The organism is Streptomyces sp. NPDC102451 (genome assembly GCF_044765485.1).
Classification (GTDB): Bacteria; Actinomycetota; Actinomycetes; order Streptomycetales; family Streptomycetaceae; genus Streptomyces.
This window is the reverse complement of record NZ_JBIWKD010000002.1, coordinates 628693-683934: the sequence shown is the minus strand read 5'-3', so window position 1 is coordinate 683934 and position 55242 is coordinate 628693. Positions and strand designations below refer to the sequence as shown.

The following is a 55242-nucleotide window of genomic DNA, read 5'->3' as shown; positions in this document are numbered from 1 at the left end:
GAAGCGCTACCTGGACCGGCTGCCCGCCTTCATGCCGATGGAACGGGGCGCGGCCACCCCCGAGCCGGAGAATCCGGTGGAGGCGGGGCTGGCCGACCTCTGGGCGAGGACGGTGCCGGCCATGTCGGACGCCTGGCGGGCCCGGTTCGCCGAGGCGACGGAGAATCTGCTCAACGAGTCCCTGTGGGAGCTCTCGAACATCAACGAGGGGCGTATCGCCAACCCCGTCGAGTACATCGAGATGCGCCGCAAGGTGGGCGGGGCGCCGTGGTCGGCTGGTCTGGTGGAGTACGCGGCGAACGCCGAGGTCCCTGACGCGGTGGCGGACTCGCGCCCGCTGCGGGTGCTGAGGGACGCCTTCTCCGACGGCGTGCACCTGCGCAACGACCTGTTCTCGTACCAGCGCGAGGTCGAGGACGAGGGCGAGAACAGCAACGGCGTACTGGTCCTGGAGAGGTTCCTGGGCTGCTCGACCCAGGAGGCGGCGGAGGCGGTCAACGATCTGCTCACGTCACGCCTGCAGCAGTTCGAGAACACCGCCCTCACCGAACTGGGGCCGCTCTGCGCGGAGAAGGGCCTCACGCCCGACGGGACGGCCGCGGTCCTGGCGTATGTGAAGGGGCTGCAGGACTGGCAGTCCGGCGGGCATGAGTGGCACATGCGCTCCAGCCGCTACATGAACGGCGGCGGCGCGGGCGAGAGCGTCCCCGGCTTCGGGATGGCCGCTGCTTCGCTCCGTCTCACTCCTCGGTCCGAGTCGCTCCGGCTGCGCAGCCATACGCATGCTCCGTACCGGCGCGTCGGTCCGTCGCTGCTGCCGGACTTCGACATGCCGTTCAGTACGACGCTGAGCCCGCATCTGGACGGGGCGCGCGTGCGGATCGTGGACTGGTCGCGAAGGATGGGGATCCTGGAGGCGCAGCCGGGCGTGCCGGGTTCGCACATCTGGGACGAGGAGCGGCTCATCGCGACCGACCTGCCGCTCTGCGCGGCGGGACTGCACCCGGACGCGACCCCGGACGAGCTCGATCTGTCGTCGGGGTGGCTGACCTGGGGGACGTACGGTGACGACTGGTTCCCGGTGGTGCACGGCCGGACCCGTGATCTGGCGGGGGCGCGGCTGGCCAACGAGCGGCTGTCGCTGTTCATGCCGCTGGACGGCTCGTCGGTGCCCGAGCCGGTCAACGCGCTGGAGCGCGGGCTGGCGGACCTCTGGCGGCGGACGGCGGGGCCGATGGACGAGGGGGCTCGCCGTACCTTCCGGGAGGCGGTGGAGTCGATGACGGCGAGCTGGCTCTGGGAGCTGGCGAACCAGGCGCAGAACCGGATTCCCGATCCGGTGGACTACGTGGAGATGCGCCGGGCGACGTTCGGTTCGGATCTCACGATGAGCCTGTGCCGGCTGGGCCACGGCAGGAAGGTGCCGGAGGCCGTCTACCGCAGCGGCCCGATGCGTTCCCTGGAGAACGCGGCGGCGGACTACGCATGCCTGCTGAACGACCTGTTCTCGTACCAGAAGGAGATCGAGTACGAGGGTGAGGTGCACAACGGGGTGCTGGTCGTCCAGAACTTCTTCGGGGTGGACTACCCGACGGGGGTCGCGATCGTGGACGATCTGATGAACTCCCGGATGCGCCAGTTCCAGCACGTGGCGGAGCAGGAGCTGCCGATCCTCTACGACGACTACGACCTGGACGCGGAGGCGAGGGAGGTCCTCGCGGGCTATGTGCTGGAGCTCCAGCACTGGATGGCGGGGATCCTGATCTGGCACCGGGACTGCCGGCGCTACCGCGAGGAGGATCTGCGCCGGGGCACCGGGACCCCGTGGCACATCAGCGGCCCCACGGGGTTCGGGACGTCGGCGGCGCGGGTGACACGACTGCTCACGCAGGGACGTTTCAGCCCTGCTGGAACAGCTCCGCGGGAAGCGGCTTCAGCAGGGCGTACAGATCGTCGGTGATCGGCCGGTCCCAGCTGGCGATGGTGACGAGCACGCCGTCGCTGCGGTCGAACTGGACGCATGAGATCCGGCTCTCGGAGAGCTTGACGCGGCGCACGATCAGCAGGCTGTCACCCTGCATGACGGGCACGTCCTCGGTGCCGGTCACCTCGACCGGCTCGTCGTTCTCGAGGGCGAGGAGCAGCTGGGCGACCTCGAAGGGGACCTGGCCCTCCTCGGTCTCGCGGGCCGGGGAGCCCTCCGGCAGATTGCCGATGATCATCGCTGGGCCGCGTCCGCCGAACAGGTCGTAGCGCAGGAACACGCCCTGACAGCTCCCGTCGGGAGCGGGGAGCAGACCGGCGCCGAGGTTGCCGGGCCAGTCCCCCGGGTCCATGGCCAGGACGTCGAAGTCCGGGCCCGCGGGTGTGGCGGCGCTACGGCGGCGGAGGAAGGACATGGGGCCATGTTACGTGTCCCGGCCCACGTCGCGGAGCCGGGCACTCCTACCCGGACTCGGCGGCCAGCGCTTCGAGCGCCCGGACCGCGTCGGCCGCCCGGGCGTACGGCACGAAGAGGTGGTCGTGATGAAAACCGGCGACCACGTTGCAACTGATGCCCGCGTCGGTGAGGGCCAGGGAGACCGCCGCGGTCAGTCCGACGGCGTCCAGTGCGGAGTGCACACGGAGCGTGATCCAGCCGGCGGCGAAGTGGTACGCCAGTCCCGACGCCAGAGCCTGCGCTTCGGGGACGACGGCCGTCAGTCCTTCCTGCTCGGAGACGGTGACCACCGGGGTGACACCGGTGGGCACCTCGCCGCCGGGCAGGGTCGTGTAGACGTAGCGGCCGGGGTTGAGCTCCGGTCGCATGCCGTGCAGCAGTGTTCGAAGATCGCGCTCGCCCGTCATGGGGCCACAGTACGGCTGTGCGCAGCCCCCGGACGCCGTGACGCCGCTGACGATCGTGGGTGAGGTCGTAAGCCATTCAGGCACGCCTTGTATCCATACGCTCACCTTGCGTGGCACGGGCGGTTGATCGCCCATAGCTTCGGCTCATGAGCAAAAAACACATGAAATGCCTGGCGGGTATCACCGTCTCCACGGCCACGGCGCTGGGTCTCGCGGCCGTCCCCTCAGCCGCGGCAGGACCCGGTCATCATGTGGTGCGCGCGGGCGACTCGATCCAGAGCGCGGTCGACGCTGCGGACGCCGGTGACACCATCGTCATCCTGCCCGGCACGTACCGCGAGAACGTCCTGGTCACCAAGCCGGGACTGACCCTGCTCGGCACCCGTGGGCGAACGGTGATCGCACCGCCGGCCACGGACGGCGCCAAGACCACCAAGACCCCCAAGACCGCGAAGACCGCGAAGACCGCGAAGACCGCGAAGACCGCGAAAGCCACCAAGGCCACCAAGGCTGCCAACGCCTGCGCCACGGGCGGGAACGGCATCTGCGTCATCGGGACCAAGGGCCACACCGTCGACGATGTCACCATCCGTTCCCTGACCGTCTCCGGCTTCTCCGGGAGCGGCATCTGGGCGTCCTGGACCGACGGGCTCAGCGTCCGCAAGGTCACCGCCCGGTCCAACGGCGTCTGGGGCATCGCCCAGGAGCGGTCGACCCGCGGCGAGTTCCGGCGCAACACCGCCACCGGGAACGGGGACGCGGGGATCTTCATCGCCAACTCGGTCAGCGAGGAGGGCGGGGCCACCGACACCGGAGGGACGGTCGTCCTGGACAACTCGGTGAGCAAGAACCGCATCGGCGTCACCGCGCGCCGGGTACGGAACCTCGTCATCGACGGCAACACCCTGACCGGCAACTGCAGCGGGGTCTTCGTCGTGGGTGACGAGTCCAAGCCCGCGGCGGGGGCCATGAGGATCAGCGGCAACCGGATCGTCAAGAACAACAAGTTCTGTCCGGCGACCCCGCGGCTGTCTGCGATCCAGGGCTCGGGCATCGTCCTCACCGGGAGCGAGGCCACGGTCGTACGTTCCAACGTCATCCGGGACAACGTCGGCTCGACCCCGCTCTCCGGCGGCGTCCTGCTGTTCAAGAGCTTCGTGGGCGCGCTCAACACCGACAACACCATCAGCAACAACCTTGTGCAGGGCAACAAGCCGGCCGACCTCGCCAACGGTGACACCTCGGGTACCGGCAACACCTTCGTCAGCAACACGTGCGGGACATCCGTCCCGGCCGGCATGTGCGCCGGATGACGGCTCAGCGCCGGACAAGGAGAAACGAGACGGTATGACCACCGTGAGTCCCACCCCCGACACCACCCCCGTCGCGACCCCCGTCACCGTGCCCCAGGTCTCCGCCGGACAGAACCCGCCGCCGTCCATGCGGCTCCGGGAGCTCGCGTTCGGGGCGGCGTGCGCCGCCGCCGTACGCGCGGCGGCCAGGCTGCGCGTGGCCGACGCGCTGGGCGATGCCCCGGCATCGGCCGCGGAGCTCGCCCTGATCGTGGACGCCGAGCCCGCGCCGCTGCGGCGGCTGCTGCGCGCGCTGTGCTGCTACGGGATCTTCGAGGAGACGGCGGACGGGAAGTTCGTCCACACGGAGATGTCCCGGCTGCTGCGCGAGGACGACCCGAACAGCCTGCGCTACATCTCGCTGTGGTGCACCGAGCCCTGGACCTGGGAGGTCTGGCCGCGGCTCGACGACGCGGTGCGCTCCGGCGCGAGCGTCTTCCCGGAGACGTTCGGCAAGGGCTTCTTCGAGTATCTCCACCAGGACGCGGGCGAGTCCGCGCAGGTCTTCAACCGGGCGATGACCACTTCCAGCGTGCAGTCCGCACAGGATGTCGCCGACCGGCTGGACCTCACCGGGGTGTCCTCGGTCGTGGACATCGGCGGCGGGCAGGGGCACGTCCTCGCGAGCCTGCTGGAGAAGCACCCCTCGGTCCGGGGAACGCTCCTGGACCTTCCGGGTGTGGTGGCCCGTGCGGACGCCAGGCTGCGCGAGGGCGGCCGGCTCGCGGAGCGCGCACGGATCGTGCCCGGCGACTGCCGTGAGGACATCCCCGTCGAGGCGGATCTGTACATCATCAAGAACATCCTCGAATGGGACGACGAGAGCACACGCAGGACCCTGCGCAACGTGGTCGCCGCGGCCCGCCCGGGTGCCCGTGTGGTGATCATCGAGAATCTCGTGGACGACAGCCCTTCGATGAGGTTCACCACCGCCATGGACCTGCTGCTCCTGCTCAACGTCGGGGGTGCCAAACACACCCGGGAGAGCCTGATCGGCCGGATGACCGACGCGGGGCTGCGGGTGGGCGAGGTCCACCCCGTCAACGCGTACCTGCACGCGTTCGAGTGCGTCGTGCCGTAGCGCGTGGCCCCGGCGCACAGAGATCGCCCCGGGTCCGGCACCTAGGTGCCGGACCCGGGGCGATCGTCCGTGTGTCAGGCGGAGCTGTCGCTCTCCCACCGGTAGAACTGCTGCGCCATCGCGTCCTTCGGACCGCGCCAGGTCTCCGGGTCGTAAGGGCTCACGTAGGCGGTCAGCCGGTCGCTGATGGCCTTGAACTCCGGGTGCTCCGTCACCTTGGCGATCTCCGGGCCCGGGGGCCGCTCGGATTCGATCAGGTGCAGATACACGTCTCCGAACTGGAACAGGGTGCGCCTGTTGACACCGACGAGATGCGGCAGGTCCGTGTTGTCGGAGGCCGCGAACAGCTTCGCGATGTCCGGCGCGGATTCCGGCGCCATCCGGGCGACGATCAGTGCGTGGTGCATCTCGCTGCCTTTCGGGGCGTCAGTTGGCGGGGACCGAGGCTGAGCGGCGTTCCCGGTCACGCTGCTCGATCTTGTCGCGGATGAGCTCCAGCTGGACGCGCGAGTTGCGGTTGATGTTGTCGGTCATCCACGCGTCGTCGACCGGGGCGTCGGGGCGCATCGCGAAATCCTGGCGCCAGTGCATGCGGGTGCCGCCCGGGACCTCCGAGTACTCCCACCTGATGTCCATGTGCTGGAACGGGCCGGGCTCGACCCGCCGTGCGCGTACGTTGCGCCCCTGGCGGTCCGTGGTGCGCTCGGAGACCCAGCTCCAGACCTTGCCGTTGTCGTCGGGGTGCATCGTGAGGCGGAAGGTCGTCTTCTGGCCCTCCCGCTCGATCACCTCGACGGCCGCGTACTCGCTGAACAGCTGCGGCCAGTTCTCGAGATCGTTCGTCATGTCCCAGACGAGGTCCAGGGGGGCGGCGATGGTGATCTCGTTCTCCGTGTGTCCGGACACGTCATACTCCTGTCACTGGGGTGTTGTTCACGAGGTCGAGGAACTCGCCGGGCGTCTTGCACCGGTCGGCGTCGGCGGGCAGCGGACGGCCGTACCGGTTCTCGAGCGCGGCCACGATGCCGAGCAGACCGAGCGAGTCCAGGCCGTACTCCTCGAAGGCCGAGCCGGGCCGGCCCGCCATGTCCGACGGGTCGACCGTCAGGCCGGCGCCGTTCTTCATGAGCGCGGCCAGTTCTTCGTACGTCAGTTGAGCGGTCATGAGGGGCTGCTCCTTCTCACAGGGGGATGTCGGTCGGGCGCCGCAGCACCAGGGCCGCGTTCGAACCCATGAGTCCTCGGCTCAGCACCAGCGCCGTCCGCAGTTCCGCGGGGCGCGCGCGCCCGGTGACCACGTCCAGGTCGTGGCACACCTCGAAGACGTTGGGCGTCGGCGGGATCAGGCCGTGCTCCATGGCGAGCACCGCGGCGGAGGTGTCGAGCACGGGTGCGCCGCAGTAGGCGCGGCCGGTACCGGTCTTGGGCGCGGTCACCGGGACCCTGCGTCCGTGGGCGCCCAGTGCGTCGGCGATCGCCAAGGCCTCGGCCCGGTCGGCCGCGGGCACACCCAGGGCGTCGGCGAACACCACGTCGATCTCCTCCGGCGCGCAGTCCGCCTCGCGGAGCGCACCTTCGATCGCCCGGGCCAGTCCCGCGCGGGACTCCTCCCAGCGGGAGGCCCCGGTGAAGGTGGCGGCGTGGCCGGCCAGCTCGGCCCGGACCTTCGCACCACGTTCGCGGGCCGCCGTCTCCTCCTCGACCACCAGCATGGCGCCGCCCTCGGCCGGCACGAACCCGCAGGCGTCCGCGGTGAACGGCCGGTAGGCGCGGGTGGGTTCCTCGCAGAGGCTGAGGTCGTCGTAGCCCAGCTGGCAGACCACCGAGTACGGCGCGAGGGGTGCCTCGGCCGCGCCGACGACGACGGCGTCCGTGCCCCGCCGGATGGAGCGCGCGGCGTGCATGAGCGCGTCCAGGCCGCCGGCCTCGTCGCTGGCGACGACGGCGCAGGGCCCCTTGAAGCCGCCCCGGATCGAGATCTGGCCGGTGCTCGCCGCGTAGAACCAGGCGATGGACTGGTACGGGCCGACGAACCGGGAGCCCTCGCCCCACAGCCGCTGCAGCTCGCGCTGGCCGAACTCACCGCCGCCGGATCCGGCGGCGGTGACGACGCCCACCTTGAACGGCGCGCCCTCGTAGTCCGCGCGGCCGAGCCGTGCGTCGTCCAGGGCGAGATCGGCCGCGGCCATCGCGTAGTGCGTGAAGCGGTCCGTCTGGACGAGGAAGCGCTCCTCGATGAACGCGACCGGGTCAAAGTCCCTGACCTCGCCCGCGACGCGCAGCGGGAGGTTCTCGCAGCCCTCGCGGGAGACGAGGTCGAGGACGCTGACCCCTTCCTGGGTCTGCTTCCAGAAAGCACCGGCGCCGGTCCCGTTGGGGGCGACGACACCGATCCCCGTGATGACGGAGCTGCGGTGTGCCGGGGTGTTCATGGGGTCCTCCCGCCTGATCTGGTCATGGCGACGGCGGACTGGAACCCGCCGAAGCCGCTGCCGACCGAGAGCACGCTGCGCAGCTTGAGGGGCCGTGCCGTGCGGGGTACGTAGTCGAGATCGCACTCGGGATCAGCGGTCTCGTAGTTGGCCGTCGGCGGCACCGTCTGGTGCTTGAGGGCCAGGACGCATGCGGCGATTTCGATGGCACCGATGGCACCGAGGGAGTGCCCGACCATCGACTTGATCGAGCTCATCGGCACCTTGTACGCGTGTGCGCCGAGGGCCTTCTTCACGGCCGCCGTCTCGTGCCGGTCGTTCTGCTTGGTGCCCGAGCCGTGCGCGTTGACGTAGTCGACCTGCGACCCGTCGAGACGGGCGTGCGCGAGGGCGGTGTTGATGGCCTCGGCCATCTCCAGCCCTTCGGTGGTGAGCCCGGTCATGTGGTAGGCGTTGCCGAACGTGGCGTAGCCCGATATCTCGCAGTAGACGGTCGCGCCGCGGGCGCGGGCGTGCTCCAGTTCCTCGAGGATGAGGACGGCGCCGCCCTCGCCCATGACGAAGCCGTCCCTGCGGGCGTCGAACGGCTTGGAGGCGTGCTCCGGGTCGTCGTTGTTCGCCGAGGTCGCCTTGATCGCGTCGAAGCAGGCCACCGTGATGGGGGTGATCGGCGTGTCGGACGCTCCGGCGACGCAGATGTCCACGCGGCCTTCCTCGACGGAGTGGAAGGCGTAGCCGATCGCGTCGAGGCCGGAGGTGCAGCCGGTCGAGACCGTCTGCACGGGCCCGTGCGCTCCGACCTCCTCCGCGACCGCGGAGGCGAGGGTGCTGGGCGCGAAAGCCCGTTCGAGATGGGCACCCGCCGGCCGGTGGTCGACGTCCCAGCGCGCCCCGCTGCCGCTGACGGCGACGTAGTCGTGCTCCAGGCGCGTGGTGCCGCCGACCGCGGTTCCGAGGGAGACCCCGATACGCCAGGGGTCCTCCTTCTCCAGGTTCAGCCCGGCGTCACCGAGCGCCTCCCGGGCCGCCACCAGCGCGAACTGGATGTAGCGGTCCGAGCGGGCGATCAGGTCGGCGTCCAGACCGTGCGCGACAGGATCGAAGTCGCACTCGGCGGCGATGCGCGAGCGGAACTCCGCCGGGTCGAACAGGGTGATGCCGCGTGTCGCCGTACGGCCGTTGGCGAGCAGGTCCCAGAAGGCCGGGGCGCCGATGCCGCCGGGTGCGACGACGCCGACCCCGGTGACAGCCACGCGCCGGGTCATGAGGCGGCCCCCGTTCGTTCTGGCGGGGCGTAGCCGTCGCTGGGGTCCGCGCTCTCCGTGACCTCGGTGTCCACATGTCCGAGTTCGGGGCGGGGGGCCAGCGGGCCGAGGTGGAAGACCATGCGCGCCTCCACGTCACCCACGTTGCGGAAGCGGTGACGGACGTGCGGCGGGATCAGCAGACCCTGGTCGGCCCGCATCGGGTGCGGTTCACCGTCCAGGTCCACTTCGAGGAGCCCGTCCACGACGTACACGAACTCCTCGGAGTACGGGTGGTAGTGCTCCCCGATGCGGTCGCCGGGGGCGACGATGGCCAGCCCCATGAAGCCGCTGGTGGCCCCCACCGCCGTGGGTGTGAGCATGGCGCGCAGGTCGCCTCCGCGCCTGCGGTTGGGCTGAGTCTCGCTGAGGTCCACGATGCGAGGCCGGTGGGTGGTCATGGCTGTTCTCCTCCAGGCACGTTGTGCGGTGGGACGGCAGCACGGGTCGGCCCGCTGCCGTTGACGCATCAGGACTCGGCGGCCCGACGGTCGGTGATCAGGTCCATCTCGGCCTGCGCGAGGAAGCGTGCGGCCTCCTGGTCGGTCGTCGGCAGGCCGTTCGCACCGCCGTCGAGCAGCCGGCCGAGCATGGCCGCCTTGCGGTGGCCGCCGATGCCGAGCGCCTGCGTGGGCTGCGCGTCGAGCGGGCCGCTCACTTCGAGGAGCCGCACGACGATGTCGTCGCGCTGGAAGATCGTGCTGCTCTCGATCGGGCTCGACACCTCGTTCGCCGCTTCCTCGTCCTGACCGGCGAGCAGCCTGGCCAGTGCCATGCCGCAGCCTTCCTTGGCCTGGTAGAACAGCGAGTGCCGCTCGACGTCCTCGGGGGCGTGCCGCCCGGCCTTCACGTGGTGGACGGTCGGAAGCGCGGCCCTGGTGAAGAACATCCGGGCGGAGTCGGGGTCGCTGAGGTCGCGATCCTGCTCCAGGTAGGGGTTGATGGCCTCCTCGACGGCCCTGACCTCGGGCTGACGGGAGACGTGACGGAGCGCGGCCATGAGGTCTCCCTCGACCTCGACCGCCCGCACGACGCGGTTTCCGTGCATGAAGAGCGAGGTGCGGCGCAGCCGGGTGTTCTCGTCGACGCGGGCCTGCGGCGAGTCGTAGTCGGCGAGAAGCTTCGCGACCATCTCCTCCGTGCCCAGCTTCACCGTGAAGGTGAGTGCGTGCCGCACGACGCCGTCGCCCAGCCGGGGAGCGGCCTGGAGACGGCCCTTGGCGGGTTCGGGGGTGCCCTCGAAAGCGACGCCGGTCTCCCGCAGGACGCTGAAGCGGAGGGACCTGGTGTCGCGTACGCAGCTGTGCAGCGGCTGCACGGTCGCCACGTGCTCCTCGCTGTTCACCCAGGCGAGGAACGGCGGGGCGCTCTCCCATTCGCTGGTGATGAGCCACTGCGAGGGGTTCTCGATGGACTGGCACAGCTGGTCGCTGATGTGTCCGGGGATCGAGGCCACCTGGTTGCGCATGTGCTCGTACGCCTCGAGGAACTGGTTCTGGGCGCCGTCGTGCAGGTCCAGCAGCAGTATGACCCGGAGCCTCGAACCGTCGAAGGCGGACTGAGATATCCGTTCCGAGAGGGTTGTCATCTTTCGCTCTCCTTCGAGACGGTGCGGCGGCCACGTCCCGTGGCCTCCCGTCATCCGTCGGTTTCGGTGGAAGCGGCACAGGTCCCTGCCCGCCGGCGCGTGAACTCCCCCGCATCGCGAGCATCGCTCCCGCGACTGATCGTGGAACGCTGGTACGGGCGGCGCGAGATTTATGAACCGTTCAGGTGAGGCGACGGCCGAAGCCCGGCCGAATGTCTTCCGCGAGGGCATGGACACTGCATCCGTCATGCGTCCGAGCTGGAGCAACTGATGAACGAGAACGTCGACCTCCGCGTACCGGTCCTCATCGTGGGCGGCTCCCTGGTGGGCCTGTCCACCTCCCTCTTCCTGAGCCGGCTCGGAGTCCGTCACCTGCTGGTGGAGAAACACAGCAGCACCTCGACCCACCCGCGGGGGCGCGGGAACAACGTCCGCACGATGGAGGTGTTCCGGACCGCGGGTGCGGAGCAGCTGATCAGGGACGCCGCGTCCGTCCTGGCGGACAATCACGGAATCCTGCAGGCCGGCTCGCTCACGGGCGACGACCAGGAATGGCTGTTCAAGGAGATCGACCCGGGCGGCGGCATCGCCAGGTTCAGCCCGAGCGGCTGGTGCCTGTGCAGCCAGAACGACCTGGAGCCCGTGCTGGTCGCCCATGCGCGGGAGCAGGGCAGCGAGCTGCGCTTCTCCACCGAGCTGCTCAGCTTCGAGCAGGACCCGGACGGCGTCACCGCCGTGGTCAAGGACCGGGAGACCGGGGCGCACACCACGGTGCGCGCGGACTACCTCGTCGCGGCCGACGGGCCCCGCAGCCCGGTCCGGGAACAGCTGGGCATCGGCCAGACGGGTCCCGGCGACCTCTTCCACAACGTGAGCATCACGTTCCGCTCCCGCCGGCTCGCCTCCGTGGTGGGCGACCGGCGCTTCATCGTCTGCTATCTGACCGCCCCGGACGCGGACGGGGCGCTGCTGCCCGTGGACAACGAGGAGCAGTGGGTGTTCCACGCGCCGTGGCAGCCGGACAGGGGCGAGACACTGGAGGACTTCACCGACGAGCGGTGCGCGGACCACATCCGCAGGGCGGTCGGGGCTCCGGACCTGGACGTCGAGATCACGGGCAAGGCCCCGTGGCACGCCGCCGAGCGGGTCGCCGAACGGTACGGTTCCGGCCGGGTCTTCCTGGCCGGTGACTCGGCGCACGAGATGTCCCCCACCGGGGCGTTCGGTTCGAACACCGGTATCCAGGACGCGCACAACCTGGCCTGGAAGCTGGCTGCCGTGATCGACGAGGCGGCGGGGCCCGGGCTCCTCGAGACGTACGAGGCGGAGCGTCTTCCGGTGGCGAAGGCCACGAGCGCGCGCGCGTCGGCCCGTTCGGGGGAGCACAGCCACCCGGGGTACGCCGGCTCGCCGGGCCCGGGCGGCGGCCGTAAGGGCGGCATGCTCACGGTCGCGCTCGGCTACCGCTATGTGCGGGGCGCCGTCCTGGACGTCGACCCCGGCCTTCCGGTCGTGCCCGAGGGCATGGGTCTGAACGGCGAACCCGGCACACGCGCACCGCACATGTGGCTCGGCCGGAACGGCGGGCGGGTGTCGACACTTGACCTCTACGAGAAGTCGTTCGTGCTGCTGTGCGATGCCCGGTACCCGGACTGGCGCGCGGCGGCGCAGCAGGTGGCGAAGCGTCTGTCCGTCCCGCTGGAGGCGTTCGGGATCGGCTCCGCCCCCGGCGCCGACCTGGAGCCCGAGGACGGGGCCGACTGGGCCGCCTCCCACGGCACCTCCGACGAGGGTGCCGTTCTGGTGCGCCCCGACGGATTCGTGGCCTGGCGTTCGGTGGGCGCGGCGGCGGACCCGGAGGCGACGCTGTACGAGGTCATGATGACCCTGCTCCACCGCGGCTGACGCAGCGGGACCTAGGGACGGCGGGCCCCGTGCGGGGCCCGCCGAGCCCGTCAGCCGACGCCGAACGACCTGAGGGCGGTGAGGAACGCCTGTGGGTTGTCGGCGTGCACGAGGTGGCCCGCCTCGACGGACACGAACCGTCCTCCGGGTATCTGCTTTGCCATCCAGGCCAGTTGTTCCTGGTCGACGTGGCTGCGGGTCCCTCCGACGACGAGTGCCGGGGCGGTGATCTCGCCCAGGCACTCCCGTGCGGCCGGGTCCGGGGCGTTCAACTGTGCGTCGATGGACGGGACCACCTGCCAGTCGAAGCCGAGCTCCTCCGGGGGCTGTTCGGCCGCCGGGCGGGGCGGGTCGAGCGGGAGCATGGTGGGGGCGTCCTCGATGACCAGGGCCCCGACCAGTGCCGGGTGCCGCTCGGCGAGCAGCAGGGCTGCCGCACCGCCCATCGAGTGCCCGATCACCGTGGCGCCGGACAGATTGCGGGCCTCCAGGAAGGCGTGCAGGTCGTCACGGAAGAATTCGAAGGAGTAGCGGCCCGGCCAGTCGCTGAGGCCGTGGCCCCGGAAGTCGAGTGCGTACACACGGTGGCGGACCGCGAGCCGTTCGGCGATTCCCGTCCAGTCCAGGCTGCTACCGCCCCGCCCGTGGGCGAGGACGACGGGCGGGGCCGACGGGTCACCCCAGGTGCGGTACGCGAGCCGGATCCCGCCCGCCTGCACGCTCCTGACGTCGGGGTCGAGGAAGGCGGCGACGGTGCGGACGAAGGCACCGGGGCCGTCCATCCACGGGAAGTGGGCGGCGCCCCGCTGGACGACGAACTCCGCGTGGGGGAAGAGCGCGGCGAATTCCGCGGCACGGTCGGGGCTGGGGCCGCCGTCGTACTCCCCCGCCAGGACGAGCACGGGCACCGGCAGCTCGCGGAGTGCGGCGACCGTGGCTTCGGTGTCGAGACCCTCCTCCGGGTAGTAGAGCGACCCGGCCAGGGCGTTCCGCTGCGCGGGGGATTCGGCGGCATGGGCCTGGGCCGCCGAATCCCAGCGCCCGTACATGAACGGCCGGATCCCTGCCCATGCCTCGGGCGTGGCGCGTCCGGCCTGGATCTCGTCGAGCGCCGCCCTGGCCCCGGCGTACCAGGGTTCGTGGGCGCGCAGCGCGGCGGCGTCGCGCCGGTCCTGGTCGGTGGCGGGAAGGCCCAGGGTGCCCGTGCCGGGCGTGACGAGGATGAGGGAGCGCAGTCGCCGGGGGTATTTCGCCGCGTAGAGCGCCGCGAGTTCACCGGAGGCGGAGTGGCCCAGCACATCGGCCTGCTCGAGACCGAGGTGCGCGCGGAGCGCCTCGACGTCGTCGACGAGCCGGTCGATCCGGTACGTCGACGGGTCCTGCGGGACGGCGGAGTCCCCGGTGCCCCGCAGGTCGAGCAGCACCAGCTGCCGCACTCGGGACAGACCGCCGAGGTCGCCGAAGTACCGGGCCGCCCGCATGGGGCCGCCGGGCAGGCAGATCAGCGGTTCGCCCTCGCCCACCAGGTGGTAGGCGAGCTCGGTTCCGTCGTACGTGCTGAAGATCGGCATAGCAGTCATCCAAACAGGGCGGGGCGGTCCGTCGCGTGTGCGTACGCCCACAGCGAATCAGCTGACGGCGGAGTCCGGCCAGGAACCGTGCGCCCGCCCGACGGGGCCGGGTCCGTGGGCCCGGGGTTCCGGGCGCTGCGGCCCGACGGCCACCCGGGCGGACCGGTCCGGGCTGCTGACCAGGAGTTGTCCACAGGCTCACCCCACCCCTTGCCAGAACCCCCCGCCTCCTGAATTACTGCTCCCAGGAGGCGACCGAATGGTCGGTCGCCGCTCGGCGAGGGGATGATCCGTATGACCGCGCTGCTTGACGCCGGCGAGCGGCTCGGCCGCGACGAGCTCGAAGCACTGCAGCTGGAGCGGCTCCGGGCCACGCTGCGGCATGCCTACGAGAACGTCGGTTTCTACCGCGCGGCCTTCGACAAGGCGGGGCTGCGCCCCGAGGACTGCCGCTCGCTCGCCGATCTCTCCCGCTTCCCGTTCACCGTCAAGGCCGACCTGCGCGACAACTACCCGTTCGGGATGTTCGCGGTTCCCGAGGACCGGGTGCGGCGGATCCATGCCTCCAGCGGCACGACCGGCCGGCCGACGGTGGTCGGGTACACCGAGCGGGACCTGGACACATGGGCGGACGTGGTCGCGCGGTCGATCAGGGCGGCGGGCGGGCGGCCGGGCCACAAGGCCCATGTGGCCTACGGGTACGGGCTGTTCACCGGCGGGCTCGGAGCGCACTACGGGGCGGAGCGGCTCGGGTGCACCGTCATTCCGGCGTCCGGGGGCATGACCGCGCGCCAGGTGCAGCTGATCCAGGACTTCCGGCCCGAGATCATCATGATCACGCCCTCGTACATGCTGACCCTCCTGGACGAGTTCGAGCGCCAGGGGGTGGACCCCCGGTCGACGTCGCTGAAGGTCGGGATCTTCGGCGCCGAGCCGTGGACCGAGCAGATGCGCGGGGAGATCGAGGAGCGGTTCGCCATCGACGCCGTCGACATATACGGGCTGTCGGAGGTGATGGGCCCGGGTGTGGCGCAGGAGTGCGTGGAGACCAAGGACGGGCTGCACATCTGGGAGGACCACTTCTATCCGGAGGTCGTCGACCCGTTCACCGGTGAGGTCCTGCCGGACGGCGAGGAGGGCGAGCTGGTCTTCACCTCTCTCACCAAGGAGGCCATGCCGGTGATCCGCTACCGGACCCGTGATCTGACGCGGCTTCTGCCGGGCACGGCGCGTGTCTTCCGCCGGATGGAGAAGATCACCGGGCGCAGTGACGACATGGTGATCCTGCGCGGGGTGAATCTCTTCCCCACACAGATCGAGGAGATCGTGCTGCGTACCCCGGGGGTGGCCCCGCACTTCCAGCTGCGGCTGACGCGGCAGGGGCGGATGGACGCGCTGACCGTACGGGCGGAGGCACGAGCCGGTGCCTCGACGGCCGAGCGCGAGTCGGCCGCCCGGTCCATCGCGGCGGCCGTGAAGGACGGGGTCGGCGTGAGCGTCGGGGTCGAGATCGTCGATCCGGAGACCCTGGAGCGGTCGGTCGGCAAGATCAAGCGGATCGTCGACCTGAGGGAGGCCGACTGAGGGAGGCCGAACGAGGGAGCCGAGCCGGCCTCGGGCGCGGCGGGGCCGTGGGTCATCATCGTGAAGCGGTCATGGCCGCGAAGAGCACGACGTTGTCCTGGTAGCCCGACTTCTTGTCGTACGCACCACCACAGGTGATCACGCGCAGTTCGGGCCGGGCGGAGGGACCGTAGACCTTCTCGTCCGGGAAGTCGGCCTTGTCGTAGACCCCCACTGCGTAGACCGTGAACACGGCCGTGCGCCCGTCGGCCCGGACGATTTCGACGGTGGCGCCCTTGCGCACGGACCCCAGCTCGTGGAAGACACCGGGCCCGACGCTGGTGTCTACGTGCCCGGCCGCGACGGCGGTGCCCACGGCTCCGGGCACGGTGCCGCCCGCGTACCAGCCGGCGAGTACGGGGTTGTTGTCGGGCGGAGGAGCGAGAGCCCCGGCGGCGTTCAGAGCGAGCTTCATCATGGGCGCGTCCACCGTGATGGCCGGGATCCGCAGCCGGAGCGGCATGGAGGGCGGGAGCGGCATGGAGGGCGGGAGCGGCTGCACGGCGGGACGGGAGGAGGGGGTGCGGCCGGGTGCCGGAGCGGTGGAGGGCGAGCCTGCAGGAGCGGCCGGGGCACGGTCCGGCGGGCTCGTCGGGGCAAGGGCGGGGGCGGCCCGCAGCGGGGCCGGCGGGGCCGGGCGGAAGGGCAGCAGGGACAGGGACGCCGGAGGCGTGGACGGCCGGCGCGCATAGGAGGGCGGTTCGAGGACCGAACGCTCCCCGAGCAGGTGGACGGGAGCCTCGGGCAGATGGACGGGAGGCCACGCAGGGCCCGAGAGCCGGGCAGCGGGCGCACCCGGAGCCGTGACCGCGGGCGATGCGGGGGCGGTGGTGGCAGGCGGCACGGGGGCTGCCGTTCCGGCGGCCGGCGCGGGTGCAGAAGCTGCGCTTCCGGCGGCGGGCGGCTGGGGTGGCCTGTCGTCGCGCAAGCCGCTGATCACCAGCGCTGTGCCCGCCACCAGGGCCCAGACGAGGTGCTTGACCGCCGGGAACGACGAGGGTGGCGTGCTGGTGGTGCGCCCGGATTCCATCGCGTGTGCCTCTGCCTCGCAGCGGGTGGGAAGGGAGTGTCCTCGGGTCCGGACGGGGACGGCGTCCGTGCCCGCCCGGGCCCGAGGACATGAGTCGTACAGTCAGGAGCCCGCCGCCGCGGCGGTCCGGCGGCGCATGCGGAACACTCCCCCGGCCACCGCCGCGGCGAGCAGCGCGCTGCCCGCGGCAAGCTGCGTTCCCTGGTCGGTGGGTGTGCCGAATCCTGCGTCGACCCCGCCGGTGGGGGCGCGGTCGACGATCCGGTAGGTGTCCGTGATCTTGGTCCGCGGCGGGCACTTCACGGTGACGGTGTCGATGTCCCGCCCGGTGCCCGGCGGGATGTCGAAGACGCCGACGAGTACGCCCGCCCGGTCGCCCGCGAACAGGTGGAAGGCCCCTCCTGCCTCGGACGTGCCCTTGCCGTAGGTCTCCTTGCCGCAGGCTCTGGTGCTGACGGTGACCTGTGAGCCCGGCGAGGCCTCCGCCGGGGTGATGCGAATGGTCTGTTCACCGGACGGGTCGGCCGCCGCCACCGCGGCCGGGGCCGCGAGAGCGAGAGAACCTACGGCCAGACAGATACCCGCACCGATGCGTGTGTTGCGCATGTGGATCCTCCAACGGGAGCCGGGTCCGGCCGGTCTGCGCGGCACCTCTGCTGTGCTCCGTTGTCGAGGCAACCGACAGTCCGTCACCTGCGCAACACGACTCAGCCGCCCCTGTCACCCGGCCGGTCCCGGCGCCTCGCCGCCCGGGCGCCCGTTTCCGCAGGTCACCTGTTCCCGCGCAGGAGCTGAGGAGGGATCACACCCCATGACGGCGAACGGACTAAGCCGGTCGCCGCCACCTCGCGCGGCAAGCGGACGCCCGCGGCCCGGAACGGGGACGGGACGGGGACGGGGTGGGGACGGGCCCGGAACTGGCTCAGGCCCGGGTATCCGGTGTCGGTGCGGCCGTCCGCCTGGCCGCCGCCGCGGTCCCGGATGCGGAGAACCGGTCGCGCAGCTCCCGCTTGAGGATCTTTCCGCTGGCGTTGCGCGGGAGCTCCCCCACGAACAGGACGCTCTTCGGCGCCTTGAAGTGGGCGAGTGCCCCGCGGGCGTGCTCGATGAGCTCGGATTCCGAGGCCTCGCCGCGGAGCACCACGATCGCGGTGACCGCTTCGATCCAGCGTGCGTCGGGCAGCCCCACCACGGCCGCCTCGGCCACCGCCGGATGCGTGTAGAGAGCATCCTCCACCTGCCGGGAGGCGACCAGCACGCCTCCCGAGTTGATGACGTCCTTCACCCGGTCGACGACCGTGAAGTAGCCCTCCGCGTCGCGTACGGCGAGGTCGCCGGAGTGGAACCAGCCGTCGCGGAAGGCCTCCGCACTCTCCTCCGGTTTGTCCCAGTACCCCTTGCACAGCTGGGGGGACCGGTAGACCACTTCGCCCGCCGTGCCGTCGGGCACCTCCTTGCCGTCCTCGTCGACCACCTTCGCCTCGACGAAGAGCACGGGCCGCCCGCAGGAGTCCATCCGCCCTTCGTGCTCCTCGGGTCCGAGGACGGTGGCCAGGGGGCCGATCTCGCTCTGGCCGAAGCAGTTGTAGAACGCCAGCTCCGGCAGTCGTTCGCGCAGCCGTTCAAGGACGGGCACGGGCATGATCGACGCGCCGTAGTAGGCCTTGCGCAGGGCTCCGAGCTCACGGGTCGCGAACTCCGGGTGGTTGGCGAGGCCGATCCAGACCGTGGGAGGTGCGAAGAGGCTGTCCGCCTGGCCCGCTTCGACCAGGTCGAAGATCCGGCCGGCGTCCGGGGAGTCGAGGATGGTGTTCTCGGCGCCCACCGCGAGGTACGGAAGCAGGAACACATGCATCTGCGCGGAGTGGTAGAGGGGCAGCGAGTGCACCGGCCGGTCGCCGGCGCGCAGGTCGAGGGCGGTGACGGCACTGACGTACTCGTGGACCAGCGCGCCGTGCGTCATCATCGCGCCCTTGGGCTGGGCGGTCGTGCCGGAGGTGTAGAGCAGCTGGACCAGGTCTTCGGCGCCGGGTTCGCGTTCGGAGGTGAAGGGGCGCGGGGTGGCCAGCTCACCGAGGAGCGAGTCCGGCGCGTCGCGCAGCGGCTGCACGGCGTGGCCCGCCGGGACGCGCGGGGCGAGTCCGGGGTCGGTGAGGACCAGTGCGCTGCCGGACTGCCGGAGGATGTACTCCAGGTCCTCGCCGGTGAGGTTCTGATTGACCGGCACATGGATCAGTCCGGCTCGGGCGCAGGCCAGATAGGCGATCAGGTACGCGTCCGAGTTGTGTGCGTAGGAGGCCACCCGGTCGCCGGGGCGCAGGCCGTGTGCGCCAGTCAGCACGGCGGCCGCAGTGGAGACCGCCTCGTCCAGGGCGGCGTAGGTCCAGGACCGCTCGGCGTACCGTACGGCGGTGCGCCCGGGGGTGCGCCGTGCGCTGCGCGTCAGGACGCCGTCCACTGTGCTGCTGCGTACACCTGTCATGGCGTGATCCTGGGCGGCGGGTCGCCGGGGGTCAAGAGTCCGGTGCAACCGTGTCGGCCCGGACCGCCCGCCCTGCAGGCGTCACGCACCGCGCACCGGGGCCGCGCCATCAGCTGACGGTTCCTCAGATTCTTTGTCCTGCGCGGGCCCCCACGGGCGGCGGCGGTGACAGTAACCTCTGCTTCGGCAGGAAGTTTCATCACCGTACGAGATTTCGAAAGTTACTTTCACTCGGGTGCTTTCGACATGAGGGGAAGGGGTTCCGGATGGCCGGGGACGTGTCGGGACGGGGAATGAGCCGTCGGAGGCTGGGCGGCGGGATACTGGCTCTGGGCGGAGCGTTCGCCCTCGGTCCGATTCCCTTCGCGGGTGCGGCGGGAGCGGCAGCCGGCGCCGAGCGGGGAGCGGAGCCGCTCGGCGGCACAGCATCGGGAACCGGGACGGGTATGGGATCAGGGCGGGGCGGACCGACTCTGCGCCGAGGGTCGGCCACACGTGCCGGGCTGCTGCAGGACCAGCTCGACCTGCTCGTCACCGACGCGGAGAAGTACCTCGCCGACTCCCCCGCGCACCCCTGGTACGCGGGGGCGGTCCTGCTGACGGGCCGTGGCGGCACCGTGGCCCTGCACCGGCCGATCGGCCACGCCGTGCGCTATGCGGCGTACGACGAGACGACCGACACCGGGGTGGAGTTTCCGCCGGACCAGCAGATCGCGATGGCCGAGGACACGGTCTTCGACCTGGCCTCGGTGTCGAAGCTGTTCACCTCGATCCTCGCCGTGCAGCAGATCGAGCGGGGCGCACTGGAGCTGGAGGCTCCGGTCGCGTCCTACCTCCCCGATTTCGCCGGCGGCGGCAAGCAGGACATCACGGTCCGTCAGCTGCTCACGCACACCTCGGGCTTCCGGGCCTGGATCCCGCTCTACAAGGAGCCGACCCGCGAGGGGAAGCTGCGCCTGCTCTGGGACGAGGTTCCGGCCTCGGCTCCCGGTACGGCGTATCTCTACTCCGACCTCAACCTGATCTCGCTCCAGCTGATCCTGGAGAAGATCACCGGCCGCACCCAGGACGCCCTGCTCCGCGAGGAGATCACCGCTCCACTCGGGATGCACCGCACCCGGTACAACCCGCCCGCCTCCTGGAAGCCGAAGATCGCGGCCACCGAGGACGCCCGGCTGCCCTGGTCGGGGCTGGAGCGCGGGCTGGTGTGGGGCGAGGTCCACGACGAGAACGCGTACAGCCTGGGCGGGGTCGCCGGTCACGCGGGCGTCTTCTCCTGCGCCTGGGACCTGGCCGTGCTGGCCCGCACGCTGCTCAACGGCGGGAGCTACGGCTCGGCCCGGATCCTGTCCGAGAAGTCCGTGGAGCTGCTGTTCACCGACTTCAACACCGCGTTCCCCGGAGATGAGCACGGCCTGGGCTTCGAGCTCTACCAGCACTGGTACATGGGCGCGATGGCCACGCCGCGCACCGCGGGCCACACGGGGTTCACCGGGACGAGCCTGGTCCTCGATCCGACCACGGACTCGTTCCTGATCGTTCTCGGCAACTCGGTCCATCCCGTACGCACATGGCGTTCGGGCAGCGCTCCGCGGGTCGCGACGGCCAACCGGATGGCGCGCGCGGTGCCCGTCCGCCCGGCCCGCGGCCGTACCGCCTGGTTCTCCGGCATGGCCAGCGCCTCCACCGCGACGCTCACGCTGCCCGCGCTGCGCCCGGTGTCCTCGCGCCCGTCACTGAGCTGCGCCTTGTGGTGGGACACCGAGCCGGCCTCGGACGTCCTGCGACTGGAGGCTTCGTCGGACTCCGGGGCGACATGGCGGCCCGTGCCCTTCACCACCGTACCGACGCAGGGTGACCGGCCCAGGGACTCGACGCCGCACCCGGACGGCTCGGTCTCGGGCTGGTCGGGGCGCGTCTGGCACCGGCTGGAGGCGGACCTGAAGACCTGGCGGGGCACCGAGGTACGGCTCCGCTGGCGCTACGTCACCGACCAGTTGTACGTCGGGCGAGGGGTGTACGTGGACGGTGTCCGGGTCGAGGACGCCGGCCGTACGCTCTTCGACGACAGCAGGCCGCGTGACGCCGGGCGCATCGAGGCGACGGGGTGGGCCGTTTCCTCCGACTGATGATTCCTCCGGCTGAGTCCGCCGACTGATTCCTCCGGCTGTTTCCTTCCGCTGATTCCTCCGGCCGCTTCCTCCGGCCGTTTCCTCCGACCGAGCGGGTCCGGCTGGTTGGATGGCCGGCATGAACGGAACCCAGTCCATAGAAAGCCCGTGGGGCGTGTCGGTGTTCGGGGCGGCGAGCGTGGACGCCGCACCCGACCTGGCACGCCTCCGCGTCGCGATATCGCAGACCAGGAACAAACCGGGCGAGGCGTTCGCCGCCACCCGGAGCGGGGTGAACGCGATCCGGGAGGTCCTGCGCGGGCACGAGGTGCCGGAGGCCGCCGTGTCCACGTCGAGGCTGAACCTGTCGTCGCAGTGGAGCTACGGAAATGAGCGCAAGTTCCTCGGTTACGAGTGCACGGCCTCGTTCGTGATCGAACTGCGTGAGCTGGACACCCTGGAGACGGTCCTCATCGACGTCGTGGAGGCCGGGGCCAACGAGGTCAAGGGCGTCGAGTTCGACGTGCGCACGAAGAGGGAACTGCGCGCCCGTGCCCGCACGGCGGCCGTGGCGGCGGCGCGGGAGAAGGCCGCTCTGTACGCGGAGGCGGCCGGTGCGCAGCTGGGGCCGGTCATCCACATCAAGGACGTGGACGCCGAACAGGTGCAGAACTACCGCAGCCACAGCAGCCACCAGAGCGGTGGCGGGGAGGGCGATCTGACGCCCGGCAAGGTGACCGTGTCGGCGGGGGTCGTTCTCGGCCTCTCGCTCATCGGCGGCTAACGGTACGCGCCACGGCGCGACGACGGGCGCGGGCCTCCCGAGGGGGTCCGCGCTCCGTCTTTTCGCGCCTCCGTCCAGTGCGTACTCCCAGCCTCGAACCGATTCGAAACTTTCGCCCACTCACATGAACGACTTTCGTCACGCCCGAGCTCCATTACCGGGCTCCTCGCGAAGTGAGTCCCGAACGATCCCGCACAGCACCCTTACCCGCAGGCCAGGTCGTCAACTCCTCTCAAATGAGCGGCAGTTCACTCGGAAATGTTTCGGAAATGCGGCGTTGACGTGACTTCCCGTGAAGCGCATACTCTCCCTCGCTCCCCTTGTTCCGCAGCTCTTCCCTCTGCCGCCCGACGCCCGTCCCGTGCGTCCGCCGGCGGCTGAACAGCACCTCGAACGGTCCGAATCCCCCTGTCCGGGCGTCCGGTTCGACACGCCCGACAACCGGAAGAAGAGGCTGGAAACGTGATGGTCCAGATTCTCCCCGGCGGCGCCCCCGCCCACCCGCACCGGCCGGCCCGTGGCAGACGGGCTCTGTCCCTCGTCACCGCGGGCGTCCTTGCCGCAGCCGGTGTCGTCGCGCTCGCCGGCAATGCCCAGGCCGCCGGTGCGCTCGGCGACGCCGCGGCCGCGAAGGGCCGCTACTTCGGCACGGCGGTGGCCGCCAACCACCTCGGTGAGGCGGCGTACGCGTCGACGCTGGACGCCCAGTTCGGCTCGGTGACCCCCGAGAACGAGATGAAGTGGGACGCCGTCGAGAGCTCCCGCAACTCGTTCAGCTTCTCGGCGGCCGACCAGATCGTCAGCCACGCGCAGAGCAAGGGGATGAAGGTCAGGGGCCACACCCTCGTGTGGCACTCGCAGCTCCCCGGCTGGGTGAGCGGCCTGGGCGCCACCGACCTCCGCTCGGCCATGAACAACCACATCACCCAGGTGATGACCCACTACAAGGGCAAGATCCACTCGTGGGACGTGGTGAACGAGGCGTACCAGGACGGCAGCAGCGGGGCCCGGCGCAGTTCGCCGTTCCAGGACAAGCTCGGCAACGGGTTCATCGAGGAGGCCTTCCGCACGGCCCGTACGGTCGATGCCGATGCCAAGCTCTGCTACAACGACTACAACACCGACGGTCAGAACGCGAAGTCCAACGCTGTCTACGACATGGTGAAGGACTTCAAGCAGCGCGGTGTCCCGATCGACTGCGTGGGCTTCCAGTCGCACTTCAACAGCAACTCGCCCGTCCCCTCCGACTACCAGGCCAACCTGCAGCGCTTCGCCGATCTCGGTGTCGATGTGCAGATCACCGAGCTGGACATCGAGGGCTCAGGGTCGGCCCAGGCCGCGAACTACACCAAGGTGGTGAACGCCTGCCTGGCCGTCACGCGCTGCACCGGCCTGACCGTCTGGGGTGTCACGGACAAGTACTCGTGGCGCAGCAGCGGCACCCCGCTGCTCTTCGACGGCGACTACAACAAGAAGCCGGCCTACGACGCGGTGCTCGCCGCGCTCGGCGGGTCCGACGGGGGCGGTGACGACGGGGGCGGTGAGGACGGCGGTGAGGACGGCGGCGGCACCGGTGCCTGCACGGCGACGTACACCCGGACCTCGACCTGGAACGGCGGGTACAACGGCGAGGTGACCGTCAAGGCCGGCGGTTCGGGCATCACCACCTGGACGGTTCCGGTGACCGTTCCGTCGCCGCAGAAGGTCTCGGCCGTCTGGAACGGCACACCCACCACGTCGGGCGAGGTAATGACGGTCAAGCCCTCCTGGAACGGAACCCTGGCGGCCGGCGCCTCGACGAGCTTCGGGTTCACCGTCACGACGAACGGCAGTACCTCGGCACCCGTCGTCGGAGCCTGCACCGCGTCCTGACAGCCCCGGACCCCCTCCTTGTCGCCAGGAGGGCCCCGGCCGGTACCGGGCGCGGCAAGGCCCGCACCCCCCTCCGTCCGGTCCGGCCGGACAGGACGGGGCATGTCGAGCCCGCACTCGCCGCCCCGTCCTACCGCAGCGCTCCGCCCTTCCCCGTCGGCCGACCGGGCGGGGCGGAGCGTTGTCGGTGCGGTCAGCCAGGGGTGGGGCCGCCTGTCCCGGTGGCGGCGAGTGCCGAAGCGGTGGACCCGGCCGGGACGCCGGCTCCCTCCGGTGCCGGTGCCGTCGATTCGCGTACCACCAGCCGGGGTCTGATCAGCAGGGACCGTCCGGCGGCGGGGGCGAAGTCGATCCGGGCCCGCAACTGCTGGAACGTCTCTGCGGCCATCTCCGGAAGCGGCTGGCGGACCGTGGTGAGAGGCGGCTCGAAGAGGTCGGCGAGCAGGATGTCGTCGAAGCCGACCACCGAGACGTCCCGGCCCGCACCGCGCCCGGCGTCCCTGGCGCCCCGGCAGATGCCGATCGCGCACATGTCGTTGATCGCGACGAAACCGGTGGGCGGGTCCGGCCGGGTGAGCAGTTCCCTGGCCGCGTTCCGGCCCAGCTCCGCCGCGTCCTTGTCACCGAACTCGGTGGTGTCCGCACCGGGCCAGACGATCGCCCGGGCCGGATCGATCCCCGCCGCCTCCAGGGCCGAACGGAAGCCCCGCAACCGCTCACGCCGGTTCACGCTGTGGACGGAGCCGGAGACGAAGGCCAGCTTCCGGTGGCCCAGTTCGATCAGATGCCGGGTGGCGAGCTCGGCCCCCATCGCGTTGTCCACACTGATGCTCGCCAGTGACGACGGGTCCCCCGCCTGCGCCGTCCGGTCGAAGGCCACCATCTTGAGCCCCCTGCTCAGCAGGGGCGTCATGTGGTCGAGCGAGGGCAGCGAGGAGCAGAGCACGACCCCGCTCACCCCGTCGGCGAGCAGCTCCTCGCCGTACTTCAGCTCCCGGGCGGGGTCGCGCTCGCTGTTGCAGAGCAGCACGTGATAGCCCTCGGCCAGCGCGATGGCCTCCAGCTCCCTGGCCAGCGCCCATTCTGGCTCCAGGCCCCGACGGCCTCGGCGGCGCGGACCCGGCAGTGGTCGGCGGCGCCTCCGGTGGAGCTGGTCTCCCGCTCGTCGGCGGTGCACGCCGTGCGCCGCCCCTCCGACGGGCTGCTCGCCGCGAACTTCTGGAGTGCCGGCACCGCGCAGGAGCTGACCTGCGACGGCCCCGCCTCGGTTCTGGTGCGCCCGGAGGGCAGGACGGTCACGGTCGCCCTGTCCGATCCGACGCAGCTGCGGTCCTCCGTGGTGCTCGACCTCGACCGGCCCGGCCTCAGGGTCGCCGCCGCGGACCCCGGTGTCCGTGCCACCGCCACGGGCCGGGGGCTGAGGATCACCGCGGACACGGCCGGCCTGCACGGCGCGACCCTCAACCTCACCCTGAAGAGGAGCTAGACCCTTGCTGTTCGACATGCCCCTGGAGAAGCTGCGCGCGTACCGGCCCGAGCCGGAGGAGCCCGCCGACTTCGACGCGTTCTGGGAGAAGACCCTCGCCGAGACGGAGCGCCACGCTCTGGACGCCGAGTTCGTCCCGTACGACGCCGGGTTCGCGACCGTCGACGTGTACGACGTGACGTTCAACGGCTGGGGCGGGCAGCCGGTGAAGGCCTGGCTGCTGCTGCCGCGCGTCCGCTCGGGTCCGCTGCCGGCCGTGGTGCAGTACATCGGGTACAACGGCGGGCGCGGTGTCCCGTACTCCTGGCTGACGTGGAGCGCGCTCGGCTACGCCCATCTGGTGATGGACAACCGGGGGCAGGGCGGCGGCGGCAAGAACACGGCGGACACCCCGGACCTCGGCCCGGACGGCCACGGCTCCTCCTCCCCGGGCTTCCTCACCCGCGGCATCGAGGACCCCGGCCGGCACTACTACCGGCGGCTCATCACCGACGCCGTGCGCGCGGTCGACGCGGTGAAGGCGCACGAGGCCGTGGATCCCTTGCGGGTCGCGGTGCTCGGCGGCAGCCAGGGCGGCGGCCTGGTGCTCGCGGTCGCCGGACTGCGTGACGACGTGGCGGCGGCCGTGGCCGATGTGCCGTTCCTCTGCCACTTCCGGCGCGGCTCGCAGATCACCGACTCGGGCCCGTACGCGGAGATCGCCCGCTGGCTGTCCGGGCACCGCTTCCGGATCGAGGAGGCGATGGAGACCCTCTCCTACTTCGACGGGGTCAACTTCGCGGCGCGGGCGACGGCCCCTGCGTGGTTCTCGGTGGGGCTGATGGACCGGATCTGCCCGTCGTCGACGGTGTTCGCGGCGTACCACGCGTACGCCGGCCCCGCCGAGCTGGAGGTGTTCACGTACAACGGCCACGAGGGCGGCGCGGAGTACGACCTGCCGCGCAAGATCGGGGCGCTGCGGGGGGTGCTCGGTCAGTAGGGGTTCCGGTCACCGGCCCAGCACCGCCATGGCGGCGTTGTGGCCGGGCACCCCGCTGACCCCGCCGCCGCGCACCGCGCCGGCCCCGCACAGCAGGACGTTGGCGTGGGCGGTCTCCACGCCCCAGCGGCCCGTCTCCCCGGTGGCGTACGGGAAGGAGAGGTCACGGTGGAAGATGTGGCCGCCGGGGAGCCTCAGGTCGCGCTCCAGGTCGAGGGGTGTCTTCGCCTCGATGCACGGCCGGCCGTCGGCGTCGAGCGCCAGGCAGTCGGTGAGCGGCTCCTCGAGATGGGCGTCGAGTTGAGCGAGGGTCGCCGAGAGCAGGGCTTCGCGCGCCGTCTCGTTGTCCTCCGTGAAGAGCCTGGCGGGGGTGTGCAGGCCGAACAGGGTGAGGGTCTGGTAGCCGCGTGCCGCGAGGTCGGGGCCCAGGATCGACGGGTCGGTCAGGGAGTGGCAGTAGATCTCGGACGGCGGGACACCGGGCAGGCGTCCGGCCGCGGCCTCGCGGTAGGCGGTGGCCAGTTGCCCGTACCCCTCGGCGATGTGGAAGGTCCCGGCGAACGCCTCGTGCGGGTCGACGGAGCGGTCACGCAGCCTCGGCAGCCGGGTGAGCAGCATGTTCACCTTCAGCTGGGCGCCCTCGGCGGGGGCGGGCGGCTCCTCGCCGAGGAGCGCGGCAAGCGCCTGGGGCGAGGCGTTGACGAGGACCCGGCGCGCGCCGACGAGGTGTTCTCCGTCGGGTGAGCGGACGGTGACCTCGGCGTGGGTGCCGTCGGTCTCGATGCGCGTCGCCTCGTGCAGCACCCGGATCTCGGCGCCCGCCGCCCGGGCCGCGCCGGCCAGGGCGTCGGTGAGCGCGCCCATGCCGCCGACCGGGACGTCCCAGTCCCCCGTGGAGTTGCCGATCACGTGGTAGAGGAAACAGCGGTTCTGGAGCAGGGACGGGTCGTGGGCGTCGGCGAAGGTGCCGATCAGCGCGTCGGTGAGCACGACTCCGCGGACGAGGTCGTCGGTGAAGTTCTCCTCGACGGCGACGCCGATGGGCTCCTCGAACAGCATGCGCCAGGCGTCCGCGTCGTCCACGCGCGTCCGCAGGTCGTCGCGGGCCGGCAGGGGTTCGGTGAGGGTCGGGAACACCCGCTCGGCGACCCGGCCCGTCATCGCGTAGAACCGCTGCCAGGCCTCGTACTCCCGGCCGTCGCCGGTGAGCGCGGCGAAGGACTCCCGGGTGCCGTCGCCGCCGACGAGCAGCCCGGTGGGCCGGCCGCCGCGCACCACGGGGGTGTACGAGGAGACGGTGCGCTTGCGTACGGCGAAGTCGAGGCCGAGCTCGCGGACGATCTTCTGCGGGAGGAGCGAGACGAGGTAGGAGTAGCGGGAGAGCCGGGCGTCGATCCCCTCGAAGGGGCGGGTCGACACGGCGGCTCCGCCGGTGCTGCCGAGGCGCTCCAGGACGAGCACGGACTGCCCGGCACGGGCCAGATAGGCGGCGGCGACCAGGCCGTTGTGGCCGCCGCCGACGATCACCGTGTCGTAGGCGGCGTGCGTGGGGGCACCGGGTGAGGACGTCTCGTCTGCGGGCATGCCCCTTCGTAACACGGGATGATCGTCTCTGGACAGGGGTCGCGGCTCGTGGCGCGGGGACGGGGCGCCGGAAATCCGGTGGGGGCCCGGCGGCCCGTGTGGCAGGGTGCTCCCCCGGACCGCGTCTTCCCGCGCCTGACCATGGAGAACCGATGAACGCACCCGCCCGTCTGATCCCGCTGCTCGACCAGTTCGACCTGGCGCGCGAGCGGCTCACGGGCCGGCTCGCGGGCCCGTTCGTGGACAGCGGCAGCGGTACGGACGTGGAGGTTCCCCCGCTGACCGACGAGGAGTACCTGTGGGAGCCGGTGCCGGGCTGCTGGTCGGTCCGCCGCCGCGACACGGGGCCCGGGCCGGGTGCGACCGCCCTGACGGGCACGGGCGACTGGGGACGTGACACGGCGCCGCATCCGCATCCTTCGCCGCCGCCCTTCACCACCCTCGCGTGGCGTCTGAGCCACCTCAGCGAGCTGCTGACGCTGCGTGCCGACCACACGGCGGGCAGCCACAGCCTCACCCGGGACGACTACCGCCCGGTGGGTGACGCGGCGGGGGCCCTCGCGGACTTCGGCGCCTCGGCGGACGCGTGGCGTGCGGCGCTGCTCGGCACCGACGACGCGGCGCTCGACACGGTCGGGTACAGCTCCTACCCGCACGGCAGCGACCCGGAGGACCTCTTCCTGGAGACCGTGTGGTGGGTCAACCAGGAGGTGCTGCACCACGGTGCGGAGATCGCGCTGCTGCGCGACCTCTACCGCGTACGGGCCGGCCTGGCCTGACGGTCAGTGGGGCGGCATCCCGCGCTGCCGGCGCACGTCGGCGACCCGCCGGTAGAGGTCCACGGCTTCCGCACTGCGGCCGAGCTGTTCCAGGCAGTGCGCCTCGTCGTTGCGGCCGGCGAGGGTGTCGGGGTGGTCGGCACCGAGCACCCGTTCGCGGATGTCGGCGACTGTACGGTAGTCGGCGAGCGCCTCGGCCCAGCGGCCGAGCCAGCCCAGCCCCACGGCGACCTCGCGGCGGCTGACGAGGGTGTCGGGGTGGTCGGGGCCCAGGGTGCGTTCCCGGATCGCGCAGACCTCGCGTGCCTCGTCGAGGGCCTCCTCCCAGCGCGCCATCCGCCCCAGGTTGACGCCGAGGCCGTGCCGGGCGCGGAGCGTCTCGGGGGCGGCGGGGCCGCCGGCCCGGGTGCGGTCCTCGACCAGGGCGCGGTAAAGCTCCAGGGCCTCGGCGCTGCGGCCCAGTCGGCCGAGGCTGATGCCCACCTCGTAGCGTGCGGACAGGGTGTCGGGGTGGTCGGCGCCGAGGGCGGCGGCGCGTCCCTGCGCCACCTCGCGGTAGGTCTGCAGGGCCTCCGTCCAGCGGTCCAGCCGGCCCAGGGTGTAAGCCACTTCGTACAGCGTGACCAGGGTGTCCGGGTGTGTCGGGCCGAGCAGGCGGCCGCGGGCGTCCGCCACCTCACGGGCCATACGGTACGAGTCCTCCAGGCGGCCGAGCCGGCTGAGGTTGAAGGCGAGGTTGTGGCGGCAGCGCAGGGTGTCGGGGTGGTCGGGCCCCATGGAGCGCTCCCGCGAGGCGAGCACCGCGGCGTATGCCTGGTGGGCCTCGAAGTGGCGGCCGAGCTGCCCGAGGACGTACGCCGTCTCCTGCCGGGCGGCGAGGGTCTCGGGGTGGTCGGGGCCCAGGACGCGTCCGCGGCCGTCGGCGACCCGGCCGAACTCACGCAGCGCGTCCTCGGCCCGTCCGGTGCGGCTGAGGGTGAATCCGACCTCGTACCTGCTGGCGAGGGTGTCGGGGTGGTCTGGGCCGAGGGCGCGTTCCCGCTCGGCGGCGACCGCGCGGTGTACGTCGCCCGCCTCCTCCCAGTGCCCCAGGCGGCCCAGGTTGAGCCCGGCGCTGTGCCGGCCGGCCAGGGTGGCGAGCAGCCCGGGCGGCGGCGTGGGGCGGCCGGATCCCCCGGGCGGGAGGCCGACGACGGGCGCGGGACCGGCCCCGGTGGTCCATGCCCCGGTCAGCGCCGTCGCCTGGTCGATGGCGGCCGTCCCCGGGTCCGCGGTACCGCCCGCCTTGTGACCGGCCGTCATGTTGCGCGTCCAGGAGGGCAGTCGGTACGCCCTGCCTCCTGGGTGCTGGACCGGGACGGGCGGGGCGAGCCGGACCCGTCCGATCTCCGGCTGTTCGCCGGTGCGCCCGAGCGCGATGCGCTGCCGCAGGTCACCGGCGTCGGCCGGCCGTTCCCCGGGGGTCTTGGCCAGCAGGTCCAGGACGACCTCGTCGAAGAACCTGGGCAGTTCGGCGCGGTGGGTGCGCGGCGGTTCGGGAACGGTGTCGCGGTGCCCGACGAGCACGGCCCAGGCGTCGTCCATGTCGAACGGGGGTACGCCGGTGGCGATTTCGTACAGCACGCAGCCCAGGGAGTAGAGGTCGCTTCGGTGGTCGACCTCCCCTCCGCTGATCTGCTCGGGCGACATGTAGTGCGGGGTGCCCATGGCGATGCCGGTGCCGGTGAGACGGGAGGTGAAGCCGATGTCGTGGCCGAGCCTCGCGATGCCGAAGTCGCAGATCTTCACGGCACCGTCGTCGAGGCGCATGATGTTCGCGGGCTTGAGGTCGCGGTGCACGATGCCCTGCTGGTGGGTGTAGCCGAGGGCGTCGGCGACCTGTTCCGCGATGTCGACGACGTCGGCCACCGGCAGGGGGTGCTGCTTGTTGTCCTCCAGGAGCTGGCTGAGGTTGCGCCCTTCCAGGAGCTCCATGACGAGGTAGAGGACGCCGTCGGACTCCCCGAAGTCATGGACGACGGTGACACCGCGGTGCTGGAGTGCCGCGGCCACCCGCGCCTCACGCCGGAACCGCTCGCGCAGTATGCGGGTGAAGGCCTGGTCGTGCTGCGGCCCCATCGGCTTGAGGCACTTGACGGCCACCTGCCGGCCCAGTGACTCGTCGCGGGCACGCCACACCTCGCCCATGCCTCCGCGCCCGATCATGTCGAGCAGCCGGTACCGGCTCTGGATCAGCCTGGTGGTGTCCGCCATCGCCTGTTGTCGCCCCCGTATGCTCCGCTGCCCGCTACCGCTGCTGCGCCCTCCCCGGCCCGTCCAGTATGGCTGCCTGTCTGCGGAGTTTGTACGGGGCGGGCCTGCTCCCCGGTCCGAGACGTGCCATCGCCTTCACGATGTGCCCGGGCGGCAGGCGCCAGCGGAGGCGGGAGGGGATGGCGCGCAGGGCGGTTCCCGTGGTGCGCAGCCGGCGGTCGACCGCCACGGGGGGCGGTGCGGCTCTGCCGTACAGCTCGTGGGCGTACGCGGGCAGCGAGTCGTAGGCGAGCGCGGCCACGCGTCGCCAGAGCAGGGCGCGCGCCGGCGTCAGCAGGGCGGGTACCGGCGGGTTACGCAGGAAGTCGTCGACGTCCGACGCCTCGGGGCCCGCGGCGAGTTGGTGCCTGACCTGCTCGAAGTAGGCGGCGAGCGCGGCGGCCGTGGCGGGGACGTCCGCCGGGTCGAGGCCGACGAGCCGGGCGCTCTCCCGCTGCTCGTCGACGTAGCGGTCGGCCTGGGCGTCGGTGAGCGGGTAGCCGGAGCGGCGCTCGACCTGGAGGTAGGAGTCGACCTCGGCGCAGTGGACCCAGAGCAGCAGCCCGGGCTCGTCGACGCCGTAGACCTCGCCGGTCTCCGGGTCGGTGGCCTTGAGCAGCCGGTGGATCTTACGGACGCGCGCCCCGCACCCCTCCGCGGCCTCGGTGGGGTCGTAGGTGACCGTGCCCACGAAGTCGGCCGTGCGCAGCAGACGCCCCCAGGCGTCCTGGCGGAAGTCACTGTTCTGCATGACGCCGCGGACGGCGCGCGGGTGGAGCGCCTGGAGGTAGAGGGCGCGGACGCCGGCCACCCACATCATGGGGTCGCCGTGCATCTGCCAGGTGACGGAGGCGGGGCCGAACAGCCCCGGGTCCCGGTCGTTCATCGGCTCCTGCCTTCCGCTCGGCGGTGCAACCGGGGCGCCGGTCCGGATCCCCGTGCCGGGAAGATCGTGACTCGTAGGATGACGTCCGGCGCGACTACATGCATACCGCAACCGCGCACCTGACGGAGAGGGGCGGGCCGTGACCAGGTGGGGACTGGTGGTCGAGGAGAACCGTGGGTACGGCCGGCAGGCGTGGACGTGGTCGGTGGAGGTCGTGGGCCATGTGGAGGGAACACGCGAGGAGGCACTCGCCGCGCTCCGGCTCCGGGCCGAGCGCTTCGAGCCGTTCCATCCCGCCGAGCCGAGACGCCGGGAGCTGTACCGCGAGCCCGACGGTTTCCTGCTGGTCGTCCACGGGCGCCGGCAGCCCTTCCACTGCCGGTTCTCGGTGGCCGAGCAGTTGTACGACAGTGCCGCTCCCGAGCCCGCGGCGGAAACGGCCGAGGCGGAGGTGCGGGACGAGCCCCCGGCGACGGAGCCGGTGGCGCCGAAGCCCCGGACACCGGAGCCCGGTCCCCCGCCCTCCTGGGACGCACAGGTACCGGAGGTGCCGTCCTGGCTCGGCCGGGACGACCTCTCCTGACGCGGGTCAGCGCTTGACGGCCCGCAGCACCACGAACTTCGGGTCGCCTGCGACGGTGACGCAGTTGCCGAAGATCCGGCGCAGCTGGGTGTGGTAGGCGAGGTGCCGGTTGCCGACGACCCAGAGCTCCCCACCCTGGCGCAGCGCGGTACGCGCTCCGTGGAACATGTTCCGGGCCGTGGCGTCGGTGACCGCCTGGTGCGAGTGGAACGGCGGGTTGCAGAGGACCAGGTCCACGCTTGCCCGGGGAAGGTCCGCCGTCCCGTCGCCGACCACGAAGTCGGCCTTGGCATCCGCCCCGGTGTTGTCGTGGAAGGTCGCTTCGGCCGAGGCGACGGCCTGGTACGACTCGTCGACGAAGGTGACCGTGGCATCGGGGTTGGCGAGTGCCGCGGACGTGCCCACGACGCCGTTCCCGCAGCCGAGGTCGACGACGCGGTCGGGCCCCGTCCGCGTCGGGAGGTGCTTCAGGAAGAAGCGGGTGCCGATGTCCAGGCGTTCGGCGCAGAAGATCCCGGCGTGGTTGGTGACCGTACGGCCGGAGACCGCCCCGACGTCGTCGGGCAGTTCGTAGCGGTACGGCCAGGGGCTGGGGGTCCTGGGCAGGGCCGGGTCCGGGGTGCAGAAGATGAGCCGCGCCTTCTTCACCGCGAGGGAGGTGCGGGTCGGGCCGATGATCCGCTCGAACAGTTTGAGGGTGGAGGTGTGGATCTCCTTCACCATGCCGGTGCCGATGACCACGGTCCCCGCGTGCACGGCGGGCGCGAGCCTGTGGAGCTGGTCCTCCAGGAGCGCGAGGCTCTTGGGGATCCGTACGAGCAGGAGGTCGACGCGCTCCGGCGGGGTGTCACGCACCGACAGCATCCGCACCGCGTCCGGGGCGGCGCCGTTGCGCGCCAGGTTGGCCTGGGTGGCCCGCCGGGCGAGATAGGAATCGGTGATCTGTACGGGGTTGTGTGCGTTCAGCGCGGTGGTGAGGGCGCCCCAGCGGTCGCCGACCACGGCCACGGTGCCGGACGGACGGACCGGCTCGCTCCCCTCCGCCCCCTCCAGCCGCCGCAGCAGGTACTCGTCGGCAGCGTCCCACGCACGGAACGGATCGCGCGGGTTCTCGGGAAAGCGGGCGAGATCGAATTCACCCTGTGACGTCGTCAAACGGTTCATATTGCGTTCAGGCTAACCGAGTGGCGGGGAGCGCTCCGCACGCTCCCCGCCCCGGAGGTGTCCCGCGGCTTCTACGGGAGCCGCTTGTCCATGGCGGACCGGCCTTCCTCGGACAGCCTGCGCTGGGCCCACTCCAGGCTCTCGGGGCTCAGGTCCCGCCCGGAGGCGAGCACCAGATCCTCCGCGGTGGGCTGATCACCGCCTCCGGTGTGCAGCAGACGGTCAGGGGTCACCCCCCGCACTTCCGGCACGGATACGGATACGGATTCGGACTCTTCGCTCATACCGCCTCCTCGTCCTTGCGGTAATTCTCGCGCCGGGTCGACATCCGCGCATCCGATGCCTCGACGCCCACGGAAGAGCTGTCACTTGACTTGCACATGATGAATACGCAACGTTCACACGACCGGCACCGTGCGTGTGGAAGGCTCCCGACCGAGCAGTCAACGTCCGGCCACCACGACCCCGTTCCGCCGCCCCGGAGAGGACACCCCACATGTCCAGTCGTCGCCGTATCTACGCGCGTCCACTACTCGCGACAGCCGCCTCGATCGTCGTTCTCACGGGCGTCGCGGCCGCCGCGCCCGCCGCCACCCCCGCGACCGCCACCCCGGCGTCCACCGCCGCCGCAGCACTCGACGACACCTACTACCAGGACGCCCTGGGCAAGACGGGCACCGCGCTCAAGAGCTCGCTGCACACGATCATCAGCGACCAGACCACCCTCTCCTACAGCCAGGTCTGGGACGCCCTCAAGGCGACCGACGAGGACCCGGCCAACTCCTCCAACGTGATCCTCCTCTACACCGGCCGCTCCCAGGCCAAGAGCGAGAACGGGGGCAACACAGGTGACTGGAACCGGGAGCACGTCTGGGCCAAGTCCCACGGCGACTTCGGCACCGCGACCGGCCCCGGCACCGACATCCACCACCTGCGCCCCGAGGACGTCCAGGTGAACTCCATCCGTGGCAACAAGGACTTCGACAACGGCGGCAGCGCCGTCTCGGGGGCGCCCGGCAACTACACCGACGGCGACTCCTTCGAGCCGCGCGACGCGGTCAAGGGCGATGTCGCCCGCATGATCCTCTACATGGCGGTGCGGTACGAGGGCGACGACGCCTTCGCCGATCTGGAGCCGAACGACAGCGTGAGCAACGGGTCGGCGCCGAACATAGGGCGGCTCTCGGTGCTGAAGCAGTGGAGCCAGGAGGACCCGCCCGACAGCTTCGAGCAGAACCGCAACGAGGTCATATTCGACCGGTACCAGCACAACCGGAACCCGTTCATCGACCACCCCGAGTGGGTCGAGGCCATCTGGTAGCACCGGCAGCGGCCTGCCGGATCCCGTCGGTCACGCCCGGGGATCCGGCCGCTCACCCGGCCCGGCCATGGCCTGCGCGCAGTGCTCTGCGGCCTCCTCGCGGGAGCCGAAGCGCGGCAGGTCCTGGCCGGTCCGCTCCCGGAGCAGGTCCGGCGGGCCCAGATGGCCGCCCGGATCGACGACGGCCGCGCGCCGCCCGTCCCGGGCGAGCCGGGACAGGCCGGCGTGCAGCAGCGCGAGGGCTAGGGAGTCGGTGCCGGTCACCTCGCGCAGGTCGAGCACCACCGAACCCGACTGCTCCGGGCCCGACTCGTCCAGGGCGTACAGCACACGTTCGGCGGCGGTGAAGTCGAGCGCCCCCTGGGCCGCGACGACACCCACGCGCTCGCGCAGCGCGCGATCGCTCCGGTGCGACGGTGCCGAGGGCAGCACATCGGCCGTGGTGACCAGCGTGACGGTGGAGCCGGGCAGCGCCGGGTTCCGCATGAGGTGCAGCCCGAAACGCTCCGAGAGCGCGCCGAGCGCGGCGTGGCCGCGCACCGATGTGCCCGCCGCGTCCAGCAGCGGGCTGTACGCGGCCAGCCCGAACCGGGCCGGCCCTGCGGCGATCAGCCCGCCCGACACACCGCTCTTGGCGGGCAGCCCGACCCTCAGCAGCCAGTCGCCGGAGGAGTCGTACATTCCACAGGTCGCCATGACCGCCAGGACCTGCGCCGCGACCTCGGGCGGGACCACCCTCTCGCCGGTGACCGGATTGACACCGCCGTGCGCCAGGGTCGCGGCCATGACGGCGAGGTCGAGGGCGGTGACCCGCACCGCGCACTGCCGGAAGTAGGTGTCGACGGCCGCCACCGGGTCGACGGGCAGGGTGCCGGTGCTGCGGATGAGATAGGCGAGCGCCCGGTTGCGGTCCCCGGTCGCGGCCTCGGATCCGTACACCTCCTCGTCGACATCCAGCTTCCGCCCGGCGAACCGGCTCAGACAGGTCAGGATGCGCTGGAACGCGGGAGCCTCACGCGTGTCGGGGACCAGCGCGGTGGTGACGATGGCGCCGGCGTTGACCATCGCGTTGGCCGGGCGCCCGGTGCCGCGTTCGAGGCTGATGGCGTTGAACGCCTCGCCGCTCGGTTCGGCGCCCACCCAGCGGGCGACCTCGTCGAGGCCGAGCGCGGCCAGCGCGAGGGCGTAGACGAAGGGTTTGGACACCGACTGCAGGGTGAAGGGGGTGTCCGCCGCGCCCGCGCTGTAGGAGTGCCCGTCCATGCTGACGAGGGCGAGCCCGAAGTCGTCGGGATCGGACCTGGCCAACTCCGGGATGTAGTCGGCGAGCTGTCCTTCGCCCACGTCGGCGAAGCGGCCGTGGAGCTCGCGCAGCGTGTCCGTGACGGCCTCGGACGCACTCACCGGGGTCCCTCCGGATGCCGTACGGGCGCTCCGGCGGGACCCGCGAAGGGCGAGCCCTCCCCCGTCATCCCGCGTCGTCGCCGAAGATCTCGCGGAGCTTGGCCTCACGCTCCGTGTCGAGGTTGCTGTGCAGCAGCTCGGCGCCACCGCCGGGCAGCGACTCACTGATGCGGCTGGGCACCTCGTCCAGGGTGAGCAGGAAGAGCGCCGATGTCCCGGGCGTCACCTTCTCCTTGACCTCGGCGATGAAGTCGTCGTCGATGCCTACGTCGGCGAGCTTTCCGCCGAGCGCCCCGGCCGCGGCGCCGATGGCCGCACCCAGCAGAGGCATCAGGAAGATGAGCCCGAAGAGCATTCCCCAGAAGGTGCCGCTCAGCGCACCCGCGCCGACGAGGTTGATCAGCTGCTTGGTCTTCGGCTTGGACCGCTCCGCCGGCCAGGTCACGACGGCGGCGTCGAGGATCTTGACCAGGCCTTCCTTCTGGAGGGACTTCAGGGCGGTCTCCACGCTCTCCGCCCCTTCGGCCGTCCGGAACTTCCACACCGTGAGCGTGGACATCGCATCTACCTCCGGAAGAGTGAAGGAATAATTCGCTCATACTAGGATCAAAAGGTATGAATTGACCTGTTGTACGACCGCTCCGCGCCGAGGGGCGGCTCCAGCACCGCGGACCCCGAACCCTCCGGGAGGGAACGATGGATACGGACGCCCTGACGCCCGGCCTGCTGCAGGAACTTCGCGCGACCAGGCCCTATCCGGCCCTGTCGCTGACGATGCCGACCCACCGACGCGCGCCGGACAACGCCCAGGACGCCGTACGGCTGCGGAACCTGGTGGCCGAGGCCGGCAACCGGCTGGACGCCGACCCGCGGGTGACCACCGAGGCCCGGGCCGCGGTGAAGGCGCAACTCGACCGCGCGGTGGCCGAGGTGGATCAGCGCCGCGCCCTCGAATCGCTCGTCATCCTCGCCGACCCCGGCGAGTACCAGATCTGGCAACTGCCGCGCACCGCACCCGAACGAGTGGTCCTGAGCGACAGCTACCTCACGCGCAACCTGGTCGCGGCGAAGGCCGGGGCGCAGTTGTTCTGGGTGCTCAGCCTGTCCGCGGAGCACGCCTCCCTGTTCTCGGGGACCAACGACGGCCTGCACCCCGAGAAGAGGGACGGATTCCCGCTCAAGGCCCCGCACGAGGAGCCCAACCCTCAGCGCGAGGAGCAGATCGGCGACACTCCGAGCACCTACACCAGCGAGGACACGCGCAACTTCCTGCGCACGGTCGACGAGAAGCTCCGCGGGGTCCTGGCCGCGGACCCGCGTCCGCTGTTCCTGGTCGGCCTCCCGCAGGCACTCTCCCTGCTCGACGAGGTCGGCGAGAGCGCGAAGCCGGCCGTCGGCAGGGTCGCGAAGGGGACGACCGCGGAGACGACCGCACCCGAACTGGCCAAGGACCTGGGGCCGGCCCTGGAGGACTGGCGGAAGCAGACCGCGGCCCGGATCCAGGGCAGGCTCGACAACGCCCACAGCAGCCGTTCCTTCGCCGGCGGGCTCGACGAGGTGTGGCTGGCCGTGCGCGAGGGCCGGGCGGGCCTGGTGGCGGTCGAGGAACACTTCGACCAGAAGGTCAGGGTCACCGACGGGCACCTGGAGCCGGTGGGCCCGGACGTCACTCCGGCGACGGACGGCCAGGTCCGGGAGGACATCGTCGACGAACTCGTCGAAGCGGCCCTGGACAAGGGCTGCGAGGTGGCCTTCGTCGCCGACGACTCCCTCGCGGACCACGGCAGGCTCGCGGCGGTCCTGCGCTTCTGACCGCGTGTCCCTGCGTGAGGATTATGTGAATTTTATCTAGGTTTGGCGCTCCGAAGTCGATCTCACCGCGTCGGTCCCACGGATCACGCCGTGCACGAAGGAGAGCCATTCATGGAGAGATTCAGGCGTGCGGCGGCCGGTGCCCTGCTGACAGCGGCGGCGCTGGCCGGCGCCGTGGGCGGGGCCGCGGCGTCGTCCGGTGTCCCCGCACCGCCGTCCGGGGAGCGCGCGCAGGATCTGGCGACGCGTCCGGCCCTCTCCGCCCACGCGACCGCGCGCGCCGTGGCGGCCTGGGAGGAGTTCCGTATCCACGGCTCCGCCCGCAACGTCGGCCCCGGCACCCCGGTCACGCTGCAGCAGAAGCAGGGTGCGCACTGGGTGTCCCTGCCCGCCACGGTGAGGACCGCCCGGAGCGGTGAGTACACCCTGCGTGTGAAGCTCGGCATGAAGGGCGAGAACGCCCTCAGGATCGTCGGCGGCGGGACCGTTTCGCCCGTCGTCCGCACCGACGTCGGCTGAGCGTCGGTCCCACACACTCCGGCCGGCCTGCGGGGAAGCAGGCCGGCCGGAGTACGTCGCCCCGCGTTCAGCCCTCCCAGGTCCAGTCCGCCACCTCGGGCAGGTCCGTACCGTGTTCCCGGATCCAGTCGTGGTGGCGGGTGCGTACGTCCGCCATCGCCTGCCGTACGGCGACGGCACGGACCCCCAGTCCGGGCACCCGGTCGACCACGTCCATGACGAGCCGGTAGCGGTCCAGGTCGTTGCGGACGACCATGTCGAACGGCGTGGTGGTGGTCCCCTCCTCCTTGTAGCCCCGGACGTGCAGATGGGCGTGGCCCGCGCGCCGGTACGCGAGACGGTGCACCAGCCAGGGATAGCCGTGGTAGGCGAAGATCACCGGCTTGTCCCGGGTGAACAGGGAGTCGTACTCGGCGTCCGGCATCCCGTGCGGGTGCTCCTCGTGAGGCAGGAGCCGGGTCATGTCGACGACGTTGACCACGCGTACGGCGAGCTCCGGGAGGTGACGCCGCAGCAGCCCGGCCGCGGCGACCGTCTCCAGGGTGGGCACGTCCCCGGCGCAGGCCAGCACGACGTCGGGCTCGCGGCCGCCGTCCTCGGTGCCGGCCCACTCCCACACCCCGGCCCCCCGCGCGCAGTGCGCGCGGGCCTCGTCGAGGGTGAGCCAGTCGAAGCCCGGCTGCTTTCCGGCGACGATCACATTGACGTAGTCGCGGCTGCGCAGCACGTGGTCGGCGGTGGACAGCAGCGTGTTGGCGTCCGGCGGCAGATAGACCCGGACGACCTCGGGGCTCTTGTTGAGGATGTGGTCGACGAAGCCGGGGTCCTGGTGCGAGAAGCCGTTGTGGTCCTGGCGCCAGACGTGCGAGGTGAGCAGGTAGTTCAGGGAGGCGACGGGCGCGCGCCAGTGCAGCCGGCGCGAGGTGCGCAGCCACTTGATGTGCTGGTTGACCATCGAGTCGACGATGTGGGCGAACGCCTCGTACGAGGAGAACAGTCCGTGCCGCCCGGTGAGGAGGTATCCCTCCAGCCAGCCTTGGCAGAGGTGTTCCGAGAGCACTTCCATCACCCGGCCGTCGCGGGCCAGGTGCTCGTCGGTCGGGAGCACCTCGGCCTGCCAGGCCTTGCCGGTGGCTTCGTACAGGGCACCCAGCCGGTTGGACTCGGTCTCGTCGGGGCCGACCACGCGGAAGTTCCTCCGGCCGGCGGTTGCCGCCATGACGTCCTTCAGCAGTCCGCCCAGGATCCGGGTGGGCTCGTGCATGACCGACCCCGGTCCGTCGACCCGCACCGCGTGATCCTCCAGCGGGGGGATCGGCAGGTCACGCAGGAGCAGCCCGCCGTTGGCGTACGGCGTCGAGCCGAGCCGGGCCGTGCCCTCGGGGACACATTCCAGGACCTGGGCGGTGGGCCGGCCCTCGGAGTCGAAGAGTTCCCCGGGCCGGTAGGAGCGCATCCACTCCTCCAGCTGGCGCAGGTGGCCGGGATCGTCCCGCACCCCGGGCAGCGGGACCTGGTGGGCGCGCCAGGTGTTCTCGACGGGGACCCCGTCCACCTCCTCGGGCCCCGTCCAGCCCTTGGGGGTGCGCAGCACGATCATCGGCCAGCGGGGCCGTGCGGAGGTGCCCCCGGTACGGGCGGCGCGCTGGTACGCGTCGATGCGGTCCACGGCGAGGTCCAGGGCGGCGGCCATCGCGCGGTGGACCGTGGCGGGCTCGTCCCCTTCGACGTAGAGGGGGTCGTGGCCGTATCCGCGCAGGAGCGCGTCGAGTTCGTCCTCGGGCAGCCGGGCGAGCACCGTCGGGTTCGCGATCTTGTATCCGTTGAGATGGAGGATCGGCAGGACGGCCCCGTCGTGCACGGGGTCGAGGAATTTGTTCGAGTGCCAGGACGCGGCCAGTGGTCCGGTCTCGGCCTCCCCGTCCCCGACGACGCAGGCGACGAGCAGCTCGGGGTGGTCGAAGGCCGCGCCGTAGGCATGGGTGAGCGCGTAGCCCAGTTCGCCGCCCTCGTGGATGGAACCGGGGGTCTCGGGCGCCACGTGACTGGGTACACCGCCGGGGAAGGAGAACTGCTTGAACAGGGCTCCCATTCCGGCACGGTCGCGGCTGACGTCGGGGTAGATCTCCGAGTAGCTGCCCTCCAGCCAGGAGTTGGCGAGGACGGCGGGACCGCCGTGACCCGGCCCCCAGACGCAGAGGGCGGGCCGGTTCCGCGTCTTGACGACCCGGTTGAGGTGGGTGTGGACGAGGTTCAGCCCGGGTGAGGTGCCCCAGTGACCGAGCAGCCGCGGTTTGATGTGCTCGGGGGCCAGCGGCTCCTCCAGGAGGGGGTTGGCCATCAGATAGATCTGGCCGACCGCGAGGTAGTTGGCGGCGCGCCAGTGGGCGTCGAGCGCCTCGGTCTCGGCGTCGGACAGGGCGGATGCCCCGGACGGTGTGCGGGCGTCGGTCATCGGGCTTCTCCCTGGGGCATGACGGGGCTGCGTCCGGGCTGGGTCGTCCCGTTCGGATCAGACCGTGTCCGAGCCGGGGCCGTACCAGACGGTGGTGATGTTGCAGAACTCCCGGATTCCGTGTTCTGCCAGCTCGCGCCCGTAACCGGAGCGCTTCACGCCGCCGAAGGGCAGCGCGGGATGGGAGGCCGTCATGCCGTTGAAGAAGACCCCGCCGGCCTCCAGGTCCCGTACGCAGCGGTCCATCTCCCCCTCGTCGCGCGTCCAGACGTTGGAACTGAGCCCGAACGGCGTGTCGTTGGCGGCCTCCACGGCCTCGCCCAGGTCCGCCACCCGGTAGAGCGTGGCCACCGGGCCGAAGGTCTCCTCGTGGTGGATGCGCATGTCCGGGGTGATCCCGGTGAGCACGGTGGGCTCGTAGAACCAGCCGCGGTCCAGCCCCTGGGGCCGTCCGCCCCCGCACAGCGCGGTGGCGCCCTTGGCGAGGGCGTCCTCGACGAGCTCCTCCAGGTCTGCGCGGCCCTGTTCGCTGGAGAGCGGCCCCACGTCGGTGGACTCCTCCAGCGGATCGCCGACGGTCAGGGCGCGCATCCCCGCCGTGAACCGCTCGGCGAACGCGTCGTGGACGTCCGCGTGGACGATGAAGCGCTTGGCGGCGATACAGGACTGGCCGTTGTTCTGGACGCGGGCGGTCACCGCGGTGTCGGCTGCCTTCCCGACGTCCGCCGAGGGCAGGACGACATAGGGATCGCTGCCGCCGAGTTCCAGCACGGTCTTCTTGACCTCGTCGCCCGCGACGGAGGCGACGGCGCGGCCCGCGGGTTCGCTGCCGGTGAGCGTCGCGGCGGCGACCCGCGGATCGCGCAGGACCGCCTCGACGGCGCCGGAGCCGATCAGGAGCGTCTGGAAGCAGCCGGCCGGGAACCCGGCCCTGGTGAACAGGTCCTCGATGTACAGGGCGGTCTGCGGAACGTTCGACGCGTGCTTGAGCAGGCCGGTGTTGCCCGCCATGAGGGCGGGCGCGGCGAACCGCATGACCTGCCAGAGCGGGAAGTTCCACGGCATCACGGCGAGCACGACGCCCAGCGGCCGGTAGTGCACCCGGGCGCGGGAGGCACCGGAGTCCTTCACGTCGGCCTCGTCGGGGTGCTCGTCGGCGAGCAGCCGTTCGGCGTTGGCCGCGTACCAGCGCATGGCCTTGGCGCACTTGGCGGCCTCGGCCCGGGCGGCCTTGACCGGCTTGCCCATCTCGGTGGTCATGGTGCGGGCGATGTCCTGCTGGTCCTCGTCGAGGAGATCGGCGGCCCGGTTCAGCAGGCGGGCGCGCTCGGCGAAGTCCGTGGTGCGGTAGCTGCGGAACGCGCGGTGCGCGGCGGCGAGCCTGCGCTCGGTCTCCCCCTCGTCCAGCGCGTCGAATGTCCTGAGCGTCTCGCCGTTCGCGGGATTGACCGTCGCGATGGGCATGGCAGTGCCTCCTTGCGTTGTTCTTCGACCGTGCCGCGCCGCGCCCCGGCGCGCAACGCGACCCTCACGCACACGTACCCGGCCGGCGCGGATCATGCGTGCCGCGGGCACGCCGTCCGCACCGGCCGGGGCCGGCACAGCTGTCGGTCACACGAGTTCGGCGACCGGGCCGCTGAGGAACGTACGTCCGCCGGGGAGCGGGGTACGCGGGAGCAGCCCGGTGGTACTCGGCGACTCGGCGTAGCGCGTGAACCACACGACCTTGCCGTCGGTGGTCCGGCAGGTGCCCCAGCTGTCGCTGAGGGCCATGACGCGGCTGAGGCCGCCGCCACCGCCGTCGAGCAGCCGGGGCATCCGGGAATCGTTGTCGGCCACGGACACCGTCAGGTGCCGGCCGCTCCAGCGGAGTTCGACGACGCAGTGGTTGTCGTCGCCGACGTGTCGCTGGACGTTCGTCAGGAGCTCCTCCGCGGCCCGGCACACCGGCCGGACGTGCAGGTCGAGACTCCAGTGACGAAGGTGTGCGGCGACTATGCGCCGCAGCTGGGAAATGCGCTCTGCCGACACCTGCAGTTCGACCAGATAGTGCCGGTCGAGTGGAACGGTCATCGTCGAGGCTCCTCACCGCGAGGCCCACGTGCTTCACCCCGTTTGAACCAACGACCCCCGAACACGAAGCGTGAGCAGTAATCACTTCTGGGTCACTCATCAGGGTGACCCGACGGGGCCGGTTGCGCAACCGAGAGGGTCGGGCACCGGGCGTCACGGCAGGTAGGGCAGCAGTTTGTCCGGTGTGAGGGGCAGTTCGCGCAGCCGGGCACCGGTGGCGTGCCGCACGGCGTTCCCGATGGCGGCGGCGGTCCCGACGATGCCGATCTCGCCGATGCCCTTGCTCCCCATGGGGTTGAGGTGCGGGTCGTCCTCGTCGATCCAGTGGGCCTGGATGTCGGGGACGTCGGCGCAGGACGGCACGTGGTACGAGGCCAGGTCGCTCTCGGTGAAGTCGCCGAAGGCCGGGTCCATGGTGCTGCTCTCGGTGAGGGCCATGCCGAGACCCATGACCATGCCGCCGATGAACTGGGAGCGTGCCGTACGGGAGTTGAGGATGTGTCCGGCGGCGAAAACGCCGAGCAGCCTGCGCACCCGCACCTCGCCGGTGAGGGAGTCGACCGCCACCTCGGCGAAGTGGGCACCGAAGGCGTGCCGTGCGTACGGGGACTCCTGCGCCGTCTCCTCGCCGGTGTCGGCGGTGACGGTGATGCCCTCCGGCGGGATCGGCCCGGTGTGCCCGTCGAGCCGGCCTGCCAGCGTGGTGGCCGCCTTGTGCACCGCGGAGCCCCAGGAGGCGGTGCCGGAGGAGCCGCCCGCGACGGGGGCGGGGGGCAGATCGCTGTTGCCGATGTCGACCGTCACGTTCTCCTGGGGTGTGTCCAGGACCGAGGCGGCGATCTGCGCGAGGACGGTGCGGGCGCCGGTGCCGATGTCGGTGGCGTTGACCCCGATCCGGTAGGAGCCGTCAGGAGCGGCCTGTGCGGTGGCCGCCGCCTTGGAGACGAGGACGGGGTACGTCGCCGAGGCGACCCCCGTGCCGAGCAGCCAGGGGCCCTCCTCGCGGGTGGCGGGCTGCGGGTCCCGGTCGTACCAGCCGAAGCGGCGGGCTCCCTCGCGCAGGCAGGCCGTGAGGCCGCGGCTGCTGAAGGGGCGCCCGCTGTCGGGTTCGGTCTTCGGTTCGTTGCGCAGCCTCAGCTCGACGGGGTCGAGCCCGAGGGCGTTCGCCAGTTCGTCCATGGCCGATTCCAGGGCGTACATGCCCGATGCCTCCCCCGGCGCGCGCATCCAGGACGGACTGGGCACGTCGAGTGCCACCACCCGGTGCTCGGTGCGGCTGTGGGGCGAGGCGTACATGATGCGGGCGGGCACGGCGGCCTGCTCGACGAACTCCTTGATCCGCGAGGTCTGCGTCACGATCTCGTGGGAGACGCTGGAGAGGACGCCGTCGCGGTCGGCGCCCAGGCGGACCCGCTGCAGGGTGGGCGCCCGGTGCCCGACGACCGCCGCCATGTACCGCCGGGGCAGGGCGAGCTGGACCGGGCGGCCGGTGTGCCGTGCGGCCATCGCGGCGAGGACGGCCTGGGGGCGTGGGGTGCCCTTGGAGCCGAAGCCGCCGCCGACGTGTTCGGAGATGACGGTGATGTGCTCCCGGTCGAGCCCGAGGGCCTTGGCGAGGCTCTCGCGCACGGCGGTCGACCCCTGGCTGGAGTCGTGGACGGTCAGGTGTCCGTCGGCCCACCGCGCGGTGGAGGCGTGCGGTTCCATGGGGTGGTTGTGCAGTCCCCGCAGCGTGTAGGTGGCGTCGATCTGCACGGGTGCGGCGTCGAACGCGCGCACGGCGTCGCCGCGTTCACGCAGGGCCGGGTAGCCGCCGTTCGCCTCCTCGGGGGTGTAGAGGCCCGGGTGGCCGGCGGTGAGGACGACGTCGTGGCCGGTGGTGGCGTACTCGACGTACACGGCTTCCGCGCCGGCCCGCGCGGATTCGAGGCTCTCGGCCAGGACGAGTGCGACGGGCCAGCCCCGGTGCGGCACCCGGTCGTCCTGGAGCACGGCGAGGATCGGGTCGTCGGGCTCCTCCAGCCGTGGCGCGTTGTCCTGGGTCAGGACGGTGTGCACCCCCGGCACCGCGAGCGCGTCGGCGGTACGGATCGCGGTGACGCGGCCGCTCGCGACGGCGGCGGGGACGATCCAGCCGTACAGACGGCCCGGCGCGGTGTGCTCGGCGGCGTAGCGGGCGGCGCCGGTGACCTTGTCCCGGCCCTCGCGGCGGAGTACGGGCGCGCCCAGCGCCTGGGGGGAGTCGCTCATGACGGAGTCCTCGGTTCGTCGGTGTGCGGGGAGGGCGACGGCGGGTCAGGCGGGTACGCCGGGGGTGGTCAGTTCGGCCAGCGCGCCGACGCCCAGCCGGAAGGCCAGGTCCACCTTGAAACCGTTGTCGCGCAGAGGTCTGGCCGCTTCGAGCTCGGCGCCCACCGCGCGTGCGAAGGTGTCCTCGTTCGCGGGGGCCCCACGCAGCACGTCCTCGGCGACCCGGGCGCGCCAAGGCCGGTGCGCGAGCCCGCCGAAGGCGAGTGCGGCACGCTCGACCCGGCCGTCGCGTACGCTCAGCACGGCGGCGACGGAGGCCAGGGCGAAGGCGTACGAGGCGCGGTCCCTGGCCTTGCGGTACAGGGAGACGGAACCGGCGGGCGGCGGCGGCAGGACCACTTCGGTGATCAGCTCGCCCGGGCGGATCACCGTGTCCTGGTCCGGGTTGTCGCCGGGCAGCCGGTGGAAGTCGGTCACGGGCACGGTCCGCTCCCCCTCGGGTCCGTGCAGCAGGACGGCGGCGTCCAGGGCGGCGAGGGCGACCGCCATGTCCGAGGGGTTGGTGGCGACGCAGTCCTCGGAGTGGCCCAGCACCGCGAGGTCGCGGTGCGCTCCCTCCTTGGCGGGGCAGCCCGAGCCCGGCACCCGTTTGTTGCACGGCTTGGAGACGTCCTGGAAGTACGGGCACCGGGTGCGCTGGAGCAGATTACCGGCGGTGGTCGCGGTGTTGCGGAGCTGCCCGGAGGCACCGGCCAGCAGGGCCTGCGACAGGGCGGGGTAGCCGCTCCGTACGCCAGGGTGGGCGGCGAGGTCGCTGTTGCGTACGGTCGCTCCGATCCGGAGACCGCCGTCGTCCGTCCGCGCGACCCGGCCCAGCGGCAGCCGGCTGACGTCGACGAGCAGGCCGGGCGACTCCACACCGAGTTTCATCAGGTCGACGAGGTTGGTACCGCCGCCGAGGAAGCGCGCGCCGGGGTGCCCGGCACCGGCGCGGACGGCTTCGGCCACGGATGCGGGGCGCAGATAGGCGAAGGGTTTCACGGGGCCACGTCCTCGATCGCCTCGACGATGTGCGGGTAGGCGCCGCACCGGCAGAGGTTGCCGCTCATCCGCTCGCGGATCTCGTCCGCGTCGAGCGCGACCGGTCCTCCGGCGGCGAGCGAGGCCCGGGGGGTGACGTGCGAGGGGAAGCCCTCCTCGGCCTCACCGAGCATGCCGGCCGCCGAGCAGATCTGCCCCGGGGTGCAGTAGCCGCACTGGAGCGCGTCCCTCTCCAGAAACGCCGACTGCAGCGGATGCAGCCGGTCGCCCTCGGCCAGTCCCTCGACGGTGGTGATGTGGGCGTCCTCCTGGGCGACTGCGAGCAGGAGGCAGCTGTTGGCGCGCCGGCCGTCGACGAGCACGGTGCAGGCTCCGCACTGGCCGTGGTCGCAGCCCTTCTTGGCACCCGTGAGCCCGAGGTGCTCCCTCAGGGCGTCCAGCACGGTGGTGCGGTGATCGAGCGTCAGGGTCCGGGCGGTGCCGTTGACGTACAGCGTGAAGGTGGAACAGTCGTCGGGAGTCGGCACCTGGGCCGCTTCCGCGTCGACGGTCCCCGGGGTGGCGTTCATGTGCGCGTTACCTTCCGGGTTCGGGTCGTGCGGTCGTCAGGCGGGCCGGTGGCTCTCCAGCCGCAGACGGATCTCCTGCTCCTGGTCGCCCGCCGCCGTCCCGACGAGCCGGACGGTGAACGCGTCCGCCAGGTGCTTGCGGAGGCGGTCGACGGCCCAGTAGCCGCCCTGTGCCTCGACCATCACCGGCACGGAGAGCTGCGAGGGCCCGGGGCCGGTCTTCGTCTCGGAGACGTCGACGGTCGCCGTCCACACGGTGGGGCGCGTCTCCGATGCCTCCTGCGGGGTGTCCCCCGCAGCGCGGTCGGAGACGAACGAGCGGCGCAGCACGTCGAACACGGTGCGCGCGTCCTCCTTGGGGCAGCCTGTCACCGCCACCACGACGTCGCCGCTCTCCTGGTGTTCCTGAGTCTGTTCCTGCGTGCTGTTCACCTGGATTCCTTTCACTGGGAGCGCCGTGAGCGCTGTTCGGCGGCGGCAGCGGTGGCCGAGGAACGCGATGTCGCTGCCGGCCCGGATGGGCACGAAGAGGCCGGACAGTGCGCTCGTACGGGTGAAGCGCGGGTCCACATGGATCATCGTCGGCCGGCTGCCGGTGCACGGGCCGGCGGCCGAGCGGGTTGCCTGCTCCCATCGCGATTCCTCCAGCGGTCCGGGGACTGACTCCAGGCTCGCCCCACGGCTCCGTGTCGGCGACACGAGCGAGGTCTCGACGGGCGGGCCCGCGAAAGATCTCGTACCCGGTGTGGGACGGGGAAACGTGGGACCGCCCGCTCCGTATCCCGAGGGCCTACAGTTCGCGCAGCGCCGGCAGGAGGGTGCTCCGGGCCCACTCGATGAAGGACCGCTGGTGGGCCCCGCCGACCTGGACGAGGGCGACCTCGGTGAAGCCCGCCTCGCTGTAGGGGCGTACGGCCTCGACGAACGCGTCGACGTCCGGGCCGCAGGGGATCGCGTCGGCGATGTCCTCCTTGCGTACGAACCGGGTCGCCTGGTCGAAGGCGGAGGGGCCGGGCAGCTCCGAGTTGACCTTCCAGCCTCCGAGCGACCAGCGGAACTGGTCGTGGGCGCGGTCGATCGCCGCGTCCCGGTCGGGGTCGTAGCAGACGGGCACCTGTCCCACCCGGGGCTTCCCGGCCCCACCGTGCCGGTCGAACCCGCTCAGCAGCTCGCTCCTGGGTTCCGTCGCGATGACCAGGTCGCCCAGGGTGCCCGCGAGTTCGCAGGACTTCTCCCCGGAGACCGCGATCCCGATGGGGACACGCCTGTCGGGCAGGTCCCAGAGTTTGGCGTTCTCCACGTCGAAGTGGGTGCCGTGGTGGTTGACGTAGCCACCGTCGAAGAGGGCGCGGATGATCCGTACGGCCTCTTCGAGCATCTCCAGACGGACATGGGGCGAGGGCCACCCCGCGCCCACGACATGTTCGTTGAGGCTCTCCCCGGAACCGAGGCCGAGACGGAAACGGCCCTCGGCGAGCAGTTGGAGCGTCGCCGCCTTCTGGGCGACCACCGCGGGGTGGTAGCGGGTGGTCGGGCAGGTCACGTACGTCATCAGGGGGATCGTGGACGTGGCTTGCGCGGCGGCGCCCAGGACGGACCAGGCGTAGGGCGCGTGCCCCTGGGAAGCCAACCAGGGGAAGTAGTGGTCGGAGGTGACGGAGAAATCGAATCCGGCCCGCTCCGCCGCGACCACGTCCTCGACGAGGGCTCGCGGACCTGCCTGCTCGGTCATCATCGTGTAGCCGATTTGAACCATACGAAACACATTTACCGTGACATCGTCATAAAACATGAATTCGTGTAAACGGCTGTCTGTGATCGACCCCCCGGGGTATGCGCCATGCATGGACGTAACGAACGGAGCAAGGGACTCGCTCGCCGCCACACTCGCCGACGGCCGGGGCGCGGTGGGCGTGATCGTCGGCGTCGTCGGGCTCGCCGTGGTGGTTCTGCTGATCGGCGCCTTCTGGTGGGGCATGCGGCGCCGGGACAAGGAATCGCCGCCCCCGCGCCCCGAGGAGCAGCCGGCCCGCCCGGATCACCGTACGGAGATCCTGGAGAGCGACAAGCACGGCTCGGACCGCTTCCCCGAGGACGGCCGGGCCATGACACCGTACGAGCTCAGCGACCACGGCAACGAGGTGATTCCGCCCGAGCCCGGCCCCGACCCCGAGCGCCCGCGCGACTGACGGCGGCACCGACGGATGGGGGGGACATGAACCGGTCGAAGTCCGACCGCCGAACACGGATCACGATCCTGGTCGCGCTCGCCGCCAACCTCGTCATCGCCGTGGCCAAGGGGGTGGGGGGATTCCTGTCGGGATCCCCCGCCCTCCTGTCCGAGGCCGCCCACTCCGTGGCGGACAGCGTGAACGAGGTCTTCCTGCTGGCCGCGCTCAGGCGCAGCCGCCGCCCTCCCGACGCCCATCACCCCTTCGGGTACGGCAAGGAGCGTTACTTCTGGTCGCTGCTGGCCGCCGTCGGGATCTTCGTCGTGGGGGGCTGCTTCTCGTTCTTCCAGGGGATCGAGGCGCTCGGCAGGAACGAGCAGGAGTCACCCGACGGATACACGGCGGGCCTGATCGTCCTCGGGGTCGCGCTCCTCGCGGAAGGCAGTTCCCTGGTCCGCGCGCTGGTCCAGCTCCGCGGTGAGAAGGGCGGCGCCGCCCGCGACCCCGCGCTGAGGACGGTGATCGCCGAGGACAGCACCGCCGTACTGGGTGTGGTGCTGGCCATGGCGGGGATGGTGCTGCACCTCGTCACGGGAGACGTCGTGTGGGAGGCGTCGGCCTCCCTGGGTATCGGCCTGCTGCTGGTCTACGTCGCCTTCCGGCTCGGCAGGGACGCCCGTGACCGGCTGATCGGGGAGTCCGCCGAACCCGGTCTGCGCCGGGGCGTGGAGGAGTTCCTCACGGCCCAGGCCGAGATCGACAACGTCGCTGCCCTGTTCACCATGGGCCTCGGTCTCGATTCGGTGCTGGTGGCGGCCAGGGTCGATCTGGCGCCCGGCATCGACAGCGAGGAGGTCGAGCGGGTCGCGGTGCGGATCAAGCGGTCGATCGCCCGGTCGTGGCCGGAGGCCGAGCACGTCTTCCTCGACATCACGAACGCGCCGCCCCGGGGCGGGGTGTGACCGAGGCCGCCGCGTGTTGCGGGAGTCGTCCGGGCGCATGAGGCTGGTCCTGGCCGCGCGGCACCGAAGAAGTCATGCCGCAGAACGATAAGGCAGTGGACCATGACTCCTAGCGATCCGCGGACCGCGCCGGAACCGGCGGTGCTGAGCGGCGCGAGCGCCCCCTGCTGGGTCCACCTCGTGACCCGCGACCTGGAGGACGCGCGGCGCTTCTACGGCCCCGTCCTCGGCTGGACGTTCCGCCCCGGACCGCTGGGCAGGGACTTCCTGATGGCGCGCTCCGACGGAGTGCCGGTGGCGGGCATCGGCGCGGTGGCGTCCGCCTACCAGGTGGCCGTGGCCTGGATGCCCTACTTCTCGGTCCGGGACGCCGGTGTCGTCGCGGACCGCATCCGCGAACGCAGCGGCACCGTGGCCGTGGGCCCGCTGCCGGTCGGGACGGGCCGCGCGGTCCTGGCCGCCGACCGGGACGGCGCGTCCTTCGGGGTCTGGGAGTGGACGGGGCGCGCGGCCACCCTCGCGCCGTCGGGGAACCGCGCGCACGCCTGGCTCCGCCTGCGCACCAGGGACGCCTTCGACGCTGCGATCTTCTACGGCGAGGTCCTCGGCTGGGCGAGCGGGGAGCCGGGCGGCTGCGAGGTCTCGTACGTGAAGGAAGAGGTGCTCGTACGCTGCAACGGGCGCCCGCTGGCCCGGATCAGCTCGGGCGCCGTGGAGGCCGCTCCCGACCCTCAGGTGCGCCCGCACTGGCAGGTGCAGTTCCCGGTCCCCGACGTGGGCGCCACGGTCCTCGCCGCCGAGCGGAACGGGGGGACCCTCATGGAGCGGCGCGACGTGCGGTACGGCAGCGAGGCGACGCTGCGGGACCCGGACGGCGGGCTCTTCACCGTGACGGACGTACGCAGCCCGGTGGGTGTGGACGAGGACGAGAACGGGACCTGAGAGGTCAGGGACGCGGGCCGGAGTCCTCGGAGTCCGGGGCCTCTCCCCCGTCGGCCTCTCCCCCGTCGGCGGGCCGGCGGTTGTCCCGGGCGATGGCCCAGAGCGGGAACACGAACCAGCAGACCAGGAACCACAGGGCCATCCCGCCGACCAGCCACAGGGCCACGACGTTGTGCAGCGCCACCCGCAGTATGAGCAGCAGCGCGCTGCACATCGTGCCGAAGAGCAGACCGAGCCCCAGCTTCGTCAGGCGTGAGGCCCAGATGACCGTCTGCGGCTTCATCCGGCGCCCGGTGAGCAGCCGGTGGTACGACACGGGCCCGATCAGCGCGGCCGCGGTCGCCGACCCCAGCATGACGGTCACGACGTAGATGTTCCTGTCGACGGTCGAGAGGTCGGCGAAGCGGGGCTGGAAGACCACCGCGAGGAGGAAGCCGAACAGGATCTGGACACCGGTCTGCGCGACCCGGAGTTCCTGGAGCAGGTCGCCCCACTGCCGGTCCGCCCGCTCCTCCTCGGTCTCGTGCCGTCCGCTGAGCGGGTTCGTTCCGGGCTCCCCGCCTCTGCCGTCGCCACGCGGTCTCCGGCCCATCGATGCCTCCCCACCTCGTCGAGGTGGTACTGGTTCCCCGAGGAGCCCCCGTGAATCCTGGACCGCCCGCGTCGCGCGGCGGCCGGGCAGCCGCGGGCAGTGCGCCCGCCGATGTTCTCCATGGTGGCAGCCGCGGGGGAATCCACCACACCGGCGGCCGGGATCCTTGCGTCGCCGCCGGGTCAGGGGCAGAGCCTCGACGGACCGTGACCACGCGGTCGGTGACGCCCCTGACAATCATGGGTGAGGTCGTTAGGATCGAGGTACGGCATCGCGCGTCGGTCACCGTCCGGGTGAGGCGTGGAGGTAGCCCGTGAGATGCCCGTTGGAGGCATTCCACAGTGTCGGTCGAGTTGAATCACACCATCGTTCACAGCCTGGACAACCGCGAGTCCGCGGAGTTCCTGGCGCACATCCTGGGTCTCACCGTCGGAACCGAGTGGGGGCCCTTCATCCCGGTCGTCCTCGCGAACGGCGTCACGCTGGACTACGCGACGGTTCCCGCCGGATCGATCACCGTGCAGCACTACGCGTTCCTCATCTCGGAGGCGGAGTTCGACACGGCCTTCGGCCACATCGAGGCGCAGGGGATCACGTACTACGCCGATCCCCACAAGAAGCACCCCGGCGAGATCAACCACAACGACGGCGGACGCGGGGTGTACTTCCCGGATCCCAGTGGTCACGGGATGGAGCTCATCACCCGGCCGTACGGCGGCTGGTCCTAGTCCGTCCCGGAGCCCACGATCAGCCCGGCCGCGATCATTGATCCGGCCGGGCCGTTCGGCTCAGGGGCCGGCGTCGACCGTCAGTGTCAGCTCGGGGCGGTCCCACATCACCGCCGGGGGGCGGGCCACGACGGTGCCGGTGCGTTCGGCGCCGACGCCTCGGTAGAACCCCTCGGCCGGCGGGTGCGCGACCACGCGCACGGCGGCGAGACCCGCACTCCGGGCCTCGTCGCGCAGGTGACCGATGAGGAGCCGCCCGATACCCCGCCCCTGGGCGTCGTCGGCGACGAACATCAGGTCGAGCTCCGGCGGGGACAGGATCAGCGCGTAGAACCCCAGCACCCGGCCGTCTTCATCCACGGCCACGTGGACGGCGTGCGCCTCGATGTAGTCCGGGCCGACCTTGTATCCCGCGACCATCGGCGCGTACGGGCCCTCGTAGGCGCGGGACCTGGTGACCAGACGGGTGAGCCGCTTGGCGTCCCGTGCGACGGCTCGCCTGATGTGGACGCCGTCGCGCCGGTCCGTAATGCTCGGTCTCATGAGGTGAGTATTACGCATTTCGGGCCCGGACCGCCTCTTCCCGGGCGTCCTCGGCAGCCTTCCCCAACGTCAGGGTGGGCGGGAGCGCCGACAGCCCCTCACGCTCCGTCTTCGGCTTGATCCACCTGCTTGAACGCCGTCCAGTGGGTACACGCCTGGTGCGCACAGCCCGGCCCGTACACCGAACCGGGCCCGAACCGGAAGGGGTTGACGAGAGTGAAACAGTACGACGCACCGACCGCGAGCCGACGGGAGCGTCGGCCATGACGACCGTGGTGATCATCGTTGCCGTCGTCCTGGTGGCCGCGCTCGCCGTCTTCCTCGTCCGCGGCCGTGGGACCGGTGGACGGGGGCTGCGGCGCCGTTTCGGACCCGAGTACGACCGGACGGTCGCCCGTCACGACGGCGACACCAAAGCCGCCGAGCACGAGCTCTCCGAGCGTGTGAAGCTGCACGGCTCCCTGTCCGAGCGGCCTCTGCGGCCGGAAGCCCGTGAGGCGTACGCACGTCGCTGGGCAGAGGTGCGGGAGCGGTTCATCGACTCCCCCAGGGACGCCGTCGTCGAAGCCGACGCGCTCCTGGCACAGCTCGCGCGTGACCGGGGCTTCCCCGGCGGCGACAGCTTCGAGGAGCAGACGGCAGCCCTCTCCGTCCACCACGCCGAGCAGGTCGACGGCTACCGCAGGGTGCACACGGCCGTACGCGGCCAGGGCGGCACGGAGGAGATGAGGAAGGCCCTGGTCGAGTCCCGGGCACTCTTCGACGTACTTCTCGCGGACGCACCCGGCGAGCCGGACCGGACGGACCGGCACGAGGAGAAAGGCAGTGCAGCAGCATGACCCATCGCACGGAACACCCGACCGAACCCTTCTCCGGCACGGAGCCCCGGCAGACACCTGAGAGGTCTCCCGAGGTCGGCCGGAGCCGCGAGCCGAACAGCGGGGGGCCCGGCGATCTCAGCGCCCCGCCCGCCCCGCGAACGGCCCCCACCGCACCGCCCGCCGAGCGCGCCGGCCACCACGGAGTCACCGGCACCGGCGGGCCCCTGGTGCCGCGTGACGCCCAGGACGCGCTCTCGCTGCGCATGCAGCAGGCGGTCACCGACTTCGTCGAGAGCCCGCGACGGGCGGTCGAGGAGGCGGACAGCACGTTCGACGAGATCGTCTCGGGCCTGACCCAGGCCCTCGCGGAACGCAGGCGCGTCCTGCGCGCGAGCTGGCAGGAGCAGGACACCGATGCCCAGACCGAAGAGCTGCGGATCGCGCTTCAGCGCTACCGCGACCTCAGCGAGCAGCTGCTGAAGATCTGAGCGGCGCGACCGCGCCGCACACCGGCCCGGTGCCACGTCCCCCGACGCGGCCCCGGGCCGGCCCGTGCCCGGAGCGGCCCCTCAGGCCGGCACGGACAGATCGGAGCGCAGCCGCTCCGCCACTGCCGGAGGGAGCCGCAGCGCCTTGCTCAGATAGCCGTCGAGTCCGCCCCAGCGCTCGTCCATCGCGTCCAGGGCCGCATCGAGGTACCGGGGCCGCGCCTCGATGACCGCGGACGCGATCTCCGGGTCCCCGCCCTCGTCGAGGAAGCGCCGTACCGCGGGCCCGAAGGCGGCGCGCACCGCCCCGTTCACCGCGAGGAACTCCGCGCGTACGACCTCCCGCGAGGCGCCCGCCATCATGAGCAGCAGCGCAGTGGCCCAGCCCGTCCTGTCCTTCCCGGTCGCGCAGTGGAAGAGCAGCGGTCTGGCGCGCGGATCCGCGACGGTGTCCAGGAAGGCGCGGTAGGCGGCGGCCGCGCCCGGGGAGAGGACCATCTTCCGGTACGTCTGCGCGAACAGTTCCTCCGCCTTTCCGCCGCCGAGCAGGCCGGATGCTCCGTCCGGGTCACTCAGCAGCGCCTTGATCCGCGCCGGCGTCACCCCCGGGTTGTCACCGAGCACGTCGGCGACGAAGAGTCTCGCTCCCGTCGGCAGCCGGTCGGGCGCCCAGCGGCGCTCGTCGGCGGTGCGCAGATCGACGACGGTGCGGATGCCGAGCGCGGCCACCGCCATGTCGTGCTCCGCGTCCAGATCGCTCAGCTGGCCCGAGCGAAGGAGGATCCCCTGCCGCAGGCGGAGATGGCGCCCCAGGGC

Annotated in this window: 53 protein-coding genes (2 of these 53 cut by a window edge); 21 read left to right on the top strand and 32 right to left on the bottom strand. The window is 71.6% G+C overall.

Features of this window, described 5'->3' with window-relative positions; genetic code table 11:
* Positions 1-1960 carry the 3' portion of a family 2 encapsulin nanocompartment cargo protein terpene cyclase gene (locus ACIRD8_RS06535; RefSeq protein ID WP_403987021.1) on the top strand. It extends 302 nt beyond the left edge of the window, so the window shows 1960 of its 2262 coding nt (coding positions 303-2262); the start codon falls outside the window, past its left edge; the stop codon is at positions 1958-1960.
* On the opposite strand, the gene ACIRD8_RS06530 is transcribed toward ACIRD8_RS06535, so the two are convergent.
* Positions 1899-2399 carry a hypothetical protein gene (locus ACIRD8_RS06530; RefSeq protein WP_325748050.1) on the bottom strand — a complete coding sequence of 167 codons (501 nt, stop codon included), beginning with the start codon at positions 2397-2399 and terminating at the stop codon, positions 1899-1901. The genes ACIRD8_RS06535 and ACIRD8_RS06530 overlap by 62 nt on opposite strands.
* 46 nt (positions 2400-2445) lie before the next feature.
* Entirely contained in the window at positions 2446-2847 is a 402-nt protein-coding gene (locus tag ACIRD8_RS06525) for an ACT domain-containing protein (protein ID WP_403987018.1), read from the bottom strand.
* Between the two features lie 146 nt (positions 2848-2993).
* On the opposite strand from ACIRD8_RS06525, the gene ACIRD8_RS06520 reads away from it, so the two are divergent.
* Together ACIRD8_RS06520 and ACIRD8_RS06515 are read left to right on the top strand one after the other, a co-directional pair.
* Positions 2994-4160 (top strand): nitrous oxide reductase family maturation protein NosD, encoded by a 1167-nt coding sequence (locus ACIRD8_RS06520; protein ID WP_403987015.1) that lies wholly within the window; start codon positions 2994-2996, stop codon positions 4158-4160.
* 34 nt (positions 4161-4194) lie between these two features.
* Positions 4195-5280 carry a methyltransferase gene (locus ACIRD8_RS06515; protein ID WP_403987012.1) on the top strand — a complete coding sequence of 362 codons (1086 nt, stop codon included), beginning with the start codon at positions 4195-4197 and terminating at the stop codon, positions 5278-5280.
* 74 nt (positions 5281-5354) lie between these two features.
* Here ACIRD8_RS06515 and ACIRD8_RS06510 read toward each other — a convergent pair whose 3' ends face one another.
* The 7 genes from ACIRD8_RS06510 to ACIRD8_RS06480 all read right to left on the bottom strand — a co-directional run bounded on the left by ACIRD8_RS06510 (position 5355) and on the right by ACIRD8_RS06480 (position 10604).
* The gene (locus tag ACIRD8_RS06510; protein WP_403987009.1) at positions 5355-5687 is read right to left on the bottom strand and encodes a TcmI family type II polyketide cyclase; all 333 of its coding nucleotides are present in this window, start codon (positions 5685-5687) and stop codon (positions 5355-5357) included.
* Positions 5688-5706: 19 nt separating this feature from the next.
* On the bottom strand, positions 5707-6186 hold the full coding sequence (locus tag ACIRD8_RS06505) for an SRPBCC family protein (RefSeq protein WP_403987006.1): 480 nt from the start codon (positions 6184-6186) through the stop codon (positions 5707-5709).
* 1 nt (position 6187) lies between these two features.
* Positions 6188-6445, bottom strand: a complete 258-nt coding sequence (locus tag ACIRD8_RS06500; RefSeq protein ID WP_403987003.1) for an acyl carrier protein — start codon at positions 6443-6445, stop codon at positions 6188-6190.
* A gap of 16 nt (positions 6446-6461) precedes the next feature.
* Positions 6462-7712, bottom strand: a complete 1251-nt coding sequence (locus tag ACIRD8_RS06495; protein WP_403987000.1) for a ketosynthase chain-length factor — start codon at positions 7710-7712, stop codon at positions 6462-6464.
* A complete protein-coding gene (locus ACIRD8_RS06490) occupies positions 7709-8977 on the bottom strand; it encodes a beta-ketoacyl-[acyl-carrier-protein] synthase family protein (RefSeq protein WP_403986997.1) in 1269 nt (422 codons plus the stop codon). The genes ACIRD8_RS06495 and ACIRD8_RS06490 overlap by 4 nt, the downstream gene beginning before the upstream one ends.
* A complete protein-coding gene (locus tag ACIRD8_RS06485) occupies positions 8974-9417 on the bottom strand; it encodes a cupin domain-containing protein (protein ID WP_403986994.1) in 444 nt (147 codons plus the stop codon). The genes ACIRD8_RS06490 and ACIRD8_RS06485 overlap by 4 nt, the downstream gene beginning before the upstream one ends.
* Positions 9418-9485: 68 nt before the next feature.
* Positions 9486-10604 (bottom strand): SchA/CurD-like domain-containing protein, encoded by a 1119-nt coding sequence (locus tag ACIRD8_RS06480; RefSeq protein ID WP_403986991.1) that lies wholly within the window; start codon positions 10602-10604, stop codon positions 9486-9488.
* A 270-nt stretch (positions 10605-10874) separates the two neighbouring features.
* Here ACIRD8_RS06480 and ACIRD8_RS06475 point away from each other — a divergent pair, with 270 nt between their 5' ends.
* Positions 10875-12509 carry an FAD-dependent oxidoreductase gene (locus tag ACIRD8_RS06475; protein WP_403986988.1) on the top strand — a complete coding sequence of 545 codons (1635 nt, stop codon included), beginning with the start codon at positions 10875-10877 and terminating at the stop codon, positions 12507-12509.
* Between the two features lie 50 nt (positions 12510-12559).
* Here ACIRD8_RS06475 and ACIRD8_RS06470 read toward each other — a convergent pair whose 3' ends face one another.
* The gene (locus ACIRD8_RS06470) at positions 12560-14080 is read right to left on the bottom strand and encodes an alpha/beta fold hydrolase (protein WP_403986985.1); all 1521 of its coding nucleotides are present in this window, start codon (positions 14078-14080) and stop codon (positions 12560-12562) included.
* A 294-nt stretch (positions 14081-14374) separates the two neighbouring features.
* On the opposite strand from ACIRD8_RS06470, the gene paaK reads away from it, so the two are divergent.
* Positions 14375-15664 carry a phenylacetate--CoA ligase PaaK gene (gene paaK, locus ACIRD8_RS06465; protein ID WP_403986982.1) on the top strand — a complete coding sequence of 430 codons (1290 nt, stop codon included), beginning with the start codon at positions 14375-14377 and terminating at the stop codon, positions 15662-15664.
* 55 nt (positions 15665-15719) lie between these two features.
* Here paaK and ACIRD8_RS06460 read toward each other — a convergent pair whose 3' ends face one another.
* From ACIRD8_RS06460 to ACIRD8_RS06450, 3 genes are all read right to left on the bottom strand, one after another.
* Positions 15720-16733: a class F sortase gene (locus ACIRD8_RS06460; RefSeq protein ID WP_403986979.1), complete on the bottom strand. Its 1014-nt coding sequence runs from the start codon at positions 16731-16733 to the stop codon at positions 15720-15722.
* A gap of 102 nt (positions 16734-16835) precedes the next feature.
* On the bottom strand, positions 16836-17339 hold the full coding sequence (locus tag ACIRD8_RS06455) for a sortase (RefSeq protein ID WP_403986977.1): 504 nt from the start codon (positions 17337-17339) through the stop codon (positions 16836-16838).
* Positions 17340-17655: 316 nt separating this feature from the next.
* Complete coding sequence (locus ACIRD8_RS06450; RefSeq protein WP_403986975.1) at positions 17656-19215, bottom strand: acyl-CoA synthetase; 1560 nt, start codon at positions 19213-19215, stop codon at positions 17656-17658.
* Between the two features lie 266 nt (positions 19216-19481).
* Between ACIRD8_RS06450 and ACIRD8_RS06445 the strand changes: the two genes are divergently transcribed.
* From ACIRD8_RS06445 to ACIRD8_RS06435, 3 genes are all read left to right on the top strand, one after another.
* Complete coding sequence (locus ACIRD8_RS06445; RefSeq protein WP_403986972.1) at positions 19482-21344, top strand: serine hydrolase; 1863 nt, start codon at positions 19482-19484, stop codon at positions 21342-21344.
* 121 nt (positions 21345-21465) lie between these two features.
* Entirely contained in the window at positions 21466-22110 is a 645-nt protein-coding gene (locus ACIRD8_RS06440) for an SIMPL domain-containing protein (protein ID WP_403986969.1), read from the top strand.
* A 465-nt stretch (positions 22111-22575) separates the two neighbouring features.
* Positions 22576-23982 carry an endo-1,4-beta-xylanase gene (locus tag ACIRD8_RS06435; RefSeq protein ID WP_403986966.1) on the top strand — a complete coding sequence of 469 codons (1407 nt, stop codon included), beginning with the start codon at positions 22576-22578 and terminating at the stop codon, positions 23980-23982.
* 193 nt (positions 23983-24175) lie between these two features.
* Here the strand turns inward: ACIRD8_RS06435 and ACIRD8_RS06430 are convergent, their stop codons facing one another.
* Positions 24176-25159 (bottom strand): LacI family DNA-binding transcriptional regulator, encoded by a 984-nt coding sequence (locus ACIRD8_RS06430; protein ID WP_403986963.1) that lies wholly within the window; start codon positions 25157-25159, stop codon positions 24176-24178.
* Between the two features lie 3 nt (positions 25160-25162).
* Here ACIRD8_RS06430 and ACIRD8_RS06425 point away from each other — a divergent pair, with 3 nt between their 5' ends.
* Together ACIRD8_RS06425 and ACIRD8_RS06420 are read left to right on the top strand one after the other, a co-directional pair.
* Positions 25163-25468, top strand: coding sequence for a polysaccharide lyase beta-sandwich domain-containing protein (locus ACIRD8_RS06425; RefSeq protein ID WP_403986960.1), 306 nt, complete (start codon positions 25163-25165; stop codon positions 25466-25468).
* Between the two features lie 4 nt (positions 25469-25472).
* Positions 25473-26447, top strand: coding sequence for an acetylxylan esterase (locus ACIRD8_RS06420; protein WP_403986957.1), 975 nt, complete (start codon positions 25473-25475; stop codon positions 26445-26447).
* A 9-nt stretch (positions 26448-26456) separates the two neighbouring features.
* Here ACIRD8_RS06420 and ACIRD8_RS06415 read toward each other — a convergent pair whose 3' ends face one another.
* Complete coding sequence (locus ACIRD8_RS06415; RefSeq protein WP_403986954.1) at positions 26457-28031, bottom strand: phytoene desaturase family protein; 1575 nt, start codon at positions 28029-28031, stop codon at positions 26457-26459.
* A 152-nt stretch (positions 28032-28183) separates the two neighbouring features.
* Here ACIRD8_RS06415 and ACIRD8_RS06410 point away from each other — a divergent pair, with 152 nt between their 5' ends.
* Positions 28184-28810, top strand: coding sequence for a DinB family protein (locus ACIRD8_RS06410; protein ID WP_403986951.1), 627 nt, complete (start codon positions 28184-28186; stop codon positions 28808-28810).
* Positions 28811-28813: 3 nt separating this feature from the next.
* On the opposite strand, the gene ACIRD8_RS06405 is transcribed toward ACIRD8_RS06410, so the two are convergent.
* Together ACIRD8_RS06405 and ACIRD8_RS06400 are read right to left on the bottom strand one after the other, a co-directional pair.
* Positions 28814-31063 (bottom strand): tetratricopeptide repeat protein, encoded by a 2250-nt coding sequence (locus ACIRD8_RS06405; RefSeq protein ID WP_403986948.1) that lies wholly within the window; start codon positions 31061-31063, stop codon positions 28814-28816.
* A 34-nt stretch (positions 31064-31097) separates the two neighbouring features.
* A complete protein-coding gene (locus ACIRD8_RS06400; protein ID WP_403986945.1) occupies positions 31098-31988 on the bottom strand; it encodes an oxygenase MpaB family protein in 891 nt (296 codons plus the stop codon).
* Positions 31989-32127: 139 nt separating this feature from the next.
* On the opposite strand from ACIRD8_RS06400, the gene ACIRD8_RS06395 reads away from it, so the two are divergent.
* A complete protein-coding gene (locus ACIRD8_RS06395; RefSeq protein WP_403986942.1) occupies positions 32128-32571 on the top strand; it encodes a hypothetical protein in 444 nt (147 codons plus the stop codon).
* Positions 32572-32577: 6 nt separating this feature from the next.
* On the opposite strand, the gene ACIRD8_RS06390 is transcribed toward ACIRD8_RS06395, so the two are convergent.
* A complete protein-coding gene (locus tag ACIRD8_RS06390) occupies positions 32578-33735 on the bottom strand; it encodes a methyltransferase (RefSeq protein WP_403986940.1) in 1158 nt (385 codons plus the stop codon).
* 71 nt (positions 33736-33806) lie between these two features.
* Positions 33807-34019, bottom strand: coding sequence for a hypothetical protein (locus tag ACIRD8_RS06385; RefSeq protein WP_403986937.1), 213 nt, complete (start codon positions 34017-34019; stop codon positions 33807-33809).
* A gap of 212 nt (positions 34020-34231) precedes the next feature.
* Between ACIRD8_RS06385 and ACIRD8_RS06380 the strand changes: the two genes are divergently transcribed.
* Positions 34232-35056: an endonuclease I family protein gene (locus tag ACIRD8_RS06380; protein ID WP_403986934.1), complete on the top strand. Its 825-nt coding sequence runs from the start codon at positions 34232-34234 to the stop codon at positions 35054-35056.
* A gap of 30 nt (positions 35057-35086) precedes the next feature.
* On the opposite strand, the gene glsA is transcribed toward ACIRD8_RS06380, so the two are convergent.
* Both glsA and ACIRD8_RS06370 read right to left on the bottom strand, forming a co-directional pair.
* On the bottom strand, positions 35087-36460 hold the full coding sequence (gene glsA / locus ACIRD8_RS06375; RefSeq protein WP_403986931.1) for a glutaminase A: 1374 nt from the start codon (positions 36458-36460) through the stop codon (positions 35087-35089).
* A gap of 64 nt (positions 36461-36524) precedes the next feature.
* Positions 36525-37019 carry a DUF1269 domain-containing protein gene (locus tag ACIRD8_RS06370; RefSeq protein ID WP_403986928.1) on the bottom strand — a complete coding sequence of 165 codons (495 nt, stop codon included), beginning with the start codon at positions 37017-37019 and terminating at the stop codon, positions 36525-36527.
* A 137-nt stretch (positions 37020-37156) separates the two neighbouring features.
* Between ACIRD8_RS06370 and ACIRD8_RS06365 the strand changes: the two genes are divergently transcribed.
* Both ACIRD8_RS06365 and ACIRD8_RS06360 read left to right on the top strand, forming a co-directional pair.
* Positions 37157-38272, top strand: a complete 1116-nt coding sequence (locus ACIRD8_RS06365; RefSeq protein WP_403986925.1) for a chemotaxis protein — start codon at positions 37157-37159, stop codon at positions 38270-38272.
* A 111-nt stretch (positions 38273-38383) separates the two neighbouring features.
* A complete protein-coding gene (locus ACIRD8_RS06360; RefSeq protein ID WP_403986923.1) occupies positions 38384-38791 on the top strand; it encodes a hypothetical protein in 408 nt (135 codons plus the stop codon).
* A 67-nt stretch (positions 38792-38858) separates the two neighbouring features.
* Here the strand turns inward: ACIRD8_RS06360 and ACIRD8_RS06355 are convergent, their stop codons facing one another.
* The 8 genes from ACIRD8_RS06355 to ACIRD8_RS06320 form a co-directional block, all read right to left on the bottom strand.
* Positions 38859-41246: a phosphoketolase gene (locus ACIRD8_RS06355; RefSeq protein ID WP_403986920.1), complete on the bottom strand. Its 2388-nt coding sequence runs from the start codon at positions 41244-41246 to the stop codon at positions 38859-38861.
* A 57-nt stretch (positions 41247-41303) separates the two neighbouring features.
* Positions 41304-42710, bottom strand: coding sequence for an NADP-dependent succinic semialdehyde dehydrogenase (locus tag ACIRD8_RS06350; protein WP_403986918.1), 1407 nt, complete (start codon positions 42708-42710; stop codon positions 41304-41306).
* Positions 42711-42857: 147 nt separating this feature from the next.
* A complete protein-coding gene (locus tag ACIRD8_RS06345) occupies positions 42858-43319 on the bottom strand; it encodes an ATP-binding protein (protein WP_124278760.1) in 462 nt (153 codons plus the stop codon).
* A 153-nt stretch (positions 43320-43472) separates the two neighbouring features.
* Positions 43473-45569, bottom strand: a complete 2097-nt coding sequence (locus ACIRD8_RS06340; protein ID WP_403986915.1) for a xanthine dehydrogenase family protein molybdopterin-binding subunit — start codon at positions 45567-45569, stop codon at positions 43473-43475.
* Between the two features lie 45 nt (positions 45570-45614).
* Entirely contained in the window at positions 45615-46610 is a 996-nt protein-coding gene (locus ACIRD8_RS06335) for an FAD binding domain-containing protein (RefSeq protein WP_403986912.1), read from the bottom strand.
* Complete coding sequence (locus ACIRD8_RS06330) at positions 46607-47179, bottom strand: 2Fe-2S iron-sulfur cluster-binding protein (protein ID WP_403986909.1); 573 nt, start codon at positions 47177-47179, stop codon at positions 46607-46609. Before ACIRD8_RS06330 ends, ACIRD8_RS06335 begins: the two co-directional genes overlap by 4 nt.
* Positions 47180-47215: 36 nt before the next feature.
* A complete protein-coding gene (locus tag ACIRD8_RS06325; RefSeq protein ID WP_403986906.1) occupies positions 47216-47611 on the bottom strand; it encodes a hypothetical protein in 396 nt (131 codons plus the stop codon).
* 358 nt (positions 47612-47969) lie between these two features.
* Positions 47970-48935 (bottom strand): LLM class F420-dependent oxidoreductase, encoded by a 966-nt coding sequence (locus ACIRD8_RS06320; RefSeq protein ID WP_403986903.1) that lies wholly within the window; start codon positions 48933-48935, stop codon positions 47970-47972.
* An 88-nt stretch (positions 48936-49023) separates the two neighbouring features.
* Here ACIRD8_RS06320 and ACIRD8_RS06315 point away from each other — a divergent pair, with 88 nt between their 5' ends.
* From ACIRD8_RS06315 to ACIRD8_RS06305, 3 genes are all read left to right on the top strand, one after another.
* Positions 49024-49368 carry a DUF6479 family protein gene (locus tag ACIRD8_RS06315; protein WP_403986900.1) on the top strand — a complete coding sequence of 115 codons (345 nt, stop codon included), beginning with the start codon at positions 49024-49026 and terminating at the stop codon, positions 49366-49368.
* A gap of 26 nt (positions 49369-49394) precedes the next feature.
* Positions 49395-50312 carry a cation diffusion facilitator family transporter gene (locus ACIRD8_RS06310; protein WP_403986897.1) on the top strand — a complete coding sequence of 306 codons (918 nt, stop codon included), beginning with the start codon at positions 49395-49397 and terminating at the stop codon, positions 50310-50312.
* 102 nt (positions 50313-50414) lie between these two features.
* Complete coding sequence (locus tag ACIRD8_RS06305) at positions 50415-51254, top strand: VOC family protein (RefSeq protein WP_403986894.1); 840 nt, start codon at positions 50415-50417, stop codon at positions 51252-51254.
* Positions 51255-51258: 4 nt separating this feature from the next.
* Here ACIRD8_RS06305 and ACIRD8_RS06300 read toward each other — a convergent pair whose 3' ends face one another.
* Positions 51259-51846, bottom strand: coding sequence for a DUF6328 family protein (locus tag ACIRD8_RS06300; protein WP_403986891.1), 588 nt, complete (start codon positions 51844-51846; stop codon positions 51259-51261).
* A gap of 341 nt (positions 51847-52187) precedes the next feature.
* Between ACIRD8_RS06300 and ACIRD8_RS06295 the strand changes: the two genes are divergently transcribed.
* Positions 52188-52574 (top strand): VOC family protein, encoded by a 387-nt coding sequence (locus ACIRD8_RS06295; protein ID WP_403986888.1) that lies wholly within the window; start codon positions 52188-52190, stop codon positions 52572-52574.
* 60 nt (positions 52575-52634) lie between these two features.
* Here ACIRD8_RS06295 and ACIRD8_RS06290 read toward each other — a convergent pair whose 3' ends face one another.
* A complete protein-coding gene (locus tag ACIRD8_RS06290) occupies positions 52635-53117 on the bottom strand; it encodes a GNAT family N-acetyltransferase (RefSeq protein ID WP_403986885.1) in 483 nt (160 codons plus the stop codon).
* Positions 53118-53380: 263 nt separating this feature from the next.
* Here ACIRD8_RS06290 and ACIRD8_RS06285 point away from each other — a divergent pair, with 263 nt between their 5' ends.
* On the top strand, positions 53381-53956 hold the full coding sequence (locus ACIRD8_RS06285; protein ID WP_403986882.1) for a hypothetical protein: 576 nt from the start codon (positions 53381-53383) through the stop codon (positions 53954-53956).
* The gene (locus ACIRD8_RS06280) at positions 53953-54426 is read left to right on the top strand and encodes a hypothetical protein (RefSeq protein ID WP_403986879.1); all 474 of its coding nucleotides are present in this window, start codon (positions 53953-53955) and stop codon (positions 54424-54426) included. Before ACIRD8_RS06285 ends, ACIRD8_RS06280 begins: the two co-directional genes overlap by 4 nt.
* Positions 54427-54507: 81 nt before the next feature.
* Here the strand turns inward: ACIRD8_RS06280 and ACIRD8_RS06275 are convergent, their stop codons facing one another.
* Positions 54508-55242, bottom strand: the 3' portion of a protein-coding gene (locus tag ACIRD8_RS06275; protein WP_403986876.1) for a tyrosine-protein phosphatase. 63 nt of this gene lie beyond the right edge of the window; the window shows 735 of its 798 coding nt (coding positions 64-798); its start codon lies beyond the right edge, outside the window; the stop codon is at positions 54508-54510.

What these genes read in the sequence shown, in the direction of transcription:
- ACIRD8_RS06360 (WP_403986923.1), top strand. Translation starts at nt 38,384, where the DNA reads ATGGAGAGATTCAGGCGTGCGGCGGCCGGTGCCCTGCTGACAGCGGCG.
- ACIRD8_RS06300 (WP_403986891.1), bottom strand. Translation starts at nt 51,846, where the DNA reads ATGGGCCGGAGACCGCGTGGCGACGGCAGAGGCGGGGAGCCCGGAACG.
- ACIRD8_RS06445 (WP_403986972.1), top strand. Translation starts at nt 19,482, where the DNA reads ATGGCCGGGGACGTGTCGGGACGGGGAATGAGCCGTCGGAGGCTGGGC.
- ACIRD8_RS06415 (WP_403986954.1), bottom strand. Translation starts at nt 28,031, where the DNA reads ATGCCCGCAGACGAGACGTCCTCACCCGGTGCCCCCACGCACGCCGCC.
- ACIRD8_RS06285 (WP_403986882.1), top strand. Translation starts at nt 53,381, where the DNA reads ATGACGACCGTGGTGATCATCGTTGCCGTCGTCCTGGTGGCCGCGCTC.
- ACIRD8_RS06365 (WP_403986925.1), top strand. Translation starts at nt 37,157, where the DNA reads ATGGATACGGACGCCCTGACGCCCGGCCTGCTGCAGGAACTTCGCGCG.
- ACIRD8_RS06305 (WP_403986894.1), top strand. Translation starts at nt 50,415, where the DNA reads ATGACTCCTAGCGATCCGCGGACCGCGCCGGAACCGGCGGTGCTGAGC.
- ACIRD8_RS06410 (WP_403986951.1), top strand. Translation starts at nt 28,184, where the DNA reads ATGAACGCACCCGCCCGTCTGATCCCGCTGCTCGACCAGTTCGACCTG.
- ACIRD8_RS06460 (WP_403986979.1), bottom strand. Translation starts at nt 16,733, where the DNA reads ATGGAATCCGGGCGCACCACCAGCACGCCACCCTCGTCGTTCCCGGCG.
- ACIRD8_RS06495 (WP_403987000.1), bottom strand. Translation starts at nt 7,712, where the DNA reads ATGAACACCCCGGCACACCGCAGCTCCGTCATCACGGGGATCGGTGTC.
- ACIRD8_RS06385 (WP_403986937.1), bottom strand. Translation starts at nt 34,019, where the DNA reads ATGAGCGAAGAGTCCGAATCCGTATCCGTATCCGTGCCGGAAGTGCGG.
- ACIRD8_RS06315 (WP_403986900.1), top strand. Translation starts at nt 49,024, where the DNA reads ATGGACGTAACGAACGGAGCAAGGGACTCGCTCGCCGCCACACTCGCC.
- ACIRD8_RS06290 (WP_403986885.1), bottom strand. Translation starts at nt 53,117, where the DNA reads ATGAGACCGAGCATTACGGACCGGCGCGACGGCGTCCACATCAGGCGA.
- ACIRD8_RS06435 (WP_403986966.1), top strand. Translation starts at nt 22,576, where the DNA reads ATGGTCCAGATTCTCCCCGGCGGCGCCCCCGCCCACCCGCACCGGCCG.
- ACIRD8_RS06525 (WP_403987018.1), bottom strand. Translation starts at nt 2,847, where the DNA reads ATGACGGGCGAGCGCGATCTTCGAACACTGCTGCACGGCATGCGACCG.
- ACIRD8_RS06400 (WP_403986945.1), bottom strand. Translation starts at nt 31,988, where the DNA reads ATGAACGACCGGGACCCGGGGCTGTTCGGCCCCGCCTCCGTCACCTGG.
- ACIRD8_RS06370 (WP_403986928.1), bottom strand. Translation starts at nt 37,019, where the DNA reads ATGTCCACGCTCACGGTGTGGAAGTTCCGGACGGCCGAAGGGGCGGAG.
- ACIRD8_RS06280 (WP_403986879.1), top strand. Translation starts at nt 53,953, where the DNA reads ATGACCCATCGCACGGAACACCCGACCGAACCCTTCTCCGGCACGGAG.
- ACIRD8_RS06320 (WP_403986903.1), bottom strand. Translation starts at nt 48,935, where the DNA reads ATGGTTCAAATCGGCTACACGATGATGACCGAGCAGGCAGGTCCGCGA.
- ACIRD8_RS06520 (WP_403987015.1), top strand. Translation starts at nt 2,994, where the DNA reads ATGAGCAAAAAACACATGAAATGCCTGGCGGGTATCACCGTCTCCACG.
- ACIRD8_RS06475 (WP_403986988.1), top strand. Translation starts at nt 10,875, where the DNA reads ATGAACGAGAACGTCGACCTCCGCGTACCGGTCCTCATCGTGGGCGGC.
- ACIRD8_RS06480 (WP_403986991.1), bottom strand. Translation starts at nt 10,604, where the DNA reads ATGACAACCCTCTCGGAACGGATATCTCAGTCCGCCTTCGACGGTTCG.
- ACIRD8_RS06345 (WP_124278760.1), bottom strand. Translation starts at nt 43,319, where the DNA reads ATGACCGTTCCACTCGACCGGCACTATCTGGTCGAACTGCAGGTGTCG.
- ACIRD8_RS06350 (WP_403986918.1), bottom strand. Translation starts at nt 42,710, where the DNA reads ATGCCCATCGCGACGGTCAATCCCGCGAACGGCGAGACGCTCAGGACA.
- ACIRD8_RS06455 (WP_403986977.1), bottom strand. Translation starts at nt 17,339, where the DNA reads ATGCGCAACACACGCATCGGTGCGGGTATCTGTCTGGCCGTAGGTTCT.
- ACIRD8_RS06330 (WP_403986909.1), bottom strand. Translation starts at nt 47,179, where the DNA reads ATGAACGCCACCCCGGGGACCGTCGACGCGGAAGCGGCCCAGGTGCCG.
- ACIRD8_RS06470 (WP_403986985.1), bottom strand. Translation starts at nt 14,080, where the DNA reads ATGCCGATCTTCAGCACGTACGACGGAACCGAGCTCGCCTACCACCTG.
- ACIRD8_RS06355 (WP_403986920.1), bottom strand. Translation starts at nt 41,246, where the DNA reads ATGACCGACGCCCGCACACCGTCCGGGGCATCCGCCCTGTCCGACGCC.
- ACIRD8_RS06515 (WP_403987012.1), top strand. Translation starts at nt 4,195, where the DNA reads ATGACCACCGTGAGTCCCACCCCCGACACCACCCCCGTCGCGACCCCC.
- paaK (WP_403986982.1), top strand. Translation starts at nt 14,375, where the DNA reads ATGACCGCGCTGCTTGACGCCGGCGAGCGGCTCGGCCGCGACGAGCTC.
- ACIRD8_RS06340 (WP_403986915.1), bottom strand. Translation starts at nt 45,569, where the DNA reads ATGAGCGACTCCCCCCAGGCGCTGGGCGCGCCCGTACTCCGCCGCGAG.
- ACIRD8_RS06490 (WP_403986997.1), bottom strand. Translation starts at nt 8,977, where the DNA reads ATGACCCGGCGCGTGGCTGTCACCGGGGTCGGCGTCGTCGCACCCGGC.
- ACIRD8_RS06450 (WP_403986975.1), bottom strand. Translation starts at nt 19,215, where the DNA reads ATGACAGGTGTACGCAGCAGCACAGTGGACGGCGTCCTGACGCGCAGC.
- ACIRD8_RS06405 (WP_403986948.1), bottom strand. Translation starts at nt 31,063, where the DNA reads ATGGCGGACACCACCAGGCTGATCCAGAGCCGGTACCGGCTGCTCGAC.
- ACIRD8_RS06380 (WP_403986934.1), top strand. Translation starts at nt 34,232, where the DNA reads ATGTCCAGTCGTCGCCGTATCTACGCGCGTCCACTACTCGCGACAGCC.
- ACIRD8_RS06530 (WP_325748050.1), bottom strand. Translation starts at nt 2,399, where the DNA reads ATGTCCTTCCTCCGCCGCCGTAGCGCCGCCACACCCGCGGGCCCGGAC.
- ACIRD8_RS06440 (WP_403986969.1), top strand. Translation starts at nt 21,466, where the DNA reads ATGAACGGAACCCAGTCCATAGAAAGCCCGTGGGGCGTGTCGGTGTTC.
- ACIRD8_RS06510 (WP_403987009.1), bottom strand. Translation starts at nt 5,687, where the DNA reads ATGCACCACGCACTGATCGTCGCCCGGATGGCGCCGGAATCCGCGCCG.
- ACIRD8_RS06390 (WP_403986940.1), bottom strand. Translation starts at nt 33,735, where the DNA reads ATGAACCGTTTGACGACGTCACAGGGTGAATTCGATCTCGCCCGCTTT.
- ACIRD8_RS06310 (WP_403986897.1), top strand. Translation starts at nt 49,395, where the DNA reads ATGAACCGGTCGAAGTCCGACCGCCGAACACGGATCACGATCCTGGTC.
- ACIRD8_RS06485 (WP_403986994.1), bottom strand. Translation starts at nt 9,417, where the DNA reads ATGACCACCCACCGGCCTCGCATCGTGGACCTCAGCGAGACTCAGCCC.
- ACIRD8_RS06500 (WP_403987003.1), bottom strand. Translation starts at nt 6,445, where the DNA reads ATGACCGCTCAACTGACGTACGAAGAACTGGCCGCGCTCATGAAGAAC.